General features: G+C 64.8%; 49 protein-coding genes and 1 tRNA gene (2 of these 50 cut by a window edge). 33 read left to right on the plus strand and 17 right to left on the minus strand.

The window, feature by feature from the left end; translation table 11 throughout:
- From AC1DYS_RS11970 to AC1DYS_RS11990, 5 genes are all read left to right on the plus strand, one after another.
- A protein-coding gene (locus tag AC1DYS_RS11970) for a DNA internalization-related competence protein ComEC/Rec2 (protein ID WP_477899242.1) crosses the window boundary here: on the plus strand, positions 1-37 show its final stretch. Its footprint begins 2,342 nt before the window's first position; the window shows 37 of its 2,379 coding nt (coding positions 2,343-2,379); its start codon lies beyond the left edge, outside the window; its stop codon occupies positions 35-37.
- A gap of 73 nt (positions 38-110) precedes the next feature.
- Positions 111-1,550, plus strand: a complete 1,440-nt coding sequence (locus tag AC1DYS_RS11975) for a circularly permuted type 2 ATP-grasp protein (RefSeq protein ID WP_047485853.1) — start codon at positions 111-113, stop codon at positions 1,548-1,550.
- A gap of 44 nt (positions 1,551-1,594) precedes the next feature.
- Entirely contained in the window at positions 1,595-2,572 is a 978-nt protein-coding gene (locus AC1DYS_RS11980) for an alpha-E domain-containing protein (protein WP_477899244.1), read from the plus strand.
- Positions 2,573-2,584: 12 nt separating this feature from the next.
- Positions 2,585-3,388: a transglutaminase family protein gene (locus AC1DYS_RS11985; protein WP_477899246.1), complete on the plus strand. Its 804-nt coding sequence runs from the start codon at positions 2,585-2,587 to the stop codon at positions 3,386-3,388.
- A 20-nt stretch (positions 3,389-3,408) separates the two neighbouring features.
- Entirely contained in the window at positions 3,409-6,837 is a 3,429-nt protein-coding gene (locus tag AC1DYS_RS11990; protein WP_477899248.1) for a transglutaminase family protein, read from the plus strand.
- A gap of 14 nt (positions 6,838-6,851) precedes the next feature.
- On the opposite strand, the gene AC1DYS_RS11995 is transcribed toward AC1DYS_RS11990, so the two are convergent.
- Complete coding sequence (locus AC1DYS_RS11995; RefSeq protein ID WP_477899250.1) at positions 6,852-7,472, minus strand: flavin reductase family protein; 621 nt, start codon at positions 7,470-7,472, stop codon at positions 6,852-6,854.
- A 69-nt stretch (positions 7,473-7,541) separates the two neighbouring features.
- Here AC1DYS_RS11995 and AC1DYS_RS12000 point away from each other — a divergent pair, with 69 nt between their 5' ends.
- On the plus strand, positions 7,542-9,473 hold the full coding sequence (locus AC1DYS_RS12000) for a B12-binding domain-containing radical SAM protein (protein WP_477899252.1): 1,932 nt from the start codon (positions 7,542-7,544) through the stop codon (positions 9,471-9,473).
- 21 nt (positions 9,474-9,494) lie between these two features.
- Here the strand turns inward: AC1DYS_RS12000 and AC1DYS_RS12005 are convergent, their stop codons facing one another.
- Positions 9,495-10,766, minus strand: a complete 1,272-nt coding sequence (locus tag AC1DYS_RS12005) for a right-handed parallel beta-helix repeat-containing protein (RefSeq protein WP_477899254.1) — start codon at positions 10,764-10,766, stop codon at positions 9,495-9,497.
- A 67-nt stretch (positions 10,767-10,833) separates the two neighbouring features.
- Positions 10,834-11,991: a hypothetical protein gene (locus AC1DYS_RS12010; RefSeq protein WP_477899256.1), complete on the minus strand. Its 1,158-nt coding sequence runs from the start codon at positions 11,989-11,991 to the stop codon at positions 10,834-10,836.
- A 428-nt stretch (positions 11,992-12,419) separates the two neighbouring features.
- Here AC1DYS_RS12010 and AC1DYS_RS12015 point away from each other — a divergent pair, with 428 nt between their 5' ends.
- From AC1DYS_RS12015 to AC1DYS_RS12025, 3 genes are all read left to right on the plus strand, one after another.
- A complete protein-coding gene (locus tag AC1DYS_RS12015) occupies positions 12,420-14,888 on the plus strand; it encodes a circularly permuted type 2 ATP-grasp protein (RefSeq protein WP_477899258.1) in 2,469 nt (822 codons plus the stop codon).
- On the plus strand, positions 14,885-15,820 hold the full coding sequence (locus tag AC1DYS_RS12020; protein ID WP_477899260.1) for a transglutaminase family protein: 936 nt from the start codon (positions 14,885-14,887) through the stop codon (positions 15,818-15,820). Before AC1DYS_RS12015 ends, AC1DYS_RS12020 begins: the two co-directional genes overlap by 4 nt.
- Positions 15,821-16,043: 223 nt before the next feature.
- A complete protein-coding gene (locus tag AC1DYS_RS12025) occupies positions 16,044-16,220 on the plus strand; it encodes a hypothetical protein (protein ID WP_477899262.1) in 177 nt (58 codons plus the stop codon).
- A gap of 3 nt (positions 16,221-16,223) precedes the next feature.
- Here the strand turns inward: AC1DYS_RS12025 and mltB are convergent, their stop codons facing one another.
- The 3 genes from mltB to AC1DYS_RS12040 are packed head-to-tail and all read right to left on the minus strand — an operon-like array spanning position 16,224 to position 20,336.
- Positions 16,224-17,297, minus strand: coding sequence for a lytic murein transglycosylase B (mltB, locus tag AC1DYS_RS12030; RefSeq protein WP_477899264.1), 1,074 nt, complete (start codon positions 17,295-17,297; stop codon positions 16,224-16,226).
- Between the two features lie 10 nt (positions 17,298-17,307).
- Positions 17,308-19,338: a transglutaminase TgpA family protein gene (locus AC1DYS_RS12035; RefSeq protein ID WP_477899266.1), complete on the minus strand. Its 2,031-nt coding sequence runs from the start codon at positions 19,336-19,338 to the stop codon at positions 17,308-17,310.
- The gene (locus AC1DYS_RS12040; RefSeq protein WP_477899268.1) at positions 19,329-20,336 is read right to left on the minus strand and encodes a DUF58 domain-containing protein; all 1,008 of its coding nucleotides are present in this window, start codon (positions 20,334-20,336) and stop codon (positions 19,329-19,331) included. Before AC1DYS_RS12040 ends, AC1DYS_RS12035 begins: the two co-directional genes overlap by 10 nt.
- Positions 20,337-20,401: 65 nt before the next feature.
- On the opposite strand from AC1DYS_RS12040, the gene AC1DYS_RS12045 reads away from it, so the two are divergent.
- The gene (locus AC1DYS_RS12045) at positions 20,402-20,710 is read left to right on the plus strand and encodes a CzcE family metal-binding protein (RefSeq protein WP_477899270.1); all 309 of its coding nucleotides are present in this window, start codon (positions 20,402-20,404) and stop codon (positions 20,708-20,710) included.
- A gap of 36 nt (positions 20,711-20,746) precedes the next feature.
- Here AC1DYS_RS12045 and AC1DYS_RS12050 read toward each other — a convergent pair whose 3' ends face one another.
- Complete coding sequence (locus AC1DYS_RS12050; protein WP_477899272.1) at positions 20,747-21,673, minus strand: AAA family ATPase; 927 nt, start codon at positions 21,671-21,673, stop codon at positions 20,747-20,749.
- Positions 21,674-21,710: 37 nt separating this feature from the next.
- Here AC1DYS_RS12050 and AC1DYS_RS12055 point away from each other — a divergent pair, with 37 nt between their 5' ends.
- Together AC1DYS_RS12055 and AC1DYS_RS12060 are read left to right on the plus strand one after the other, a co-directional pair.
- Positions 21,711-22,646 carry a histone deacetylase family protein gene (locus tag AC1DYS_RS12055; RefSeq protein WP_477899274.1) on the plus strand — a complete coding sequence of 312 codons (936 nt, stop codon included), beginning with the start codon at positions 21,711-21,713 and terminating at the stop codon, positions 22,644-22,646.
- A 46-nt stretch (positions 22,647-22,692) separates the two neighbouring features.
- Positions 22,693-23,982: a mechanosensitive ion channel family protein gene (locus tag AC1DYS_RS12060; RefSeq protein ID WP_477899276.1), complete on the plus strand. Its 1,290-nt coding sequence runs from the start codon at positions 22,693-22,695 to the stop codon at positions 23,980-23,982.
- Here the strand turns inward: AC1DYS_RS12060 and AC1DYS_RS12065 are convergent.
- Positions 23,979-25,502 carry a fumarate hydratase gene (locus tag AC1DYS_RS12065; protein ID WP_477899278.1) on the minus strand — a complete coding sequence of 508 codons (1,524 nt, stop codon included), beginning with the start codon at positions 25,500-25,502 and terminating at the stop codon, positions 23,979-23,981. The genes AC1DYS_RS12060 and AC1DYS_RS12065 overlap by 4 nt on opposite strands.
- Before the next feature lie 51 nt (positions 25,503-25,553).
- On the opposite strand from AC1DYS_RS12065, the gene nhaA reads away from it, so the two are divergent.
- A complete protein-coding gene (gene nhaA / locus AC1DYS_RS12070; RefSeq protein ID WP_477899630.1) occupies positions 25,554-26,783 on the plus strand; it encodes a Na+/H+ antiporter NhaA in 1,230 nt (409 codons plus the stop codon).
- On the opposite strand, the gene AC1DYS_RS12075 is transcribed toward nhaA, so the two are convergent.
- Positions 26,777-27,385 (minus strand): YqhA family protein, encoded by a 609-nt coding sequence (locus AC1DYS_RS12075; RefSeq protein WP_477899632.1) that lies wholly within the window; start codon positions 27,383-27,385, stop codon positions 26,777-26,779. The two genes, nhaA and AC1DYS_RS12075, sit on opposite strands and share 7 nt — an antisense overlap.
- Positions 27,386-27,528: 143 nt before the next feature.
- Between AC1DYS_RS12075 and acs the strand changes: the two genes are divergently transcribed.
- Positions 27,529-29,499, plus strand: coding sequence for an acetate--CoA ligase (gene acs / locus AC1DYS_RS12080; protein ID WP_477899280.1), 1,971 nt, complete (start codon positions 27,529-27,531; stop codon positions 29,497-29,499).
- Between the two features lie 97 nt (positions 29,500-29,596).
- On the opposite strand, the gene AC1DYS_RS12085 is transcribed toward acs, so the two are convergent.
- Entirely contained in the window at positions 29,597-29,905 is a 309-nt protein-coding gene (locus AC1DYS_RS12085) for a c-type cytochrome (protein ID WP_047485824.1), read from the minus strand.
- Between the two features lie 129 nt (positions 29,906-30,034).
- On the opposite strand from AC1DYS_RS12085, the gene AC1DYS_RS12090 reads away from it, so the two are divergent.
- Complete coding sequence (locus AC1DYS_RS12090) at positions 30,035-30,292, plus strand: TIGR04438 family Trp-rich protein (RefSeq protein WP_477899282.1); 258 nt, start codon at positions 30,035-30,037, stop codon at positions 30,290-30,292.
- 67 nt (positions 30,293-30,359) lie between these two features.
- On the opposite strand, the gene ilvD is transcribed toward AC1DYS_RS12090, so the two are convergent.
- Positions 30,360-32,042, minus strand: coding sequence for a dihydroxy-acid dehydratase (gene ilvD / locus AC1DYS_RS12095; RefSeq protein ID WP_477899284.1), 1,683 nt, complete (start codon positions 32,040-32,042; stop codon positions 30,360-30,362).
- A gap of 145 nt (positions 32,043-32,187) precedes the next feature.
- Between ilvD and AC1DYS_RS12100 the strand changes: the two genes are divergently transcribed.
- From AC1DYS_RS12100 to AC1DYS_RS12125, 6 genes are all read left to right on the plus strand, one after another.
- Entirely contained in the window at positions 32,188-33,327 is a 1,140-nt protein-coding gene (locus tag AC1DYS_RS12100) for a beta-ketoacyl-ACP synthase III (RefSeq protein ID WP_477899286.1), read from the plus strand.
- A 9-nt stretch (positions 33,328-33,336) separates the two neighbouring features.
- The gene (locus tag AC1DYS_RS12105) at positions 33,337-34,278 is read left to right on the plus strand and encodes a LysR family transcriptional regulator (RefSeq protein ID WP_477899288.1); all 942 of its coding nucleotides are present in this window, start codon (positions 33,337-33,339) and stop codon (positions 34,276-34,278) included.
- Positions 34,279-34,326: 48 nt separating this feature from the next.
- A complete protein-coding gene (lgt, locus tag AC1DYS_RS12110) occupies positions 34,327-35,151 on the plus strand; it encodes a prolipoprotein diacylglyceryl transferase (RefSeq protein ID WP_477899290.1) in 825 nt (274 codons plus the stop codon).
- A complete protein-coding gene (dnaQ, locus tag AC1DYS_RS12115; protein WP_477899292.1) occupies positions 35,148-35,852 on the plus strand; it encodes a DNA polymerase III subunit epsilon in 705 nt (234 codons plus the stop codon). The genes lgt and dnaQ overlap by 4 nt, the downstream gene beginning before the upstream one ends.
- A gap of 23 nt (positions 35,853-35,875) precedes the next feature.
- Positions 35,876-35,950: transfer RNA gene (locus AC1DYS_RS12120), tRNA-Val, on the plus strand.
- 194 nt (positions 35,951-36,144) lie between these two features.
- Entirely contained in the window at positions 36,145-37,374 is a 1,230-nt protein-coding gene (locus AC1DYS_RS12125) for an MFS transporter (protein ID WP_477899294.1), read from the plus strand.
- On the opposite strand, the gene AC1DYS_RS12130 is transcribed toward AC1DYS_RS12125, so the two are convergent.
- Together AC1DYS_RS12130 and AC1DYS_RS12135 are read right to left on the minus strand one after the other, a co-directional pair.
- Positions 37,371-37,814, minus strand: coding sequence for a hypothetical protein (locus AC1DYS_RS12130; protein ID WP_477899296.1), 444 nt, complete (start codon positions 37,812-37,814; stop codon positions 37,371-37,373). The genes AC1DYS_RS12125 and AC1DYS_RS12130 overlap by 4 nt on opposite strands.
- A 261-nt stretch (positions 37,815-38,075) precedes the next feature.
- On the minus strand, positions 38,076-38,663 hold the full coding sequence (locus AC1DYS_RS12135; protein WP_477899298.1) for a TetR/AcrR family transcriptional regulator: 588 nt from the start codon (positions 38,661-38,663) through the stop codon (positions 38,076-38,078).
- 197 nt (positions 38,664-38,860) lie between these two features.
- On the opposite strand from AC1DYS_RS12135, the gene AC1DYS_RS12140 reads away from it, so the two are divergent.
- The 4 genes from AC1DYS_RS12140 (at position 38,861) to AC1DYS_RS12155 (ending at position 40,661) form a co-directional block, all read left to right on the plus strand.
- A complete protein-coding gene (locus tag AC1DYS_RS12140) occupies positions 38,861-39,550 on the plus strand; it encodes a glutathione S-transferase family protein (protein WP_477899300.1) in 690 nt (229 codons plus the stop codon).
- 1 nt (position 39,551) lies between these two features.
- Positions 39,552-39,899: an ArsR/SmtB family transcription factor gene (locus tag AC1DYS_RS12145; protein WP_477899634.1), complete on the plus strand. Its 348-nt coding sequence runs from the start codon at positions 39,552-39,554 to the stop codon at positions 39,897-39,899.
- Positions 39,896-40,354 carry an SRPBCC family protein gene (locus AC1DYS_RS12150; RefSeq protein ID WP_477899302.1) on the plus strand — a complete coding sequence of 153 codons (459 nt, stop codon included), beginning with the start codon at positions 39,896-39,898 and terminating at the stop codon, positions 40,352-40,354. The genes AC1DYS_RS12145 and AC1DYS_RS12150 overlap by 4 nt, the downstream gene beginning before the upstream one ends.
- A gap of 70 nt (positions 40,355-40,424) precedes the next feature.
- A complete protein-coding gene (locus AC1DYS_RS12155) occupies positions 40,425-40,661 on the plus strand; it encodes a hypothetical protein (RefSeq protein WP_477899304.1) in 237 nt (78 codons plus the stop codon).
- A gap of 8 nt (positions 40,662-40,669) precedes the next feature.
- Here AC1DYS_RS12155 and AC1DYS_RS12160 read toward each other — a convergent pair whose 3' ends face one another.
- Positions 40,670-41,881, minus strand: a complete 1,212-nt coding sequence (locus tag AC1DYS_RS12160) for an MFS transporter (protein ID WP_477899306.1) — start codon at positions 41,879-41,881, stop codon at positions 40,670-40,672.
- Between the two features lie 117 nt (positions 41,882-41,998).
- On the opposite strand from AC1DYS_RS12160, the gene AC1DYS_RS12165 reads away from it, so the two are divergent.
- From AC1DYS_RS12165 to AC1DYS_RS12175, 3 genes are all read left to right on the plus strand, one after another.
- On the plus strand, positions 41,999-42,607 hold the full coding sequence (locus AC1DYS_RS12165) for a TetR/AcrR family transcriptional regulator (RefSeq protein ID WP_477899308.1): 609 nt from the start codon (positions 41,999-42,001) through the stop codon (positions 42,605-42,607).
- A gap of 264 nt (positions 42,608-42,871) precedes the next feature.
- Positions 42,872-43,297, plus strand: a complete 426-nt coding sequence (locus tag AC1DYS_RS12170) for a hypothetical protein (protein WP_477899309.1) — start codon at positions 42,872-42,874, stop codon at positions 43,295-43,297.
- Between the two features lie 308 nt (positions 43,298-43,605).
- On the plus strand, positions 43,606-45,384 hold the full coding sequence (locus AC1DYS_RS12175) for a DUF2382 domain-containing protein (RefSeq protein WP_477899311.1): 1,779 nt from the start codon (positions 43,606-43,608) through the stop codon (positions 45,382-45,384).
- 101 nt (positions 45,385-45,485) lie between these two features.
- Here the strand turns inward: AC1DYS_RS12175 and AC1DYS_RS12180 are convergent, their stop codons facing one another.
- Both AC1DYS_RS12180 and AC1DYS_RS12185 read right to left on the minus strand, forming a co-directional pair.
- Positions 45,486-46,457 (minus strand): Bug family tripartite tricarboxylate transporter substrate binding protein, encoded by a 972-nt coding sequence (locus tag AC1DYS_RS12180; protein ID WP_477899313.1) that lies wholly within the window; start codon positions 46,455-46,457, stop codon positions 45,486-45,488.
- Positions 46,458-46,469: 12 nt separating this feature from the next.
- A complete protein-coding gene (locus AC1DYS_RS12185; protein ID WP_477899315.1) occupies positions 46,470-47,579 on the minus strand; it encodes a porin in 1,110 nt (369 codons plus the stop codon).
- A gap of 93 nt (positions 47,580-47,672) precedes the next feature.
- Here AC1DYS_RS12185 and AC1DYS_RS12190 point away from each other — a divergent pair, with 93 nt between their 5' ends.
- The 4 genes from AC1DYS_RS12190 (at position 47,673) to AC1DYS_RS12205 (ending at position 54,627) form a co-directional block, all read left to right on the plus strand.
- Positions 47,673-49,013: a class-II fumarase/aspartase family protein gene (locus AC1DYS_RS12190; protein ID WP_477899317.1), complete on the plus strand. Its 1,341-nt coding sequence runs from the start codon at positions 47,673-47,675 to the stop codon at positions 49,011-49,013.
- Between the two features lie 88 nt (positions 49,014-49,101).
- Complete coding sequence (locus tag AC1DYS_RS12195; protein ID WP_477899636.1) at positions 49,102-50,259, plus strand: GntR family transcriptional regulator; 1,158 nt, start codon at positions 49,102-49,104, stop codon at positions 50,257-50,259.
- Positions 50,260-50,407: 148 nt separating this feature from the next.
- Positions 50,408-51,763 (plus strand): DUF1996 domain-containing protein, encoded by a 1,356-nt coding sequence (locus AC1DYS_RS12200; RefSeq protein WP_477899319.1) that lies wholly within the window; start codon positions 50,408-50,410, stop codon positions 51,761-51,763.
- A 56-nt stretch (positions 51,764-51,819) separates the two neighbouring features.
- Entirely contained in the window at positions 51,820-54,627 is a 2,808-nt protein-coding gene (locus AC1DYS_RS12205; RefSeq protein ID WP_477899321.1) for a hypothetical protein, read from the plus strand.
- A 4-nt stretch (positions 54,628-54,631) separates the two neighbouring features.
- On the opposite strand, the gene AC1DYS_RS12210 is transcribed toward AC1DYS_RS12205, so the two are convergent.
- On the minus strand, positions 54,632-54,907 hold the full coding sequence (locus AC1DYS_RS12210) for a hypothetical protein (RefSeq protein WP_477899323.1): 276 nt from the start codon (positions 54,905-54,907) through the stop codon (positions 54,632-54,634).
- A 110-nt stretch (positions 54,908-55,017) separates the two neighbouring features.
- Between AC1DYS_RS12210 and AC1DYS_RS12215 the strand changes: the two genes are divergently transcribed.
- Positions 55,018-55,958, plus strand: partial view of an NAD(P)/FAD-dependent oxidoreductase gene (locus tag AC1DYS_RS12215; protein ID WP_477899325.1) — the 5' portion only. The gene runs 178 nt beyond the window's last position; 941 of the gene's 1,119 nt are visible here — the first part of the coding sequence; it begins with the start codon at positions 55,018-55,020; the stop codon falls past the right edge of the window.

The following is a 55,958-nucleotide window of genomic DNA, read 5'->3' on the forward strand; positions in this document are numbered from 1 at the left end:
GCGGCGCTACTGGCACCATCGCGCGATCATCGAATAAACCAGCGTGAATGCGCCTCGTTGGTGCGAAAGTGGCCTGGAATTTGCTACCCTGCCCCCAAGGAGACTTGCAGATGAGTAGACCCGGTTTCGACGAGATGCAGGCCACCAGCACCACGGTGCGTGACCACTATCGTGTGTACGACAAGTGGCTCGCGCAGCAACCGCGTGATGTCATGCACTCCCGCCGCGAAGAGGCGGAAATGATCTTCCGCCGTGTCGGCATCACCTTCGCCGTCTATGGCGCCAAGGATGAAGACGGCTCCGGCACCGAGCGGCTGATTCCATTCGATCTGATCCCTCGCGTGATTCCGGCATCGGAATGGAGCGAGATGGAAAAAGGCCTGACCCAGCGGGTCACGGCGCTCAACCGCTTCATCCACGACGTCTACCACGAGCAGGAGATCATCCGCGCCGGTATCGTGCCGGCCGACCAGATCTTCAAGAATGCGCAGTTCCGGCCCGAGATGATGGGCGTGGATGTGCCTGGCGGCGTGTATTCGCACATCAGTGGCATCGACATCGTGCGGGCTGCCAACCCCGACGGCAGCGGCAGCTACTACGTGCTCGAAGACAACCTGCGTGTCCCGAGCGGCGTGAGCTACATGCTCGAGAACCGCAAGATGATGATGCGGCTCTTCCCAGAGCTGTTCAGCCAGCATCGGGTGGCCCCGGTCGCGCACTATCCCGACCTCTTGCTCGAAACCTTGCGTGGCGTGGCGCCGGCTGCCGTCAACGAGCCGACTGTCGTCGTGCTCACCCCCGGCATGTACAACAGCGCCTACTTCGAGCACGCGTTCCTCGCGCAACAGATGGGTGTGGAGCTGGTCGAAGGGCAAGACCTCTTCGTCAAGGACAACTTCGTCTACATGCGCACGACGCAAGGCCCGAAGCGCGTGGATGTGATCTACCGCCGTGTCGATGATGATTTCCTTGACCCCTTGGCCTTCCGCCCCGATTCAACGCTGGGCTGTGCGGGCCTGCTGAGCGTGTACCGCGCCGGCAACGTGACGCTGTCCAACGCCATCGGCACCGGCGTGGCCGACGACAAGTCGATCTACCCGTACGTGCCGAAGATGATCGAGTTCTACCTCGGCGAGAAACCGATCCTCAACAACGTGCCGACCTACCAGTGCCGTGAAGAAGACGACTTCAAGTACGTGCTCGACCACCTGGGCGAACTGGTGGTGAAAGAGGTTCACGGCGCCGGTGGCTACGGCATGCTCGTCGGTCCTGCGGCCACGAAGGCCGAGATCGCCGACTTCCGCAAGGCGCTCGAAGCCAATCCGACCGGCTACATCGCGCAGCCCACACTCAGCCTGTCGACTTGCCCCACCTTCGTCGAGAGCGGCATCGCGCCGCGCCACATCGACCTGCGGCCCTTCGTGCTGTCAGGCAAGCACGTGCAGATGGTCCCAGGCGGCCTGACCCGCGTCGCACTGAAGGAAGGCTCGCTCGTCGTCAATTCGTCGCAGGGCGGCGGTACCAAAGACACATGGGTACTGGAAGCATGATGAGAGCTGAACGCTTGGCACTACGCAACGAAAGGGAGTAAGCGATGCTGTCTAGAACCGCCGACCACCTTTTCTGGATGGCTCGTTACATGGAGCGGGCGGAGAACACCGCCCGCATGCTCGACGTCAACTACCAGACGTCATTGCTGCCTCAATCGGCGGACGCGGCCGAGAACGGCTGGCGTGGCCTGTTGAGCATTTCTGAACTCACCACCGACTACACGCAGCGTCACGGAGAAGTCACGCCCAGGCGTGTGATGGACTACATGGTGAGCGATGAGCGCAACCCGTCGAGCATCTACAGCTGCCTGATGGCTGCGCGCGAGAACGCACGGGCAGTGCGGGGCACGCTGACCACCGAAGTGTGGGAAACGCAGAACCAGACCTGGCTTGAATTCCAGCGCATGCTGAGCGCCAAGGCGTTCGAGAAAGACCCGGGCGCGGCGTTCGAATGGGTCAAGTTCCGCTCGCACCTCTCGCGTGGCGTGACGGTGGGCACCATGCTGCAGGACGAGGCCTTTCACTTCTTGCGCATCGGCAGCTTCCTTGAGCGAGCCGACAACACGGCGCGCATGCTGGACGTGAAGTTCCACGCTGTCGAGAGCGAGTTCTTCGGCACGGGCTCGGCCAACGGCAATGGTGGCAAGGACCAGGAGTACGACTTCTATCACTGGTCGGCCATCCTGCGTTCCGTCTCTGGCTTCGAGGTGTACCGCAAGGCGTATCGCAACGTGATTCGACCCGAACGTGTGGCCGAGCTGTTGATCCTGCGCGCCGACATGCCCCGCTCGCTTGCGGCCTGCATGGACGAGGTTGTCTCCAACCTGCAGCGCGTAGCCAACGAGCAGTCGAACGACACGCTGCGCCGGGCAGGGCGCCTGCAGGCCGATCTTCGCTTCGGCCGCATCGATGAAATCTTGGCGACTGGTTTGCATGCGTTCCTCACCCAGTTCCTCGAGCGGGTGGGCACGCTGGGCATCGGCATCAGTCGCGACTTCCTGGTTCCCGTGGCGGCTGCGTAACGAGCATGCTGGATGAAACTCACCATCCAACATGTGACGCAGTACGACTACAGCGCACCGGTGCGATATGCCTTGCAATCTCTGTGTCTCACACCGCAAGCCAGTGCCCACCAGACCGTGCATGACTGGACGCTCAGCGCGCCGGCGCCCTTGTTTGCACAGCGCGATGGCTACGGCAACATGGCGCACACCTGGAGCCTGGCCCAACGTGCCTATGCCAATGCAGTTCGTGCAGGGGGCACGGTCGAAACCCATGCGTCGCCCTGGCTCGTCGACGACGCGGCGCCACCGCAGCTCTATCTGCGCGTGACGCCACTCACCGCTGCCGACGACCGCCTGCGTGCACTCGGCCGCGTCCACCTCGCAGGAGTCGTCGATGAAGAGTCGGCGATGGCGCTGGCCAAGGCGGTCTTGAATCGCGTGCGCTACAAGACCGGCGCCACCACCGTGCAGACCACAGCGCAGCAGGCTTGGGAACTTGGCGGTGGCGTCTGCCAGGACCATGCACACGTGTTCATCGCTGCCTGCCGGGCCAACGGTGTGCCGGCGCGCTATGTCAGCGGCTATTTCTATGCACCCCACGCACCGCACCTGGCCAGCCACGCCTGGGTCGACGTGTGTGTAGAGCCCGGCGCGCACCGTTGGCTCAGCATCGACGTCACCCATATTTGCCTGATGGACGAGCGCCACGTGCGCCTGGCCGTCGGCCTCGACTACACCACCTGCTCGCCGATCCGCGGCATGCGCGAAGGGGGTGGCGATGAATCCATGCGGGTTCGCATCGACATTCGCGAAGCCCCGACCACCCGAACCTGATGATTTCTCTGGAGCCCTGAATGTCAATCCACGTTGCGCTCAACCACGTGACCCACTATCGGTACGACCGGCCGATCAATCTCGGGCCTCAAGTGGTTCGGCTGCGCCCGGCGCCGCATTCGCGCACCCGCATTCTCAGCTACTCGATGCGCGTCGAGCCGGCCACGCACTTCACCAATTGGCAACAAGACCCGCAGGCGAACTACCTGGCTCGCCTGGTGTTCCCGGACAAGACCACCTCGTTTCGCATCGAGATCGATCTCGTTGCCGAGATGGCGGTGCTCAACCCGTTCGACTTCTTCCTGGAGCCTTCGGCCGAGCATTTCCCTTTCGAGTACGACCCCTCGCTGACGATCGAACTCGAGCCCTATCGCCGCAAGGCGCCGCTCACGCCGGAATTTGCCAAGTACCTCGCCGCCATCCCGCGCGACAAGATGCAGACGACGAACTTCCTCGTCGCCATCAACCAGCAGCTGCAGAAGGACATCAGCTACCTGATCCGCATGGAGCCCGGCGTGCAGACGCCAGAGCAGACGCTGGTCAACGCTTCGGGCTCATGCCGCGACTCCGGTTGGCTGCTGGTGCAGCTGCTGCGCCACCTCGGTTTTGCGGCGCGCTTCGTGTCGGGCTACCTGATCCAGCTCAAGAGCGACGTGAAGTCGCTCGACGGCCCGAGCGGCACCGAGGTCGACTTCACCGACCTGCACGCCTGGTGCGAGGTCTATCTGCCGGGTGCTGGCTGGATCGGCTTCGACCCCACCTCCGGCCTGCTGGCCGGCGAAGGCCACATTCCGCTGGCGTGCTCGCCTGAACCCGGCTCGGCCGCGCCGGTGAGCGGCGCGCTCGACGAGTGCGAGACCGAGTTCGAACACAGCATGAAGGTCACGCGCGTGTGGGAGGCGCCACGCGTCACCCTGCCGTACACCGACGAGCAGTGGGCCAGCATCGAGGCGCTGGGCCACCAGGTCGACGGCGACTTGCGCAAGAACGACGTGCGCTTGACACAAGGCGGCGAGCCCACGTTCGTGTCCGTCGACGACCGCGACGGCGCCGAGTGGAACACCGACGCGATGGGCCCCACCAAGCGCCTGCTCAGTGCCGATCTGATGGACAAGCTGCGCGCCAAGTACGGCGACGGCGGCCTGCTGCATTACGGCCAGGGCAAGTGGTACCCGGGCGAGCAGCTGCCGCGCTGGTCGCTCAACCTCTTCTGGCGCAAGGACCGCGAGCCGATCTGGACGCATCCCGAGCTCTTCGCCAGCGAGCACACCGATTACCACGTCACCGACATCGAGGCGCACAAGTTCCTGAGCGGCGTAGCCAAACGCCTGAGCCTGGACGCGAAGTACGTGTTCCCGGCCTACGAAGACGTCTGGTACTACCTGTGGCGCGAACGCAAGCTGCCCGTGAACGTCGACCCTTTCGAAGCGAAGCTGTCCGACGAGATGGAACGCGAGCGCCTGAGCAAGATCTTCAGCCAGGGCCTGGAGAAAGTGGTGGGTCATGTGCTGCCGGTCGCGCGTTACGACACGGCACGCAACGGCACCCCGGGGCCGCGCTGGCAAACCGGGCCATGGTTCCTGCGCAGTGAGCGCTGCTACCTGGTCCCTGGCGATTCAGCCATGGGCTACCGCCTGCCGCTCGACTCGCAGCCCTGGGCCAAGTCGTCCGACCTGCCGTGGGTGCACCCGCCGGATCAGTCGCAACCGTTCGCGCCGCTGCCGCCGTATCGGCGCCTGCGTTATGCGGTGGGTGGAACCGAAGTCACCGGTGGATCGGCGGGCCCGTCCGAGGCTGCTACGTCCCCGGCGAGTTTTGGTGATCGTTCGCGTGCCGCGTTGCACGCCGGTCCTTCGGCAGCGCCGAGCGTGGCCACCACGCTGACCAAGGTGCCGGGCGCGTTCGAGTCGGCCGGTTGGGTCACCCGCACGGCCATGAGCGCCGAGCCGCGCGGTGGCCGGCTCTATGTCTTCATGCCGCCGATGACGGCGCTCGAGGACTACCTGGAGTTGGTGGCGGCCGTTGAAGATACGGCGACCGAGATGAAGCTGCCGGTGATCCTCGAAGGCTACGAGCCGCCGAAGGACCCGCGTTTGTCGACGCTGCGCGTCACACCCGACCCAGGCGTGATCGAAGTCAATGTCCACCCCGCGCATAGCTGGGGCGAGCTGGTCGAGCAGACGACCCACCTTTACCAGGTGGCACACGAGACGCGTCTGTCGACCGAGAAGTTCATGGTCGACGGCCGCCACACCGGCACCGGTGGCGGCAACCACTTCGTGCTCGGCGGCGCCACGGTGGCGGACTCGCCCTTCCTCCGCCGGCCCGATCTGCTGGCGAGCATGGTCGGCTACTGGCACAACCACCCGGCGCTGAGCTATCTGTTCTCGGGCCTCTTCATCGGCCCGACCAGCCAGGCGCCGCGCGTGGACGAGGCGCGCAACGATTCGGTCTACGAGATCGAGGTGGCCTTCTCCGAGCTGCAGCGCCAGTCCGCGCTCGGGCCTGACGCCTGCCCGCCGTGGATGATCGACCGGCTGATGCGCAACCTGCTGATCGACGTCACTGGCAACACCCACCGCGCCGAGTTCTGCATCGACAAGATGTACTCGCCCGATGGCCCCACCGGCCGCCTGGGCCTGCTGGAGATGCGCGCCTTCGAGATGCCGCCGCATGCGCGCATGAGCCTGACGCAGCAGCTGCTGATGCGTGCGTTGATCTCGCGCTTCTGGCAGAAGCCATATCAGCCGCCGCGCCTCAAGCGCTGGGGCACCGAGCTGCATGACCGCTTCATGCTGCCGCACTTCGTGTGGCAAGACCTGTGCGATGTGGTCGAAGAGCTCAACCAGTTCGGCTACCCGGTCAAGGCCGAATGGTTCGCGCCTCACCTCAGCTTCCGCTTCCCGCACATCGGCGACTTCAGCGTCGAAGGCGCCGAGCTTGACTTCCGCCTCGCGCTGGAGCCGTGGCACGTGATGGGCGAGGAGGGCGGTGCCGGCGGTACGGTGCGCTTCGTCGATTCATCGGTCGAACGCCTGCAAGTGAAGGCCACCGGTCTCGTGAGCGACCGCCATGTGCTCACCTGCAATGGCCGCGTGGTGCCGCTGCAATCCACCGGCAAGGTGGGTGAGTTCGTCGCGGCCGTGCGCTACAAGGCCTGGGCGCCGCCCTCGGCGCTGCACCCGACCATCGGCACCAATGCGCCGCTGACCTTCGACCTGTACGACACCTGGATGAGCCGCTCGATGGGTGGTTGCCAGTACCACGTGGCGCACCCGGGCGGCCGCAACTACGACACCGCGCCGGTCAATTCGTACGAGGCCGAGGCACGCCGGCTGGCGCGCTTCTTCCGGCTCGGCCACACGCCGGGCGTGATGACGGTGACGAAGGAAGAGCGCAACCCGGACTTCCCGTTCACGCTCGACCTGCGGCGCGCTTCACAGTACTGAGCGCAGTACTGCGATCAGCGCGGCCGGAACATGCGAAACAGCTGTTCCGGCCCGATGCTGAAGTAATCCCCCGGGCCGCCGCCGCGCAGAATGGGTTGCGCTGCGGCGGTGTCGTACACGCCGTTCTTGAGCAGCGACTTGGCGATGTGAACCGCCACCACCTCGCCCAGCGTCAACCAGCTGTCTGCCTTGGCGCCATCGGCCCCTTGCAGCTGGATGATCTGCGTGACCCGGCACTCGAACGAGACCGGGCTCTCGGCCACGCGCGGCACCGAGATCAYGCGTGAGGCCGCCGGTGTCAGGCCGGCCAGCTCAAACTCGTTCACCTCGGGCGGTACGGCAGCGCAGCTGGCATTCATCGCCTCGGCCAGCGGCCGCGTCGCAAGATTCCAGCCAAATTCGCCGGTCTGCTGCACGTTGCGCACCGTGTCCTTGAAGCCAATGCTCGAGAAACCCACGATCGGCGGCGTGTAGTTGAAGGCGTTGAAGAAGCTGTAGGGCGCAAGATTCAGGCGGCCCTGCGCGTCGTGCGACGAGATCCAGCCGATGGGCCGTGGGCCGACGATGGCGTTGAACGGATCGTGCGGCAGGCCGTGGCCGAGCCGCGGTTCGTAGAAGTGAATGTCGTCGGCCATGTCGATGCACGCAGGATGGTGGGTTGAGGCCACTGTACGCGTGAAGAAAGCGCGTGGCAGACTCAGGGGATGTCCACTTCTGCGCTCCGCGTGCTGTCCGTCATTCCTCCGATGACGCAGCTCAACACGCCTTATCCGTCGACCGCCTACCTCACCGGCTTCCTGCGTTCGCGAGCCGTCGATGCCGTGCAGGAAGACCTGGCCTTGGCCCTGGTGCTGAAGCTTCTCTCCGCCGAGGGCCTGACCCAGGTGCGAGCGCAGATCGATGCGATGCCCGAGGCCTCTCGCTCGCCGATGCTCCATGTGTTCATCGACCAGTTCGACCGCTACCTCGCCACCATCGGCCCGACCATCGCCTTCCTGCAGGGCCGCGACCCGACGCTGGGCCACCGCATTGCAGGGCGCGGCTTCCTGCCTGAAGGCCCACGATTCGATTCGCTCGACGTCTACATCGATGAAGACGGCGGCGACCCGCTTGCCTGGGCTTTCGGTGCACTTGGCATGCAAGACCGCGCACGTCACCTGGCCACGCTGTACCTCAACGACCTGGCCGACGTGTTGCGTGACGCGATCGACCCGCGCTTCGAGTTCGTGCGCTATGCCGAATCGCTGGCGCAGAGCCAGCCGACCTTCGAGCCACTGGCGCGCGCGCTGGCCGCTCCGCTGAACCTGGTCGACCGCACGCTGGTCGACTTGACGCTCGCTGCGCTGCAGCGCCACCAGCCGAGCGTGGTGCTGATCTCGGTGCCGTTCCCGGGCTCGGTGTATGCGGCCTTTCGCATCGCGCAGGCCGTGAAGGCGCATGACGCCACCATCGTCACCGTGCTGGGTGGCGGCTTCGTCAACACCGAGCTGCGCGAGCTCACCGAGCCGCGCGTGTTCGACCACTTTGACTACGTGACGCTCGATGCAGGCGAGCGGCCGCTGTTGGCGCTGCTAGACCATCTGCAAGGCAAGCGTTCGCAGCAGCGCCTCGTGCGCACCTATCTGCGCGAAGACGGCGTCGTGCGCTACGTCAACTGGATCGAGGCAGACATTGCCTTCGCCGAAGTCGGCACGCCCACCTGGGACGGCTTGCCGCTCAACAGCTACCTGTCGCTGCTCGACATGCTCAACCCCATGCACCGGCTTTGGAGCGACGGGCGCTGGAACAAGCTCACCGTGGCGCATGGCTGCTACTGGAAGAAGTGCAGCTTCTGCGACGTGAGCCTCGACTACATCTCGCGCTACGAGGGCGCATCGGCCGCCACGCTGGTCGACCGCATCGAGGCCATCGTCAAGGAAACCGGGCAGACCGGCTTCCACTTCGTCGACGAGGCGGCGCCACCCAAGGCACTGAAGACGCTCTCGGCCGAGCTGATCAGGCGCCAGCTCTCGGTCTCATGGTGGGGCAACATCCGTTTCGAGAAGTCGTTCAGCCCTGAGCTCTGCCAGCAGCTGGCCGACAGCGGCTGCATCGCCATCTCGGGTGGGCTTGAGGTAGCGTCCGACCGTTTGCTGAACCTGATGAAGAAGGGCGTGTCGGTGGAACAGGTGGCGCGGGTCACCAAGGCCTTCAGCGACGCCGGCATCCTGGTGCACGCCTACTTGATGTACGGCTTCCCTACGCAGACGGTGCAGGACACGGTGGACGCACTGGAGTACGTGCGCCAGCTGTTCGAGACCGGCTGCATCCAATCGGGCTTCTTCCACCGCTTTGCGTGCACGGTGCATTCACCAGTGGGCAAGAACCCCGAGGACTACGGCGTCACACTGCAGCCTTTGCCGCCGGTGACGTTTGCCAAGAACGACATCGGCTTCGTCGACCCGACCGGTGTCGACCATGACGCACTCGGTGTGGCGTTGAAGAAGGCGCTCTACAACTTCATGCACGGCATCGGCCTCGAGGAAGACGTGCGCAGCTGGTTCGACTTCCCCGTGCCGAAGACCAAGGTGCAGCGTCACCGCATTGCGCGGGCGCTGTCTGCCCCGGTCACGACGGCGAGAGCTCAAGAGCAATAGCCGTCGAGAGAACGCGCAGGTTTATTGGCGCTCAAATGCTCCCAAGTCCGGTGCCGACCCCTGGTAGGGCAGACCGGCGTTGACGCCTGCGTTGATCAGCTTGCTGCCGCTTGCCAGCCGGAACAGCTTGTTGGACGGTAGCGTGCCGTCGGGGTTGCGTGGCGCGGTTGCCAGGCTCAAATCGATGCTCTCGAAGTCGGCGGTGCTGGCGGCGAGCCCTGTGTTCCAGGTGTTGTTCTTGGAGTCGGCGTTGCAGATGTCTTGCGATGCAGACACCGACACGTTGTTGCGAAACACGTGCTTCTCGCCAGACTTCACCGCACCGCAGAACCCGAAGTTGATGCCGTTCTTGAAGGAGGTGTTGTTGATCGCGGTGATGCCGCCAGCGTTGTTGTTCTGATCGAAGCCCTTGCTCGGGTTGCCGAAGGCCACCGATTGGGTGATGCGGTTGCGCGCCAACGTGGCATTGCCGCCGAGCTTGAAGCCGTTGCCATTGCCGGCAAAAGACGAGACGTTCCAGAGGTTGATGCCGTTGCGGAAGGCCCAGCTGCTCTCGATCGTCACCACCTCGGGGCTGTCGAACAAGTCGAACCCGTCATCCGAGTTCTCCCACGCCCGGCAGCCGATGAAGCGGTTGCCCGGCCCCTGCGTTTGCTTGGGGCCGAACCCGTCGGCCATGCTGCCCGACTTCTTCGGGTCGTAGTTCCGGTAAGCGTCAGAGTTCAACACCGTGGTGTAGGCGCCGCCCTTGTTGATTTCGAGACCGGTGTTGCGGTTCTCGTAGAAGGCGCAGTTCTCGAAGGTGTTGTACTTGCCCGTGACGTACACGCCCTGATAGCCGGCGCGCGTGACATCGATCCCCTTGAAGTACCAGTAGCTGCCTTTCAGCGCGAACCCGAAGGAATCTTGAACGTAGGTTTTCTCAGGGAAGGAGAAGTCGATGACGGCCTTCCCGCAGTTGGCCGCCACCATGTAGATCGGAGCGCTCGCGGTGCCCGACTTGGACAGCGTGATGGTGTTCTTGGCTCCCGCCTTGTACGGCACCGCGTACTTGCCGGGCTGCAGCAAGATCATCTGGCCCGCCGCCACGGCATTGAGCGCGGCGGTGAAGCTCATGGGCGAACTGAAGCTCGTGCCGCTCCCGCTGGCACCGGCAGAGGGCGTCACATAGAGAACTTTTGATGCCTTGAGGTTGCTGGTCTCGGTTCCGCACCCAGTCACCTCGCCGGCTGCATGTACGTTTGCCGCCAGCAGCCAGGCCGCGAGGCCGCACAGGAACGCTTTGAATCGCATGATGGTTTCCCTTTCTTTGGTTGTCGTTTTGCTTGTTGCCCGAGACGATTTCTTGTCTCGGTTCCTCTCACCTGAGACCTTGGGTGGACGCTGCGCGTCGCGCCCGCAAGGCCCCCAGTTCACCCAGTTGCCTGACGTCGGCTGCGAAGCGGCTCGAGGCCTCTGCACTCGCACACGACAAAGGTTGGCGCTTGTCGGGTGCGGCCAGCACCCCGGCACCGGCCAAGGCCTGCAGCTCCTGGTTCATCTTGTTCAGCTGCTCGGGTGCCCAGCCAGAGGCTTGCGCGAGCTGGGTAGCCTGTGACAGCGTGTGGAGCGAATCGCCTCGCTCCAGAAGCATCCGGATCAAGTGATCGCACTGTTGCTTGCGCTCGGGCAGTGGTTCTTGGCAGCGCTCTTGCACAAAGTTTTCACTGGGAGCGGGGAGCGTTGCGGCTCGCGCGCGAACCTGCTCGCCCAGGGCTTGGCGCAAGTAGGTGGGCACGTTGTCGGGGAGCGCAGCCAGGGTCATCGAATCCAGGGCCTGAGGTGATTCGACCCAGCGGTTGGCCGTCAGCAGACCTCGCCAGGCTTCTTCCGCAGCCGTGGGGTCTTCGTCGGCCAGCGCGACCCAGTGAACCGCGTTCGTCGGGTCCGCGCGCAGGCGCGCCCTCACCAGGCTCAATCGACAAGCGCCGTCATCAGCCGCATAGGCGCACGCTTCTTCGGCCCAGGTCAGAGCCGCGGCGTTTTGGCTCGTGTAGGCCGCTCGCAGAAGTGCCTCACTCCACAGCCGTTTGGCCTCGTCGTCGTTGGTCACCGGCTTGTCCAGCAGCAGGGCCGCAACGCTCGTTCCCGCGCCGCCTTCACGCAGTTCGCCGAGCCAACGCGCCTTCGCTTGAGCCAGCGGTGTCTGCCCCACGGGTGACGGCAAGCCTTCCAGGTTGGCGACGTCTGGGTCTTCGTCGGTGTCGGTAGCGACGTTGAGGCGACCGAGACCGCACAGGTCGACGACGGCAAACGTGCGGGCACCTGCCGCGTCAGTGGTGGCGGACGGCGCCGTGTCGGTGTTCAACCCGTCGACGGGGTCAAGACCCTCATCAGGTGCGCTGGGGACGCTTGTTGCCACGCTCACTTGCCTTGCCGCTTGGCTGGCTGCGGACAACGGGGGCTCGTCGGTCCACCACCAGGCCGTTGCCGGCGCCAGCAGCATCAATCCGCACATCAGGATCAGCAGTGACTTCACTGAGCTGTTCAGCGAACGCCGATCAACATCCCGCCGCGATGGCGTACTTGGAGGGTTGAGGAGGGTGCTGCTCTGCAGCTGCGGCACAGGGCAGGCCGGCCGCCAGGCTTTTCAGTCGATGCATGTGGAGTCCCCCGAGATGTTGTCGTTATGTGCCGGCCTCAGGTCTCGCCGGGCCGTTTTCTCCGAAACGCATTCTCGGGATCAAGTAATTCGGCGGCAATGAAGAACGTCGAGTCGATTTGTAAGCGTTGCAGCCAAAAGCCTGTGGCGGGCCAAGACATGACATCGCTACCCGGTTTACGAGCGGCGCGTCGGTAAATGTGCAGCAGGTATCGTTTTTGCACGACAGCTCACGGTCCGCCCCGCCGGGTGCGCGACCGCTAATCCACGAGAATGGGTGGTCCTACGTGCAATCGCTCCCGTTCATGCTCAGAAAGCTGCTGTCTGGCTACGCCGCCCTGGAAGACCGCTACGACGAGCTGCTCGTAGCACCGGGTGAGCCGCGGCCGCACTGGGACGCCTTCCTGCGCTCGCTGGCCGAGCGCGAAGGGCCGGGCATCGGCGACAGCCTGGCGCTGATGGAGCGGCAGATCCGCGAGAACGGCATCACCTACAACGTCTACGCCGACCCCAAGGGCGCCGACCGGCCATGGGAAGTCGACCCGCTGCCGCTTTTGCTGTCGGCCAGTGAGTGGGAGGAGATCGAAGCCGGCATCGCCCAGCGCGCTGAGCTGCTCAACCGCGTGCTGGGCGACATCTACGGCGAGCAGACCTTGCTGCGCAGTGGCGCCATTCCGCCTTCGGTGATCTTTGGCCACAGCGGTTTTCTGCACCAGGTGCAGGGCATCCGTCCGGCAGGCGGTGTGCACCTCTTCAACTATGCCGCCGACCTGGCGCGCTCGCCTGATGGCCGCTGGTGGGTGGTGAACGACCGCACGCAGGCCCCATCAGGCGCCGGTTATGCGCTGGAAAACCGGCTGGTGGTGTCGCGAGTCTTCCCGCAGCTGTTTCGCGACCTGCATGTGCAGCATCTGGCCTCGTTCTTCTCGAACCTGCGCGAATCGCTGCTGCGCTGGGCACCGAAAGGTGACGGCCCACCGCTGATTGCGCTGCTTACACCTGGCCCCTACAACGAAACTTATTTCGAGCATGCGCTGCTGGCGCGCTACCTGGGCTTTGCGCTGGTCGAGGGAACTGACCTCACGGTACGCGACGGCCGCGTGTGGATGAAAACGGTCGAAGGCCTGAAGCGCGTGCACGCCATCCTGCGCCGCCAGGACGACGACTACTGCGACCCGTTGGAGCTGCGTTCCAACTCGGCGCTCGGCGTTGCCGGCCTCACCGACTGCGCGCGCCGCGGCACGGTGATGCTCGCGAATGCGCTCGGCTCGGGCGTGCTCGAGTCCGGCGCCTTGCTCGGCTACCTGCCCAAGCTCAGCGAGAAGTTGCTGGGCGAAAAGCTGCGCCTGCCGTCGGTGGCAACCTGGTGGCTGGGCGAGCAGGCTGCGTTCGAAGACGCCTGGAAGCGGCTCGAGCACATCATCATCAAACCGCTCGACCGCTCGGCGCGCGAGCCGGCAGTGTTCGGCGCCGACCTGTCGGCCGATGAGCGCGTGCTGCTGAAGGCTCGGGTCGCGTCGCGGCCGCAGCGCTATGTGGCACAGGAGTGGGTGCATGTCTCGCAGGCGCCGGTGCTGGAGCGCGGGCCCGGCCTGAAGGGCGACCGCTTGAGCGCACGCACGGTTGGCCTGCGCGTGTTCGCGGTGGCCACGCCCAACGGCTACCGCGTGATGCCGGGCGGGCTGACCCGCGTGGCGGGTGATGGCGATTCGCGGGTGATCGGGATGCAGCGCGGCGGTGGCTCCAAGGACACCTGGGTCTTGTCCGACGGGCCGGTGAATGCGTCGTTCTCGCTGCTCTCCAGCACGGTTTCGCCCGCCGACCTCGTGACCTCGCGTGGCAACGTGCCATCGCGTGCAGCTGAGAACCTGTTCTGGTTCGGCCGCTACGGCGAGCGCTGTGACGCCGCGGCGCGCCTGCTGCGCGTGGCGATCGCCACGGTGCTGGGCCATGCGGATGTCAACGCCGATGATTTGTCCGACGGCCTCGTGCCGGTGCTCGCGCTGGCGGAGCGCATGGGCCTGATCGAGTCGGCCGAGAACCCGGGCACCGAGTTGCTGCGCGCCGCCACGCATCCAGAAGAAGGGCTGAGCCTGCGGCTGCGTCAGCTCTCTCGTGTGGCCTTCAATCTGCGCGACCGGATGTCGGCCGACAACTGGCGCACGCTCAACCGCTTGATCGGCGACCCGGTGTTCCAGCGCGGCAGCTCGTTGCCGCTTGCGCTCGGCTGGCTCGATCGTGCGGTGACGACGACGATGACGCTGTCGGGCTACGTGCTCGACGGCATGACACGCGGGACCGGCTGGCGCTTCCTGTCGATCGGGCGCCGCATCGAGCGCTTGTCGCACCTTTGCACCGCCTTGCAGGTGGCCACCCATGAAGGGCGCGCGTCAGGCCTGGAATGGCTGCTCGAGCTGGCCGATTCGACGGTGACTTACCGCTCGCGCTACCTGGTGGCGCCCGAGTGGCTGCCGGTGCTCGACCTGCTGATGCGCGACGACACCAACCCGCGCTCAGTGGCCTTTCAGGTCAAGGGCCTGGTGGAATATGTCGACAAGCTGGAACGCGTGCACGGCCGCTTTGCTGGCGACGTGCTGGCGCCAGCGCAGACGGCCCTGCAGTCGCTGCAGCCGAGTGACTTTCATCCGGAGAGCGAGGCGCTGGCAGAGGTGCTGGATCAACTGCAACGTGCAGCGCACACGGTGTCTGACGAACTCACGCTGAAGTTCTTCTCGCACGCCGACTCGCGCAGCGTGCTTTCACTGGTGGCATGAGCGCGATGCAGACGCAGTCACAGTCGCAAAGCAACCGAACCGGCGCGACCGGCTCCGGCGAGCGCTACACGGTGGAGCACGAGACGCGCTACGTCTACGCAGCGCCGGTGTCGCAGTCGTGGCAGCTCGCCCGGCTGACGCCTCGCAACCTGCCGTGGCAGCGCCTGCTGTCGTGCTCGATCCAGATCGATCCGCCGCCAGACGAGCGCCACGACGCGCCCGACAGCTTCGGCAACAGCATCACCCATTTCGGCCTGCATGGCGCCCATCGCATGCTGCGGGTGCGCATGCAATGCAGCGTCGAGGTGGCGGACCGGCCGGCCGTTGCCGACACGCCTTTCGTTGCCTGGGAGAGCGTGCGCGACAACTTGCGTCGTGAACCGCAGGTCGATGATCTCGGGCCATCGCTGATGTGCGAGCCGACCCTGCTCGTGCCGTTGTCGGAAGGTGCCCGCGTTTACGCGCTGGAGTCACTGACACCAGCGCGCGACTGGCTCGAGGCCGTCACCGACCTGATGCAGCGCATCCACGCGCATTTCGAGTTCGACCCCGACGCCACCACCGTCAGCACCTCGGTCGACGAGGTGCTGTACCAGCGCCGCGGCGTCTGCCAGGACTTCGCGCACCTGATGCTGGCCTGCCTGCGCGGGCATGGCCTGCCGGCCCGCTATGTGTCGGGCTATCTGCTCACCGACCCGCCCGAAGGCCAGCCGCGTTTGATGGGGGTGGATGCCTCGCACGCCTGGGTGGCAGCGTATTCGCCCGGCACCGGCTGGGTCGAGTTCGACCCCACCAACAACCAGCTGGCCGACAAGCGCTACATCACGCTGGCGTGGGGAGCCGACTTCGCCGACGTGGTGCCGCTTCGCGGGGTGATCCTCGGTGGTGGAACGCAGGACATGGACGTCTYGGTGAGCGTGATCCCGAGCTGACATCGGCCCCTCGGTCGAGGGGTGCGGACCACCCTTGGTCCGCGAAGAAAATCGCCACAAAGTCGCATCCCCCGGAAGGCCGACCCTCGACCTCGGGGATGCTTTTGGGGGACCTTGATCGCTATGGTTGCAGCCATCGGTGGGATGGTTTCGCAAACCCGGCTTGCGCACACTGAAGGCAAGTAAACAAAGGGAGCGAAGAATGGCAGCAAGGAGTTTTCACATGAAAACGAACAGCGAATCCGAACCTCGTCACGCGAGCGTGGCGCAGCCCGAACGGGTTGGCATGGGATGGAATGACTCGAGCTGGGAGCTGCTGCGCGGGCTCGACGTCGTCGAAGATTTTTCACCCGACGCGTGGTCGCGAGAATTAGCTCCGGTCGAACTTGTGTTGAGCTGATCCTCAGCGATCCACGCGCTTCCTGACCGTGGCGATCGCCTCGCCCAGATCGATCACTGCCATCGCGTAATAGCTTGACCAGTTGTAGCGCGTGATGGCGTAGAAATTGGCGGTACCGGCAACGTAGCTCGGTGCTGCATCTCCGTTCTGCAATTCGATCAGCGCGAGTGGGCCGGTGAACTCTCGCCCCGCGGCCGGCAGGCCGGCACCGCGTTGAGCGAACTGCTGGGCCGTGAAGCTGGGCAGGATGTCGGGTTCGAGCAAGACGGCGCGGTCGGAAGTCTCCACAGGCGCGGCCACGTCAAAGCGTGTCGGCATGCCGCGCTGCCAGCCGAACTCGGCGAAGTAGTGGGCCACGCTGCCGATCACGTCGGCCGGGCTGCCGTGGAGGTCGACACGGCCATCACCATCGAAATCGACGGCGTACTTGTTCCAGCTGCTGGGCATGAACTGACCCATGCCCATGGCACCGGCGTAGCTGCCCTTGAATGCCAACGGGTCGACGCCCGCGCTGTGGCCCAGCACGAACAACTGCTCCAGCTCGTCGCGGAAGAAGGCGCTGCGGTTCTTGCGGCCTTCTGGGAAGTCGAATGACAGCGTGGCAAGCGCGTCAATCACGCGGAAGCTGCCCATCTGCTGGCCGTAGATGGTCTCGACGCCGATCACGCCAACGATGATTTCGGCGGGCACGCCGTACGTCTCTTCGGCGCGCTGCAGCCATTTCTCGTTCTCGCGCCAGAAGGCGAGCCCGCTGCGAATGCGTTTGGGTTCAACGAAGCGTGAGCGGTAGGCCGCCCAGTTCTTCGCCGTGCCTGCCGGCGGCGGCATGATGAACTTCGCGACGTTGGGTACGAAGCGCGCTTCCGCGAGCCGGGCCTGCACCCAGGCGGGGTCGAGCCCCTGGCGCTGGGCCAGTTCTGTGCCGAAGCGCATCACGTCTTCGCGCTGCCCGTAGGTCACGATGTCAGGGGCGTTGTCGTCCTGCGCACGCGGCTTGGCGTGGACCGTGGCGCTCAGCATGATGCTGGCGACAAGTGCGAGAACGAGGGGGCGAAGAAGCGAAGGAATCACGGGCATGGCCGCATTATCAAGGGGTCGTTTTCATGCCTCGGCGCAGGGTTTTGGCTTCTTTCTGGAGCGCCCGCAGCCATTCGGCCGAGGGGCGTTTGAGCGGGTCGCGGCCATAGCGCTCGCGGTCCAACGTCATGAGCAGACCCGACAGCGCGGCACCCGGTGGGCCAAAGCGCTGATCGACCTGGGCAGCGAGTGCACGTGGAGCTTCGTGCACACCAGCGCCGAGACCGAGCGTGCGCAGCGCGCGACGCAGCTTGCTCGCCTGGCGCTCCCAAGGGTCTTGCCGATGACGATCCCACCATGCCCAGCCGGCTCCGAGCAGGCTCAGGGTGCTCAGCGCGCCGATCAAGAGCAAGGCCACGTCTTGCCAACTGGGTGAATCGAACCCGAGCTTCTTCATCAGGTCGATCTGCTGGCCGCGCGAATAGTTGAGCACCCACTGGTTCCAGCGGTTGTTGAGCGACTCCCATGCCTCGCGCATCTGCGCAAGCAACTGCGGATTGATGCTGCCGATGGTGCCGGCCACGAAGCCCGGAGCCGGCGTCAAGCTCAGGCTGCGACGGATGCGATCCGGTGCCACCGCGCCGGTGGGGTCGGCTCGGACCCAGCCGCGACCCTCTTGCCAATATTCGGCCCAGGCGTGGGCGTAGCTCTGGCGCACGATGTAGTAGCCGTCGACAGGCAAGGGGTCGGCGCCCTGGTAGCCGGTGACCACACGGGCCGGGACGTCAAGCGCTCGCATGATGACCACGAAGGCCGAGGCGAAGTGTTCGCAGAAACCTTCCTTGCGGTCCAGCCAGAACTCGTCGATGGCCGCTTGCGGGTTGGCTTCGCCATACAGGCCGGGATCGAGCGTGTAGGTGAAGCCGCCCGTGCGGATGTGCTGCATCACCGCCTGGGCCAGCACCCGCGCGTCGGCGTTGACGTAGCGCGGGTCATTGCCAAGCTGATGCGCCCAGGCTAGCGTGCGCGGGTTGAAGCCGGCCGGCAAGTTGAGGTTCTCCGCCAGACTGGGCGTGCGTTGCATCGGCCCGTGGCTGAAGACGGTGTGGGCGGTAGCGCTGAAGCGCAGCCGCTCCAGCACCGGCCGGTCGGTGCTCCACACCAGGTCTTCGCGGCGGGTCGCCTGCATGTTCTCGATGGGGCTCACGTCGGTCGTGGCTTCGAGCAAGGGCAGCAAGGGCAGGCGCAGGGGCTCCAGGGTGACTTCGTAGGGCAGGGCGGCGCTGCCCGGGCGCAGCTCGGTGCGCGGCGAGGCAAATGACGAATAGCTGGCGCCCCAGGTCTTGCCATCGAAACGCGACAGCACCGGGCCGCGGAAGTACAGGCTTTCGAGCGGTGGCGCGGCACCGAAGAACTTGACGCGCATGGAGATGGTGTCGTCCAGCGCGAGCTGGGCCACGGTGCCCATGCTCATGGTGTTGGACAAGCCCGTCTTGGCTTGCCCGTCTTGCGGCACGCCCCACAGCGGCCCCATGCGCGGGAACAGCATGAAGAGCAGCACCATGATCGGCGCGCCCAGCAAGGCCGTGCGCAGCGCCAGCTTTCCGGCCTGGCGCAGGCTGGGCTGGCCGACCGGCATGTGGGCCAGCACCAGCGCCGTCAGCAAGCCCCAGACCGAGGCCAGCATCGCTGCCGCCACCAGCAACGACTGCGAGAACAGAAAGTGCGTCAACACCAGGAAGAAGCCGAGGAAGAACACCACGAAGGCGTCGCGCCGCGCACGCAGCTCCAGAGTCTTCAACGCCATCAGCACCACCGCCAGCGTGATGCCGGGCTCCTTGCCGAGCAGGGTCTTGAACGACCACAGCGTGAGCCCGGCCGCCAGTGCGAGCACCGCCACCAGCACCCACCGGCCGGGCAAGGGGGCATTGGTCAGGACGAGCCGCGTGCGCCAGAACAGCACGGCCGCAGTCAGCAGTCCGCACCACACGGGCAGATGCTCCAAGTGAGGCAGCACGGTCCAGGCGATGACCGCGAGCAGGAACAGCGTGTCGCGTGCTTCTCGAGGCAGGTGCCGCCATCCCGTCCAGGTCATTGCCATAGCGCCAGTGCCTCCAGGCATTCCTTGCGCTGGCCGTCACCTTGGCCCGGAGCGATGGTCGCTCCCGGCAGGCGCAGGCCGTACTCGGCCGTCACGCGATGCGCAGCCAGCACCCAGGCAGTTAGCCGAGACAGGCGGTCTTCGGGTGCCAGGCCGACGCATTGCTGCCAATCCAGCCAGAGCTGCTGCTGCACCGAGGCGCTGGTGTCGCGGCTGACGAGGTCGCCGCCGGTCTCCAGGCTGCGTGCAGCTTTCTTCCAGGCGATGAGCTTCATCGGGTCGCCACGCCGGTAGGCGCGAATGCCCTCGACCTCGCCACCGTTGGCGTTGCGCCGCGTGGTCGGGCCGCCGGGCGTGGCATGTGCCGGCGGGAGCGCGGCGGCCGGTTGTTCTGGTTTTGGATAGACCAGCACTTGTGCGCTGGGCCGCCAGATCGACCAGGCGCGGAACAGACCGAGTGGAAAGCGGGTCTCGGCACTGATGGCCGGCACGTCGTACCGGCCACGCCGGTCCGGAACGAAGCTGACTTGTGTGTTGGCCTGCCCGCCTTCGGGCACGTCGATCCAGCTCAGCGTGGCAGCGTGCGTCGCCTCCATGCGCAGGCCGATGCCGAAGCGCGCCTTGCCCGGGCTCGTGAGCGTGATGTCGAGCAGCGCCGGTGTGTCGGCGAACACGGCGGTCGGCGGGCGCAGGTGCAGCGTCAGGCCGCGCAAGGTGTTGTGAGTCACATGCATCGAGACGATGCCGCTGCCGGCGAGCAGGAAGGTCAGCACATAACCAAGACTCAGCTGGTAGTTGATCGACGCCACCAGCAGCACCATCAGCGTCACGCCGAACATCAACCCGGCCCTGGTCGGAAGGATGTAGATGTTGCGCTGCGTCAGCAGCAGCGTGTCGGTACGCGGCACGCGCTGCTGCCACCAGGCGCGGAAGCGCTGGCGTATTTCTTTCGCAGGACTGGGCAGTCGTGGCAACCTTGAGCGGACGGTAGAGACCATGCGTTGATCGTAGCCGGCTATGTGGCCCATACTTTCAGCTGTTGAGTCACCCTCTGGAGATCAGCATGAAGCTCATTCGTCTCTCTGCCTTTGCTGCCGCCACCATGCTGTGCGCGGGCGCTCAGGCCTATCCCACAAGCGTGCTCGGCGATGCCGCGCCCGACACCACCCCGGCCCGCACCGTCGTCATCACACCCGAGACACGCTCGGTGGATGTGGCGTTCGGCGAAACGGTCGTGTTCAGCGTCAACGGCACTCGCTCCGCGTGGCAGTTCTACACGCCTGCGCGTTCATTCGACCTGAACCAGGTCGTTGCTGCGCTGCCGCAGACGGTGCGTGTCTACGTGGGCCCGGATCTGAAAAACAACGAGTGAGTTGACCCCAAAGGGTGGGGCCGCGCGAGTGCTGACTCAGACCAGCGCGATCGATTCCACCATTGCTCGCACCTGCGCGCGTGCGCCGCGGCCGGCACCGGCCACGGGAACGAGCCGGTGCGCCACGGTTTGCGCGAGGATGGCTTGCACGTCGTCGGGCGCCACGTAGTCGCGCTGGTCCAGCAGTGCATGGGCCTTGGCGGCCCGCAGCACGGCGATGCCGGCCCGCGGGCTCAGCCCATCGACAAACCACGCACCGCTGCGGGTGGCGGCGATCAGGGCCTGCAGGTAGTCGAGCAGCGCATCAGATGCGGTCACCTTCAGCACCTCTTGCTGCGCTGCGATGAGTTCCTCGGGAGACATCACGGCCTTGAGTGCACCGATGGCATCACGCCGGTCGATGCCGGCGAGCAGCGCTCGCTCGCTGGCCTTGTCAGGATAGCCGAGCGTCAGGCACATCAGGAAGCGGTCGAGTTGCGACTCCGGTAGCGGGTAGGTGCCCAGCTGGTCGGTCGGGTTCTGGGTGGCGATCACGAAGAAGGGCCGGGGCAGCGGACGCGTCTCGCCTTCGACCGTCACCTGGTGCTCTTCCATCGCTTCGAGCAGCGCGCTCTGCGTCTTCGGGCCGGCGCGGTTGATCTCGTCGGCGAGCAACACTTGCGCGAACACCGGGCCGGGGTGGAACACGAAGGCTTCCTTGCTGCGCTCGTAGATGCTCACGCCGATCAGGTCAGACGGCATCAGATCGGCGGTGAACTGGCTGCGCGAAAAGCGCAGGCCGAGCGACACCGCAAGCGCGTGCGCGAGGGTCGTCTTGCCTACGCCGGGCACGTCTTCGATCAACAGGTGTCCTCCGGCCAGGAGGCAGGCCACACAGTCGCGTATCTGGGGACGCTTGCCCACAATGATCGTGCTAATCTGGTCTATCAATCGGGTGAGTTGTGACGCAAGGGCTGGGCTCATGTGAAGCACGATACCCGAAACCTACACACCGCCCCTTATGTCCACCGCCCTGTACTCCCACTCCGATTGCCGCGCCCACGACATGGGGCGTGGCCACCCCGAATGCCCGCAAAGGCTCGACGCGATCCACGACCACCTGATCGCAAGCGGCCTCGACGTTGCACTCGACCAGCGCGAGGCGCCGCTCGCCGACCTCAGCGACCTGGAGCTCGCCCACACCACCGGCTATGTCACGCAGCTGAAAGATCGCCTGGAGCAGCTCGAGATCACCGGTGAGTCGCGTGCCTTCGACCCCGACACCAGCGCGAACTCCAGCACCTGGGCGGCCGTGCGCCGTGCGGCCGGCGCTGCCGTGGCCGCCACTGACGCGGTGATCGACGGCGAGATCGACAACGCCTTCTGCGCGACGCGACCGCCGGGCCACCACGCCACGCGCGACCAGACCATGGGCTTCTGCTTCTTCAACAACGTGAGCATCGCGGCGCGGCACGCGCTCGATGTGCGTGGGTTGCAGCGCGTGGCCATCATCGACTTCGACGTGCACCACGGCAACGGCACCGAAGACATCGTCGCCGGCGATGAGCGCATCCTGATGGTCAGCTTCTTCCAGAGCCCGCTGTACCCCTACAGCGGCACCGACCCGAAGGGCGACAACATGGTGAATCTGCCGATACCGCCCTATACGCGCGGCGGCGAGGTGCGCGAAATGATCGAAGCCATGTGGCTGCCGCGGCTCGAGAAGTTCAAGCCGCAGATGATCTTCATTTCGGCCGGCTTCGATGCCCACCGTGAAGACGACCTGGGCCAGCTCGGCTTGGTCGAGGCCGACTACGAATGGATCACACGCCGCATCAAAGAGGTGGCCGACCGCCACGCCGAAGGACGTATCGTTTCGTGCCTGGAGGGAGGCTATGCGCTGGGTGCCTTGGCGCGCAGCGTGGCCGCGCATCTTCGCGTGCTGGCCGGCTTGTAGAGCTTTTTTGCGCTGCGGCGCTGTTTCCGTCTGAACGAAAAGAAGAATGAACGCCAGTTTCAATCCGCAAGAACTCCAAGAACTACTGCACAACCTCACCGGCCAGGGGGCGCTCACCGAAGCGGGCGTGCTGTTGGGCTGCCTCGGCATTTCGTGGGTCGTGTGCGCGCTGCTGCGCAAGGTGCTGAAGATCCAGGGGGCCGTGCTGTTCGGCGAGAACGTCGTCGATGGCGTGCTGTTCCCTGTGCTCGCGCTGGTGCTTGCGCTGGTGGCGCGCGAGTTCCTGGTGAGCGTGGTCAAGGTGGCGGTGTTCAAGCTGGCCATTCCGATCCTCGTTTCGCTGGCGCTGATCCGCCTCACGGTGCGCGTGCTGTCGGCCGCCTTCCCCGACAACCAGTGGATGCGCGCAGCCGAGCGCACCTTGTCATGGCTGGCCTGGATCGTGGTGGTGCTTTGGGTCACCGGTGTGATGCCCGCCGTGCTCGAGCAGCTCGACGGTGTGCGCTGGAAGATCGGCAGCGCGCAGATATCGCTGCGCAACATGATCGAAGGTTCGCTCACCGCGGCGGTGGTGATGGTGCTGGCGCTGTGGATCTCCGCAGCGGTCGAGCGCAAGATCATCCGCGGCACCGGCGACGACCTGTCGATGCGCAAGATGGTGTCGAACATCGTGCGCGCGGTGCTGCTCTTCATCGGCCTGCTGTTCGCCATGTCGGCGGTCGGCATCGACCTCACGGCGCTGAGCGTGCTGGGCGGCGCAGTGGGCGTGGGCCTTGGCTTCGGCCTGCAGAAGATCGCGGCCAACTACGTGAGCGGCTTCGTCATCCTGGCCGAGCGTTCGCTGCGCATCGGCGACATGGTGAAGGTCGATAACTTCGATGGCCGCATCACCGACATCCGCACCCGCTACACCGTGATCCGTGCACTCAACGGCCGCGAGGCCATCGTGCCGAACGAGATGCTGATCACGCAACGGGTCGAGAACTCATCGCTGGCCGACCCGCGCGTGGTGGTGTCCAGCACAGTGCAGGTGGCCTACGGCACCGACGTGCGCGCCTTGCAGCCCAAGCTGGTCGCGGCAATGACCGGTGTGCCCCGCGTCATTGCCGAACCCGGCCCCACTGTGCAACTGTCGAACTTTGCTGCTGACGGCATGGACCTCACGCTGTCGTTCTGGATACGCGACCCCGAGAACGGTCAGGGCCAGGTGAAGTCGGACGTGCACCTGGCCGTGCTGGATGTGCTCAATGCCGAAGGCGTCGAGATCCCGTTCCCACAGCGCGTGGTGCACACACGCGCTGTGCCTCAGGCAGGCGCAGAAAACGACGCAGCTTAGGCGACGGCGACCGGGATCTTGCCGATCTTGGCCTGCCACTCCTTCGGCCCGGTGTCATGCACCGAGGTGCCGTTGGAATCGACGGCCACGGTCACCGGCATGTCCTGCACCTCGAACTCGTAGATGGCTTCCATGCCCAGATCCTCGAAGCCCAGCACCTTCGAGTGCTTGATGGCCTTCGAGACCAGGTAGGCCGCACCACCCACTGCCATCAGGTAGGCGACCTTGTGCTTCTTGATCGCGGCCACGCCGGTCGGGCCGCGCTCGGATTTGCCGATCATGCCGATCAGCCCCGTCTCGGCCAGCATCATCTCGGTGAACTTGTCCATGCGCGTGGCGGTCGTCGGGCCGGCCGGGCCGACCACCTCGTCACGCACCGGGTCGACCGGGCCCACGTAGTAGATGACGCGGTTGGTGAAGTCCACCGGCAGCTTCTCGCCCTTGGCGAGCATGTCCTGGATGCGCTTGTGCGCGGCGTCGCGGCCCGTCAGCATCTTGCCGCTGAGCAGCAGCGTCTCGCCCGGCTTCCAGGCAGCGACCTCTTCACGCGTCAGTGTGTCGAGGTTCACCTTCTTGCTCTTGTTGTAGTCGGGAGCCCACTGGACGTCGGGCCACAGGTCGAGGCTTGGCGGGTCGATGTAGGCGGGGCCTGAGCCGTCGAGCACGAAATGCGCATGGCGCGTGGCCGCACAGTTCGGGATCATCGCGATCGCCTTGCCCGCTGCGTGCGACGGGTACATCGCAATCTTCACGTCGAGCACGGTGGTCAGCCCGCCCAGGCCCTGCGCGCCGATGCCCAAGGCGTTGATCTTGTCGCATAGCTCGATGCGCAGCGCCTCGGTCTTGTCTTGTGGACCGCGCGCCTTCAGGTCGTACATGTCGATGGGTTCCATCAACACTTCCTTGGCCATCAGCATCGCCTTCTCGGCGGTGCCGCCGATGCCGATGCCCAGCATGCCCGGCGGGCACCAGCCGGCGCCCATGGTCGGCACGGTCTTCAGAATCCAGTCGACCACCGAGTCGCTCGGGTTGAGCATCGCGAACTTGCTCTTGTTCTCGCTGCCGCCACCCTTGGCCGCCACCTGCACGTCGACCGTGTTGCCGGGGATCACCGTCATGTGGATGACAGCGGGCGTGTTGTCGCCGGTGTTCTTGCGCTCGAACTGCGGGTCGGCCACGATGCTCGCGCGCAGCTTGTTGTCGGGGTGGTTGTAGCCGCGGCGCACACCTTCGTTGACGGCGTCTTCGATGCTGCCGGTGAAGCCTTCGAAGCGCACGTCCATGCCGATCTTCAGGAAGACGTTGACGATGCCGGTGTCCTGGCAGATCGGCCGGCGCCCTTCGGCGCACATCTTCGAGTTGGTGAGAATCTGGGCGATCGCGTCCTTGGCGGCCGGGCTTTCCTCGCTGGCGTAGGCGCGCGCGAGATGGGCAATATAGTCGGCGGGGTGGTAGTAGCTGATGTACTGCAGGGCTGCGGCGACGCTCTCGACGAGGTCGGCGTGGCGGATGATGGTCATGAGGCGTGTCTCAGAGGCGAGGAAGAAGAAGTTTACTCAAGGGGAAAGTCAATGATCAGCGCAGCGTTTCGTCGTTTCTTTGCGGCGGAGTCGGCAGGCGGCATCGTGCTCGCGCTGGCGACGGTGCTGGCCTTGCTCATCAGCAACTCGCCCTACGGTGCCGCCTACGAGGCGTTCCGCAACATCCCCGGTGAAGTGCGCATCGGCGCCGACTGGCTGGTGCTGTCCAAGCCGCTCATCCTGTGGGTCAACGACTTGTGGATGGCGGTGTTCTTCCTGCTGGTGGGGCTCGAGATCAAGCGCGAACTGATCGTCGGCGAACTGGCCAGCGTGCGCCAGGCCATGCTGCCGGCCGTTGCTGCCGTGGGCGGCATGGTGGTTCCGGCGGGCATCTACGCGGTGCTGAACATGAACGACCCGATCGCCTTGCGCGGCTGGGCCATTCCAGCGGCGACTGACATCGCGTTCGCGCTCGGCATCCTGATGCTGCTGGGCTCTCGTGTACCGGCCTCGCTGAAGATATTCCTGACGGCCGTGGCCATCATCGACGACCTGGGTGCCATCGTCGTGATTGCTTTCTTCTACACCGCACAGTTGTCGCCGCCGATGCTGGGCGCGGCCCTCGCGGGTTGCGCGGCCTTGTTCGCGTTGAACCGCCTGCGTGTGAAGAGCGTGCTGCCTTATCTCTTGGTGGGCGCGATCGTGTGGATCTGTGTGCTGAAGTCGGGCGTGCATGCTACTTTGGCGGGTGTGGCAACAGCCTTCGCGATTCCACTGGGGACTAGCGCAGAAGATGACACCGCAGACGACGAGCATTCACCGCTCCAGGAACTGGAGCACGCGCTGCATCCCTGGGTGGCGTTTGTCGTGCTGCCGATGTTCGCTTTTGCCAATGCTGGCGTCGCTTTGCAGGGCCTGTCGGTTCAGACGCTGACCCAAACGATACCGCTGGGCATCGCAACTGGTCTGGTGCTGGGCAAGGCCATCGGTGTGTTCGGCGCGTCGTGGCTCCTGTCCGTGACGGCAGGCGCTGAGTTACCGGCCGGAGCCAACCGCATGCAGCTCTTCGGCGTGTGCGTGCTGTGCGGCGTGGGCTTCACGATGAGCCTGTTCATCGGCGGTCTGGCCTTCGAAGGCCAGGGGCCGGGCTACGACACCCAGGTCAAGCTCGGTGTGCTGGGCGGTTCGCTGATCGCTGGCGTGCTCGGCACGCTGATCCTGCTGCGCGCCGAGCGGCGCGGGGCGTCGCGCCGACGCCAACAGCACCTGCGAGATCAGTGACTGTTGACGTGATTCGCCGTGAGGATCTTGTCGGTCCAGGCGATGGCCAGTGCCGAGAGCAGGAAAGCGACGTGAATCACCGTCTGCGCAATCAGCACGCGGTCGGTCAGCGCACCGGCGTTGATGAAGGTCTTCAGCAGGTGGATCGATGAAATGCCGATGATGGCGGTGGCCAGTTTCACTTTCAATACCGATGCATTGACATGGCTCAACCATTCCGGCTGATCGGGGTGGCCTTCGAGGTCCATACGCGATACAAAGGTCTCGTAGCCACCGACGATCACCATGATCAACAGGTTGGAGATCATCACCACGTCGATCAGGCCCAGCACAACCAGCATGATCGTCGTCTCTGTCAGCTTGGCGCCCTGGGCGGCCTCGCCGGTCACGCCGACTGCGGTGAACACCGCCTGCAGGGCCGTCTGGTTGCCGAAGGCGGCCTCGATCAGGTGCACCAGCTCCACCCAGAAGTGGAAGACGTAGACACCCTGAGCGAGGATCAACCCGAGGTACAGCGGCAGTTGCAGCCAGCGGCTGGCGAAGATCAGTTTTGGCAGGGCGCGAAGGCGGGGCGGGGTGGAAGCGGAAGGAGGCAGGGCCATGAAGGCTTTCAGGGATAGTCCGATTGCCGAGGATTTTAGGTGGCTCACCATGAAGCCTGAGCGACAGCAAACAGAGTAAGCCCATCGTAAGAGCCCCCGCTTATGGTGCAGCCAGTTCCACAAATCGAGATCAGGAGACCGCCATGACCGATACCGCTTCCAAGCTCTACCCGCCACCCGCTGCCATTGCCGAGGCTGCCCACGTGTCCGGCATGGCGGCCTACGACAAGCTGATTGCCGAGGCCGACGCCGACTACGAGGGCTACTGGGCCCGCCTGGCGCGCGAATTCGTGAGCTGGAAGAAGCCGTTCACCAAGGTGCTCGACAGCAGCCAGGCGCCGTTCTTCAAGTGGTTCGAAGATGGCACGCTGAACGTGTCATACAACTGCCTCGACAAGCAGGTCGAAGCGGGTCTCGGCAACAAGACCGCCATCATCTTCGAGGCGGACGACGCTCAGGTCACGCGCGTCACCTACAGCGAGTTGCTGGCCAAGACCTGCCGCATGGCGAATGCGCTCAAGGCGCAAGGCGTCAAGAAGGGCGACCGCGTCGTCATCTATATGTCGATGTCGGTTGAAGGCGTGGTGGCCATGCAGGCTTGTGCCCGCATCGGCGCGACGCACTCGGTGGTGTTCGGCGGGTTCTCGGCGCAAAGCCTGCGTGACCGCATCGAAGATGCCGGTGCCGTGATGGTGATCACCGCTGACGAGCAGTTGCGCGGTGGCAAGCAATTGCCGCTCAAGGCCATCGTCGATGACGCCATCGCGCTCGGCGGCTGCGAGAGCATCAAGAACGTGATCGTCTACAAGCGCACTGGTGGCAAGATCGGCTGGACGGATTCGCGCGATCTGTGGATGCATGAACTCACCGCCAAGCAGCCCGAAACCTGCGAACCCGAATGGGTCGGTGCCGAGCACCCGCTGTTCCTGCTCTACACCTCGGGGTCCACCGGCAAACCGAAGGGCGTGCAGCACTCCACCGGCGGTTATCTGCTGCATGCAGCGCTCACTACCAAGTGGACGTTCGACCTCAAGCCCGATGACATCTTCTGGTGCACGGCCGACATCGGCTGGGTCACCGGCCACACCTACATCACCTATGGCCCGCTGGCACTGGGCGGCACCGAGGTAGTGTTCGAAGGTGTGCCCACCTATCCTGACGCAGGCCGTTTCTGGAAGGTCATCCAGGACCACAAGGTCAGCGTCTTCTACACGGCGCCCACGGCCATCCGCTCGCTGATCAAGGCAGCCGAAAGCAATGCGGCCGTGCACCCCGATCGCTACGACTTGACGAGCCTGCGTATCCTCGGTTCGGTGGGTGAACCCATCAACCCGGCGGCGTGGGAGTGGTATCACCAGCACATCGGCGGTGGCCGCTGCCCGATCGTCGACACATTCTGGCAAACGGAAACAGGCGGCCACGTGATCACGCCGTTGCCTGGCGCCACGCCGCTGGTGCCGGGCTCATGCACGCTGCCGTTCCCCGGCATCATGGCCGCCGTGGTCGACGAGACCGGCAAGGACGTGCCGAACGGGCAGGGCGGCATCCTGGTCATCAAGAAGCCGTGGCCGTCGATGATCCGCACGATCTACGGTGACCCGGAGCGCTTCAAGAAGAGCTATTACCCGGAAGACTTCAAAGGCAAGTACTACCTGGCCGGCGACGGAGCCATTCGCGACGAGAAGACCGGCTACTTCACCATCACCGGCCGCATCGACGACGTGCTCAACGTCAGCGGCCACCGCATGGGCACGATGGAGATCGAGTCGGCGCTGGTGTCGTGCACCAACCTCGTGGCCGAAGCCGCGGTGGTTGGCCGGCCCGACGACACCACCGGTGAAGCGATCTGTGCCTTCGTGGTGCTAAAACGCCCGCGTCCGTCGGGCGATGAAGCCAAGGCCATTGCCAAGCAGCTGCGCGACTGGGTCGGCAAGGAGATCGGCCCGATCGCCAAGCCGAAGGACATTCGTTTTGGTGACAACCTGCCGAAGACGCGCAGCGGCAAGATCATGCGGCGCCTTCTACGCTCGGTGGCCAAGGGCGAAGCCGTGACGCAGGACACGTCGACGCTGGAAAATCCCGCGATCTTGGAGCAGCTCGGTCAGGCGTATTGACGGCCTGATGCGGTCGGTCAGATTTGCCGACTGCCGCGAAGGTCGCCCCAAAGAAAAAGGCCCCGTACGCGGGGCCTTTTCACGGATCGAAGCTGATTTACTTCAGCGTCAAGATCCACTGGACCAGTTGTTTGGCCTCGGCTTCGCTGACTTGTGCGTTCGCGGGCATGGGCACAGGGCCCCATACGCCGGCACCGCCCTTGATGACCTTTTGCGAGAGCTTGTCAACGGCATCTTTCTGACCGGCGTACTTGGCGGCGACGTCCTTGTAAGCAGGGCCGAGAACCTTTTTGTCCACGGCGTGGCAGGCCATGCAGTTCTTCTTCTGCGCCAGCTCGGGGTTGGCAAAAGCAGGGGCTGCAACCAGTGCAGATGCGGCAAAAAGCAGTGAAAGCGACGACTTCATGGGTTCCTTTCGGTGCCGGAGACAGAAGGTGATTTACATTTCCAGCACTGCCGGATTCAACGGATTCTAAGTGTCCCCGGTTGACGTTGCTGGGGTCTGCAATAAACCCCGTCTTGAGGCTTTTGCACCATGTATTTCGTTGTCCTTGGTATTTTGTTGCTGTTGATGAAGGTCGCTGAATACGGCCCAGTGGGTGAATGGTCATGGTTTGCCGTGCTGTGGCCCTTTGCCGCCGCGGTGGTGTGGTGGATCTGGGCTGATGCCACCGGCTACACCAAGCGCCGCGAGATAGACAAGATGGACGCGCGCGTCGCCAAGCGCCGCGAAGAAAACCTGGCCAACCTGGGCATGGACGCCAAGGGTCGCCGTGGCAAGGCGAAGAAGTAGGCGAGCTTTCAGCCAAACAAAAAGCGGCCCGAGGGCCGCTTTTTTCATGCGCGACTACAAAGCCGCGTCATTCGAACTTGTCGAGCACCGCCCCCGAACTGGCACTGGCGGCATTGCGCATGAACTTCGCCAGCACGCCGCGTGTGTAGCGCGGCGCCGGCGCCTTCCAGCCTGCGCGGCGTTTCGCCAACTCGTCATCGCTGACGTTGAGTTGCAGCGTCAGCGTGTGCGCATCGATGGTGATGGAGTCGCCTTCTTGCACCAGTGCGATGTTGCCGCCGGCATAGGCTTCCGGTGCGACGTGCCCGACCACCATGCCCCAGGTTCCACCGGAGAAGCGGCCGTCGGTGATGAGGCCCACCGATTCACCCAGGCCCTGGCCGATCAGTGCTCCGGTGGGCGCGAGCATCTCCGGCATGCCGGGGCCGCCCTTCGGGCCGAGGTAACGCAGCACCATCACGTCGCCGGCAACGATCTTGCGCGCCATGATGGCCGCGAGCGCCGATTGCTCGTCGTCGAACACACGCGCTGGGCCGGTGATGACGGGGTTCTTCAGGCCAGTGATCTTGGCCACGCAGCCTTCGGGCGACAGGTTGCCCTTGAGGATGGCGAGGTGCCCTTCGGCATACATCGGCTTATCGATCGGGCGGATGACGTCCTGGTCAGCACGCGGCGCATCAGGGATGTCGGCCAGGTTCTGGGCCACGGTCTTGCCGGTGATGGTCATGCAGTCGCCATGCAGCAAGCCGGCTTTCAGCAGCACCTTCATCACCTGGGGAATGCCACCGGCCTGGTGGAGGTCGACTGCGAGGTACTTGCCCGAAGGTTTCAGGTCGCACAGCACGGGAACGCGCTTGCGCACGCGTTCGAAGTCTTCGATCGTCCATTCCACTTCGGCCGCGTGAGCGATGGCCAGGAAGTGGAGCACCGCGTTGGTCGAGCCGCCTGTGGCCATGATCACCGCCACCGCGTTCTCGATCGATTTGCGCGTGACGATGTCGCGCGGCTTCAAGTCGTTCTTCACCGCTTCGACCAGCACACGTGCTGCCTCGGTGGCCGCCTTCGAAATCTCGTCGTGCGGGTTGGCCATGGTGCTCGAGTAGGGCAGGCTCATGCCCAGCGCCTCGAACGACGAGCTCATCGTGTTGGCGGTGTACATGCCGCCGCACGAACCGCTGCCCGGGATGGCGCGGCGCTCGATCTGGCAGAAGTCTTCTTCGCTCATGTTGCCGGCGCTGAACTGGCCGACCGCCTCGAATACGCTGACGATGTTGAGATCCTGCCCCTTGTACTTGCCGGGCAGGATGGTGCCTCCGTACACGTAGATCGCCGGCACGTTGGCGCGCAGCATGCCCATCATGCCTCCGGGCATGTTCTTGTCGCAGCCGCCGACTACCAACACGCCGTCCATCCACTGGCCGCCGACGCAGGTCTCGATGCAGTCGGAGATCACCTCACGTGACACCAGGCTGTACTTCATGCCTTCGGTGCCCATGGCCATGCCGTCGCTGATCGTCGGCGTGCCGAAGATCTGCGCGTTGCCGCCGGCGGCTTCGATGCCGGCCACGGCCGCATCCGCAAGTTTCTGGAGACCCGAGTTGCAGGGCGTGATGGTCGAGTGCCCGTTGGCCACGCCGATCATCGGCTTTTTGAAGTCGCCTTCTTCGTAGCCCAAGGCGTAGTACATCGAGCGATTCGGCGCACGTGCCACGCCTTCGGTGATGTTCTTGGAACGGCGGTTGATGCTCATGGCGGTTTCCTGGCTGGTTGGCGGGGGGTAGGCGACAGTATCCTGTCGTCATACCTCGGCGTCCAATATATACAAGACGCTCGATTGATATGCTTGCCGAATGTCGGCGCTTCAGCCGGCCCCGTTCACCGCAAATCCTCCGTCCATGCGAACCGACAGCGTCTACATCACCGGAATCTCGAAATACCTTCCCAACCAGGCCGTTCCAAACGAGGCCATGGAGGACTACCTCGGCGTTATCAACGGCAAGTCATCGCGGACCAAGGCCATCGTCCTGCGCAACAACGGCATCTCGAACCGCCATTACGCGCTCGAAAAGGGCGGGGCGCCGACACACACCAATGCCCAGCTGGCCGCTGCTGCCGTCGAGGCGCTGTTCGACGCGCGGTTCAAACCGAGTGACCTGCAACTGCTGGCCTGCGGCACGGCATCGCCCGACCAACTCGTGCCCTCGCATGCGGCGATGGTGCACGGCCTGCTCGGCGGCGCGCCGATCGAGATCGCCTCGTTCGCCGGCTCGTGTTGCGCCAGCATCCAGGCGATGAAGCTCGGTCACATGTCTGTTCTCTCGGGCAACACGAGCAATGCCATCTGCGTCGGCTCAGAAATGCTGTCGCACTGGATGCTGTCCAAGTACTTCCAGAAAGAGATGGACCGCGAACAGCTCATCAACGCCAGCCCGATGCTGTCGTTCGACAAGGAGTTTCTGCGCTGGATGCTGTCGGACGGCGCTGCTGCCATTCGGCTCGAGGACAAGGCCGCCGGCGACTTGCCGCTCAAGATCGAGTGGATCGACACGCGTTCCTACGCGAACGAGAACAAGACCTGCATGTACGTCGGTGCCGAGAAAGACAAGCAAGGCGACCTCCACGGCTGGAGCACCTACGAGCCCGATGACTGGCTCGGCAAGTCAATCTTCTCGGTGAAGCAGGACACCCGCCTGCTAGGCGACCGCGTCGTCAAGCACGGAATCCAGTTCGCCAAAGACGTGGTGCGTGCGCGAGAGCTCGACATGGACAGCGTCGACTACTTTTTGCCGCACCTCTCGTCCGAACTGTTCCGCCGGCCGATCTATGAAGGCATGCGCGATGCCGGCATGCACCTGCCGATGGAAAAATGGTTCACCAACCTGGCGACCGTCGGCAACGTGGCCACGGCCTCGTTCATTCTGATGCTCGAAGAGCTGGCGCGAACCAAGCCGCTCAAGTCGGGCCAGCGCATCCTTGTCTTCGTGCCCGAGAGTGCCCGCTTCTCCTACGGCGTGGCGCTGCTTACCGTGTGCTGAGCCGCTGACATGAGCGATACCACGCTGATCGAGCTTCGCGTGTGGCGGCAGTTCCTGGTGCTGGCCGAGACGCTGCACTTCGGCCGCGCCGCGCAGAAACTGCACATCACGCAACCGCCCCTCACGCTGGCCATCCAGCAACTGGAATCGCGGCTCGAGGTGATGCTTTTCGAGCGAACCCGGCGCCAGGTGGCACTCACGCCGGCCGGCCAGGCCTTGGTCGAGCCGGTGCGGCAACTGCTGCAGCAGGCGGCGTCGCTGGGAAGCATTGCGCAGGCCGCAGGGCACGGCGCGGTCGGCCGGCTGAGGCTGGGCTTCGTGTCGACCGTGGGCTTCGGGCCGTTGCCGGGCTGGCTGCGCGGGTTTCGCGACGCCGAGCCGGGGGTCGACGTCGTGTTGCGGGAAGCGACCACCGACGTCCAGCTGCGAGCCTTCGAACAAGGCGAGGCCGACGCCGGTTTCGTGCTGCACGCGCCGAACATGGCGCCCGATGGCGGCGCGCAAGCGCTGTCGCGCTTGTCAGTGGGCATCGAGCCGATGGTGCTGGCAGTCCCGGAGGCGTCCCCCCTCAACAACGCGCGCCGGCTGACGCTTGCGCAGATATTGGCGCAGCCCCTGATCATCTTCCCGCGCGGCATTGCGCCGTCGCTCTACGACGCTGTGCTGGCCTTCTATCACCGCCACAGTGCCTCGCTGGTCATCGCGCAAGAGGCCATCCAGATGCAGACCATCGTCAATCTGGTTTCGGCCGGGCTTGGCTTGGCCTGGGTGCCGCAGTCCGTGACGCAGCTGCAGCGGCCGGGGGTGGTCTACCGGCGCCTGCCCACTGCGCTGCTCGGCAACGCACCGCGTGCCGAGACCAGCCTGGTGTGGCCTGCGAACGCGGGCCCGGTGGTAGCGCGCTTCGTGGCTTACGTCGAAAGCACATTGACCGAGCTGCCAGAAGGCTGATCGCGTGCGGTATCGTTCGCGCTGCTTTCATTTCGCCTGCCCTTGCCCATGCTCGTTCACCCTCAGTTCAACCCCGTGGCGCTCCAGATCGGGCCGCTCGCCATCCATTGGTACGGCCTGACCTACCTGGTGGCCTTCGGGCTCTTCTTGTGGCTGGCCTCGATTCGGGTGAAGAAGCCATGGTTTGCCGGGTCCGGCTGGACTCGCCGCGATGTGGAAGACCTGCTGTTCTACGGCGTGCTCGGCGTGGTGCTGGGCGGCCGCCTCGGCTTCGTCCTGTTCTACAACTTCGATCATTACCTGAAGAACCCGCTGGAGATCTTCGCGGTCTGGAAGGGCGGCATGTCTTTCCATGGCGGCTTGCTCGGCGTGGGTGCCGCCATGGCGATCTTTGCCATGTCTCGCAAGCGCTCGGTGCTGCAGACGTTCGACCTGATCGCACCGTGCGTACCGACCGGCCTAGCCTCGGGGCGTATCGGCAACTTCATCAACGGTGAACTCTACGGCCGCTTGGCGGACCCGAGCCTGCCATGGGCCATGGTGTTCCCGCAGTCTGGCAGCGACCAGCCGCGCCACCCCTCGCAGCTCTACCAGTTCGGGCTCGAAGGCATGCTGCTTTTCGTGTTGCTGTGGCTGTATGCGCGCAAGCAGCGCTCGCCAGGGCAGGTGACGGGTGCGTTCGTCTTCGGCTATGGCGTGTGCCGGTTTGTCGTCGAGTACTTCCGCCAACCCGACAAGGGTCTGGAGCACCTGGCGCTGGGCTTGAGCATGGGCCAGTGGCTGTGCATCCCGATGATCGTGGGGGGCGCCGCCTTGTGGGCATGGGCCGCGGCACGAGGTCGCAAGCCGGCCGCAAACGGGGTGGCGGCATGAGGCAGATCTTCTTCGACACCGAAACCACCGGCCTGAGCCCGGAGTCGGGTGACCGCATCGTCGAAATCGGCTTCGTGGAGATGGTCAACCGCCGGCTCACCGGCAACAACAAACACTACTACCTGAACCCCGAGCGCTCCAGCCACGAAGACGCGCTGAAAGTACACGGGCTGACCGACGAGTTCCTGGCCGACAAGCCGGTCTTCGCGCGGGTGGCAGACGAGCTTCTTGAGTACATCAGCGGCGCCGAGGTCATCGCGCACAACGCGAACTTCGACGTCGGCTTCTTCAACGAAGAACTCCGCCGCGTGGGGCGACCCAAGTTCCACGGCTTCGTGGAAAAGGTCACCGACACGCTGGTGATGGCGCGTGAGATGTTCCCGGGCAAGTCGAACTCGCTGGACGCGTTGTGCAAGCGCCTTGAAGTCGATAACTCCAACCGCACGCTGCACGGCGCTCTGCTGGATGCCGGTCTCCTGGCCGAGGTCTACATCCGCCTGACCCGAGGGCAGGACTCGCTGGTCATCGATGCGAACGAGACCTCGCATGGCGATGTGATCGATGTTCCCATCGATTTCAGCCAATTCGACTTGCCGGTGATCGCCGCCAACGATGCCGAGGTCGCCGCCCACGAACTGGTGCTGGCCGAACTCGACAAGGCATCGGGCGGCAAGACGGCATGGCGCGCGCATATGGCATAATCCGCGGCTTCCTGAATGGAATCGGGCGGTTAGCTCAGGGGTAGAGCACGACATTCACACTGTCGGGGTCGGGGGTTCGAAACCCTCACCGCCCACCAGCAATATCAAGCAGTTTCGGCACCTTCGGGTGCCGTTTTGCTTTGTGGTGCCAAACACGGTGACCGGGGATCACAACCGATGCCGCTGGTGATCGCCGCGCACTTGGTACCCCGGTGTTTCCCCCATGAGACCGCGTGTCGATCCGGACCCTTCCCGATCGTCGTACAGGTATTCACCGCACCGGGGATATCGCATGACCGCCACCACCTCTTCCGTTCTCGCCGTCGACCGCAACTGGCCGTTGGTGGCCGCTGGAGCCTTGATGAGTTGCGTGGCCATCGGCGTCGTGTTCTCGCTGGCTGTGTTCCTCGACCCGATGGGTGCGGACACCGGTTGGTCGAGGGCAGGCATCTCGGCGGCGATGACGCTGGCCTTTCTCGCGATGGGATTGGCCGGCTTCGGTTGGGGCACGCTCAGCGACAGCATCGGCCCACGTCGCGTGGTACTCGCCGGGATCCTGCTGCTGGGGCTGGCAAGCATCCTCGCCAGCCGCGCGAGCAGCCTGCTCGCATTCCAGGTCACCTTCGGCGTCCTCATCGGCGTGGCAGCCGGTGCTTTCTTCGCGCCCATCATTGCGGCCACGAGCGTCTCGTTCGACAAGCGCCGCGGGCTCGCCATTGCACTCGTGTCCGCGGGCATGGGCGTCGCGCCGATGACGATTGCGCCCTTGGCGGGCTGGCTGGTGACACTGGTCGGCTGGCGCCAGACGATGCTGGGCATTGGCGTGGGTACCTGGGTGCTGTTGCTGCCTTTTGTGTACTTCATCCGCACGGTGCCGGTGACGGCGGCGGCGGTCGGCATGCCTGTCGGCGACACCACGTCGATGAGCGCGAAGGACGCGCTGCGGTCACGCGCTTTCATCGTGCTGGGTGGCGCCTTCTTCGCGTGCTGCGCGGCACACTCCGGCCCGATCTTCCACACCGTGAGCTACGCGATCGGCTGCGGCCTGCCGATGGTGGCGGCCGTCACGATCTACAGCATGGAGGGTGCGGCCGGTCTGGGCGGACGCCTGCTGTTCGGCGTGCTGAGCGACAAGTACGGCCCGAAGCCGGTATTGGTAGCCGGCCTGCTTATGCAGGCGTTCGCGGCGGCGTCTTACCTCGCCGTGAATCAGCTGACGGGCTTCTACGCCGTCGCCGTCGTGTTCGGCGCGGCATACGGCGGCACCATGCCGCTCTATGCAGCGCTGGCACGCGAGGCCTTCAACCCGCGCATCCTCGGTACGGTGCTCGGCGCGGCGACGATGGTTTCGAGCTTGGGCATGGCGCTCGGTCCGTTCATTGGCGGCTGGCTCTATGACCGCTTCGGCAGCTACACATGGCTGTACATCGGGTCGCTGATGGCCGGGCTGGCAGCGGCAGCCATCGCGATGATGTTCCCCCGGGTCGCCAAGGAGACGCCGCAGCAGCTCAAGATGGCTTAACCGGTCGATCGCGCGCGGAGCGCCCTGGCCTGCAGGGCAAAGCCGATGATGAATATCACAAGCCACGACAGCAGCAACCGGCCCACGACCGGGTCTTGCGGCCCGCTGGCGAACGGCTGTCCCGCTGGCAGCCTGGTGACCGTTTCGGCGATGCCCGGCACGAGCAACAGAAAGAAGCTGAAGGACAGTCCGAAGGCACTCAAGTACGGGCGGGTCCACCCCAAAAACTGCATGCGAGAAACAAGGGGAGCCGAGAACGCGGCGATGAGGGCCAGGATACCGAGCACGTGGCCCGGATTGAGGCCGCCTGTGCTGGACAAGCCGAAGGACGTGATGACCGACAGCGCGAGACCCGCAAGGTAGATGCGGCCGGACCGCGTTTCCGTCTCGATGCCGCGGAACCTGAAGAAGCTGTAGAGCGCTGCGCCGAGAGGCAGCAAGCTGATGACGGTGTGAATGATGCCGAGAGAAGAGAGGGGTCGAGTCATGGTGTTGGTTGGAGGGAAAGGACAGGTGGACAGGCCCGCTCGGTGGCGTTGGTTGACACGCTGCCATGGATCGGGCCGGCGAGGGTGGGTTGAAAGAATCGGTGAGTCGGCGTTGTTGACCCGTGCACCAAACACTCTTTGCTATCTACTAGTAGGTAGATTGGACGAGTAAATGAAACAACGAGCCGACGTTGCGGCGAGCACGTGCCTCCTTTATGCGGGTTGAGTCAGCCTGAGGATCGCCGGCTGCACGATCGCCTGGAACACCTTCGGATCATCCAGCGCGCGTGCGGTAAGCATGGCGCCATGCACGACCGCCATGAAGGATCGCGCCTCGACGGCTGGACCCTTGACCAGGTGAAACTGGCCGAGTGCCGCCCCTTTTTTGAGGACCGAGGTGAGCCAGGCAAGCAGGTCCTGGAAATGGCCTCGAACTTCCAGCGCCACTTCTTCCGGAATGGTCGGCATTTCCGTCGCAAGCATTGCGCAGATGCAGAACGGCGCGTTGCCACTCCGAATGCACTCTGCCCAGTAGTTCGCATAGGCGCTCAGCGCCGCCATGGGGTCAGCGAGCTTGGCTTCCAGCGCCGCGAGGCCCGTCCGCGCCTCTTCGCGATAGAGGGAAACGACCGTCTTGACCAGCGCCGACTTGCTGGGGAAGTGGTGATGAATGCTGGCCTTGGTGATGCTCACCTTCTCGGCGATGTCGGCGTAGCTGAAACTGTTATAGCCGCCATCGACCAGCATCGATCTCGCGTGAGCGACGATTTCGAGGGCCTTGGGAGAGAGTTCTGCATTCATCGTCTTGATCAAGCGGGATTTGTGCTGTGCGGAGAAGTCAATCTACTAGTAGGTTGGTTACCTGTCAACCCACAGGACACCGATTCTTTCGACCTCGAGGGCGCCCGCTTACAGGCAAACAGGGCCAACAAAGCAGTTCTTGATTCGGCCAGATATCCACCGTATAGTTTCCGCATGTGGAAACTATGCGCAATGTCATGACTGCTCTCACGCTGTACTACCACCCCCTCTCGTCCTACTGCCACAAGGTGCTGATCGCGATCGATGTCTTGGGCATCGACCTCGACAAGCGTCTGCTCAATCTGGGAGACCCCGCTGAGCGGGCGGCGTACCTGGCGTTGTGGCCCACGGGCAAGATGCCGCTGTTGGTGGACCAGGGCCGGCCCGTCCCCGAGACGAGCATCATCATCGAGTACCTGCAACGTCACCACGCAGGCCCCGGCCGCACGCTCGTCCCGCATGACCCCGGCGCCGCGCTCGACGTGCGTTTGTGGGACCGCCTCTTCGACTTCTACGTGATGACACCGATGCAGGCGTTCACCGCCGATCTTCTTCGGCCAGAGACTGATCGCGACGCGCTCAACGTGGCTCGCGCGAGGGAAAGCCTGTTGTCTGCCTACGCATTGATCGACCGCCACCTTGAAGGGCGAACCTGGATGTGCGGCGATGCGTTCAGCATGGCCGACTGCGCCGCCGCGCCGGCCCTTTTCTATGCCGTGACCTACGTGCCGCTGTCACTGCAGCAGGGGAACCTCGCCGCTTACTTCGAGCGATTGATGGACCATCCGTCGGTGGCGCTGACCATTGATCAGGCCCGACCGTACTTCAAGTACTACCCCGGGCGTGGAGGTCTGTCTCAACGCTTCTTCGATTCGGCCAATGCCTGAGATGCGCACGATCGCCGACCCCGCGCGCCTCGACCGCATGTTCTTTGCGCTGGCCGACGTGAACCGCCGCGGCATGCTCGATCGCCTGAGCCGCGGGCCGGCCTCGGTGTCCGAGTTGGCCGGGCCGCTGGGCATTGCGCTGCCGTCGGCAGTCAAGCACCTGGCCGTTCTGGAGCAGGGCGGCTTCGTCGCCTCTGAGAAAGTGGGCCGTGTGCGCACCTACCAGGTCGAGCCCAAGGCGCTCGATGCGATGGAGGCCTGGGTCGCAAAGCGCAAGACACAGCTCCACGCACAGTTCGACCGGCTCGACGCCTATCTGGCCGAGCAGAAAGACAAGGCCGCACGATGAAGCACACGCCGAGCACGCAAACCGACTTCGTCATCGAACGCCAGTTCGACGCCACACCCGAAGCGGTGTTTCAAGCTTGGGCCGATCCGCAGGCCAAGCAGCGATGGTCAGACTGCCATCCCGAGCACACCACCGAATACGGTCTGGACTTTCGGCCGTTCGGGCATGAGACGCACCAGGTCGTCTACCCCGACGGCCGCGTTCAGCAAATCGAGAAGGTCTTCTTCGACATCGTGGCCGCGCAGCGAATCGTCTTCGCCTACGACATCCGGCTCGATGCACGCCGGCTGTCGGTGTCGCTCGTGACGGTCGAGTTCTTCGCCAGCCGGCGCGGCACGCGCATGGTCTACACCGAGCAGCTCACCTATCTGGATGGGCATGAAGACCGCGCTCAGCGCCTGCGCGGAACGGAAGAGGGCCTGGACCGGCTCGGGCTGGAGTTCTCAGGCCGCTAGAAACGGTATTTGGCGATACTTTGCGTCGAGGCCAAATGTCAGGCCCCGTGCTCAAAGGAAGGAGCTGTCGATGAATCACCTGCGTCAAGTGCTCGCCCAAATGCGCTCCGGCCACTGGAACGAGGCACACAACCTTGTGCAGAGCGACGACTCAGAGTTGGCCGCTTGGCTGCACGGCATCTTGCACATTCAAGAGGGCGATCTCGAGGACGCCGAGTACTGGTACGGGAAGGCCGGCCGGAACTTCCGTGCTCGCGGTACGCTGGATGAAGAGCTGAGCCGGTTCGAGGCGGAGTTGCCGGACTAGGGCCGCAGTCACGAAAGTGCAGGGAGCCTGTCGCCACCAGGCTGCGAAACCGTGAGGCTTCGCTGCCCAAGAAGTGCGGTCACGATGGCAACGCCGCCAGCCGCGATCGATACCCAAAATCCCTGGCCTGGGCCGAAGGTGTCGATGACCCAGCCAGACGCGAACGAGCCGACGGCCATGCCGATGCCGATGCCGGTCATCACCCAGGTGATGCCTTCGGTGAGCTTGGCGGCAGGGACCAGGCGTTCCACCAACCCGAAAGCCGTGATGAAGGTGGGCGAGATCGCCGCACCGCTGACGAACAGCGCGAATGCAAGCATCGGGATGTTGCCCACGAAGAGCAGCGGCACCGTCGTTGCGGCTGCGATGGCGATTGCCGTTGCGAACTGGCGCGAGAGCTTCGTTCTGAGCTTCAAGGCGCCGAACAACAAGCCGACGAAGAGAGAGCCGACGGCATAGCCGCCCAACACCAGGCTGGCGGCAGCCGCGTTGCCGAATTCAGCGGTGAGGGCTATGACAGTCACCTCCGCCGTACCAAAGATCGCGCCGATGGCAACCAGCGCAAAGGTGATGATCTGGACGGGGCGCAGTCGAATGGCATGCGCGCCGCCGCTCCGGGCCATGGGCTGCACCTTCGGTTCGGAGCTCTTCTGCAAGATGAAGGCGGCCGAACCGACAGCGAGGAACAGCGTCGAGGCGAGCGGGCCGGCCTCCGGGAACAAGGAGACGCTGAGGCCAACGGCCAGGGTCGACCCCGCGATGTAGACGAGTTCGTCTGCAACCGACTCGAAGGCAAAGGCGGTGTTGAGCTTGGGGGTGTCTCGGTAGAGCTCGGTCCAGCGTGCCCGGACCATGGCAGGCATGCTGGGCATCGCGGCGGCAACAAGCGCGAAGGCGAACAGCGCCCAGTTCGGCCAGCCGAAACGCGTTGCCACCAAAAGACCCGTGAAGCCCGCCAGCGAAAGCGCCGTCGCCGGCGTCAGGATGCGGGCTTGGCCGAGCCGGTCCACCAGACGCGAGATCTGCGGCGAGACGAGTGCGTTGGTCAAGGCGAAGGTGGCGGAGACCGCGCCTGCGAGCCAGTACTCGCCGTGGGTCTGGGACAGCATGGCGACGATGCCGATCGTCGCCATGGCGATGGGCAGGCGAGCGATGAAGCCGGCCGCGGCGAAACCCTTGGCGCCGGGCACCTTGAATATCTCACTGTAGGGGTTGGACATCTGAAACTCCTTGCTTTCGAGGCGATGACGACATATATACGAGCCGTATGTGAATCGTAGTAACATACGGAACGTATGTCAAATTAGATACACCGCGTATGTCAAGGAGAAGAACGGATGGCGCACAGACCGCGCAACGAGATGATTGCGGAAACGCGAGCGAAGCTGATTCAGGCGGCGCGCCAGGCGTTCGGCTCGGTCGGATACGCGGGTGCCTCGATGGACGACTTCACGTCTGCTGCTGGCCTGACACGGGGCGCCCTCTATCACCACTTCGGTGACAAGAAGGGCCTGCTGCAAGCCGTCATCGCCGAGATCGACGCCGAGATGTCGCAGCGCATGCATGCGATCTCTGCGAAGGCGAAGGACCCCTGGCGCGGCTTCGTCGACGAGAACATCGCCTACATCGAGATGGCGCTGGAGCCGGAGATTCAGCGCATCGTCATGCGCGACGGTCCCGCAGTACTGGGTGATCCGTCGACCTGGCCTTCGCAGGGCGAATGCAACCGCTCGATGACTGAAAGCCTCAGAAGGCTGAAAAGCGAAGGCTTCATCATCGACGTCGACCCAGAAGGTGCTGCCCGCCTGCTCAGCGGAGCCGCGTTGCATGCGGCCCAGTGGATCGCCCACTCTGACAATCCGGCCGCCACGTCCAAGCGCGCGGTGAAGGCCTTCAAGGCCTTGCTGGACGGGCTTCTGGTGGACGCCAAAGCAACGGCGCGCTGAGCGGAGGGCGTTGCGGCCGTCTGGTGGCCCCGGCGTGGCATGCGACCGCCGGAATTTGTCAGAAGTTGCCTGACCCGCTTACCAGCCGACACCGTATGGCGGTCCCGGTTGTCCATACCTACAGTGCCAGGCAGGTTCCGTGACCTTTTTTGTGAGGACCGCTTCTTGCAACCCGACTGCGAAGGCCGGGCGGCAGAGTCGTTCGCAACAGGCGGAACCAATCCTGGAAGGACGATTGTGGCGAGGTGGGTGGTTGTGATGTGTATGGCGTTGCTGCTGCCCGTTGCAGGCGTTCAGGCCGCTGAGGCGACGCCGGCGAAGCCGCTGCCTGCCAAGGCCGCCAAGCGAAAAGCCAAGCCGGCCAAGACGCCACCGGCGCCGAAAGAGGCCAGCCCCAAGCCGCTTCACCTGGGACTCAATGCGCTGACCCCCAAGCAACGCCCCTCCCAGTGGCATCTCGAGAACGTGCCCGCTCCAGCCCTGGACGCAAGGGGCAACCCGACGGGCGCGCGAGCACTGGCGATGGTGGGCCCTCTCAACGGCGAACAACGCATCGAGTTTGGCGTTGCACCCCTGGTTCCTTCCAGGCTCGCGTCGTCACTGGCCACCGGCACCGAAGGCGTGGCGACCGCCCCCGCAAAGCGGACGTTGGTGCCAGCGGCACAGGTGTACATGCGATACAGCTGGTAGCGGTCGGCGCGGCGCGAGCGCCGTGACAGCCGATGCGCTGGCCGTCACGTCGGCTGCAAAGTCGTCGGCACTGAGCAGCTACGGAGTAACCCCAGCCGACCTCCATCTCTTCATCCACCTCTTCGTGAAGGCCACGCGTGCCGTTCAGGGGCAGGGTGGAAGGAGTTGCTGCAATCGTCGCTGCGACTACCAACAAGCACGTTCGTCCTGCAGGTGATCGGACAGCCGATGCCCGGCCGAAAGCCCTGCCAAAGAACTGCATCGCGCGGAACGGGCCTTGCCCAATCTGCTGCAGACCGGCAGTACCCATGGCAACCCAATCCTCGATCGACTCAGCGGCCTCAGAGCTGACAGCAGGCGATGCACGCGTGATCCCTGTCGTCTCCGAAGCGCTGCACGTCGATCGTGAGTCAGAGCGCACTGGCGCCCTTCGGGTACGTGTCGAGACCACGGACCGTGTGCACACGCTGATCGGCGAAGCGACATCGCGAAGCGTTGCCGTCAGCCGCGTTCGTCGGGGCGTTCCCGTCGACGCCATGCGTGATGTCTGGCGCGACGGAGACACCCTCGTGGTACCGGTTTATGAAGAGCAGCTTGTGCTGCGCCGCCAGCTCGTGCTGACGGAAGAGATCCACCTGCACATGCACCAAGCGACCCGGCCGCTGGCGGGCGACGTCCAGCTTCGCGAGCAGCGCGCCGTGGTCGAGCGCCAGGCGCCAGACGGCACGTGGCGCGTGGTCGATCCCTTCGACGACGATGCAAGCAGCGCCGTGACGGGCCGCTCATCGTCCCACCCAGGCGCGAGCTCCGGCTCGCATTTTCCAAGGCAGCCACAGGAGAATGTGATGAGACAAACAGTAGTAGGCGTATTCGATCGGTACGAGGCAGCGCGGCAAGCGGCCGCACGGCTTCAGGACAGCGGTTTCGGCCCCGACAGCGTTCACCTCACCGGCGCCGACGGAGATGAACTCGAGTCGGCGGCAACCGACACGGACGGCCGTCGCGAATCCGGCGGCATGCTCGAAGGCATCCGCAACTTCTTCGCTGGCATCTTCGGGTCAGACGATGAGAGGGACTCTGACGAGCACTTGAGCACCTATGCCGAGGCAGTGAAGCGAGGCGGCACCATCGTGCGCGTTGATGTGGAGGACGAGCCCAAGGTCGACTTGGCACGTGAGGCCCTTCAGGCGGCCGGCGCTGTGAACATCGAAGAACGGGTTGCCGAGTGGCGCCAGGCCGGTTGGGTCCCCGAGACGGGGTCGTCGTCGCGGCCCAGCGTGTCGCCAGTCAGCGATGGTGGCAGCGTCGGTTCGGAAGATGACGTGTCATCTTCTGCGTCTGCCTCGGAATCGGTTGCGCGCAGCGAGACCGCCTCGAACGCGGTGTCTGGAACGACCCGTTCGGTTGCATCGGAATCCGTACGCGGCTCGGCCAGTGACGAGGTGATCCCGGTGGTGCGGGAAGACGTGGAGGTCGGCAAGCGCGTGGTGGACATGGGCGGCGTTCGCGTCTACTCGCGCACGGTGGAGCGGCCCGTGAACGAGTCGATCGAGCTGCGCGAAGAGCATGCCCGTGTCGAGCGCCGCCCGGTCGATCGCCCGGTGACCGAGGCCGACATGGCGTCGCTGCAAGACCGCACCATCGAAGTCCAGGAGACGGCCGAAAGGCCGGTGGTGCAGAAGACCGCACGCGTGGTGGAAGAGGTGGTCGTCGGCAAGGACGCGTCCACCCGCTCCCAGGACATCCAGGAAACGGTGCGCGAAACCGAGGTCAAGGTGGAGCCCTTCGAGCGCGGTGAAGGCGCCGCTGCCACAGGCACTTCAGTGCGACGCCCGTTCGAGGAGTTCGACAGCGACTTCCGCTCTGACTACCAGACCCGCTACGCATCGGCAGGTGGTCAGTACGCTGACTATGAGCCGGCCTATCGCTACGGCCATTCGCTCGCGGCAGACGACCGCTACTCGGGTCGCGACTGGGACGCCATCGAAAGCGGCGCGCGCAGCGATTGGGAGCAGCGCTACCCCGGCAGCGCGTGGGAGCGCTTCAAGGACGCAGTGCGCCGCGGTTGGGAGCGCGCCAGCAGTTGATCGTCCGGATCAGGCAACGACGAGGCCGCACACATCGGGGCGGGGTGCCCAGATGCGGGCTGACTCGTTGCCTCCACACTGAGCCGGTTCCAAGTGGACGTTCAGTCCATGGTGATCTTCGCAGCACGAACGATGTCGCGGTACAGGTCCGCCTGGGGCTTGATGAAGGCCTTCATCTCTTGCCCTTTCATCGGGGCAACGGTGACGCCAGCGTCGGCGAGCTTCACGCGCGCCTCAGGCGACCCGAGCGCTTCCAGCAGTGCTTTTTCGTAGGCGGAGACGATCGCCGGCGGCGTCCCGGCTTTCAGGAACAGGCCCTGCCACAGCGGCAAGGCCGTGCCTTGGAAACCCTCTTCTTCGCCGATGCGTTTGACGTTCGGCAACTGAGGCGACCGCACCGCGTCAGAGACCGACAGCGCCTTGATGGAGCCGTCCTTCAAGAACGGCATGGCAGTCGAGAGCACCAGCACGGCGGCGTCGATCTGGTGCCCCACCAGGTCTGTCGCGATCTGCGCGCCGCCACGGTAGGGCACGTGCACCATCTGCAGGTTGGCCCGCTTGTTGATCAGCGAGCCGTAGAGGTGCTGCATCGTCCCGATGCCGGGAACCGCGTAGGCGAAGTTGTCTTTGCCGCTTTTTTTCAGCGCTTTGACCATGTCGGAAAGCGTGGCGTACGGCGAGTCCGATGGGACCACGAAGATCATCGGAACGGTGGTCGTGCGACCGATCGGCACGAGGTCTTTCTCCCAATCGAGTTTTGCCTTGGGATTGATCATCGGTACCAGAACCGAGTCGGTGCCGCCCATGTAAATCACGCTCCCGTCGCTTGGCCCGGACATGACCTTCTGCGCTGCCAGCATGCCGCTGGCACCGGCAACGTTCTCGATGACCACTTGCCGGCCGAGCCGTTTCGACAACTCCTCACCCACGACGCGCGCCACGAAATCGGCGCTGCCTCCTGCGGAATAACCGACGACGAGCGAGACGGGTTTGTCGGACTGGGCCGACGCAGAGACGGTCACGAGCAGGCCGGCCAGCAGGCCCGCCACCGTGTCGAACAATCTGGACTTCATGGCTGCTCCTGCTCAAAAGGTGTGCTTGATGCCCAGGTCGAACGCCGTGGTGCGCGTGAACTGGTCTTGTTTGGCGGAGCCCAGGTTGGCGTAGAGCAGCGTGCGCTTGCTCAAATCGTATTGAGCGCCTGCGCCGACCATCTTCGAGTCGCGATGGTTGGCGGGGCGCAGGCTGCCATACGAAACGAAAGCGCGGCCCACGCTGAACGGTACCAACGCCGAGACGGTGAACGAGGTGGCATCGCCGTTCAGTCCACCTTCGGCGCGGCTGTAGCTGGCCTTGGGGTACACCACACCGAAGTCGTAGCCGGCAGCCACGAGCGCGAGGTTCGTCGCCGAATCGAGCCGGTCAAAGCCGAACCCGAGCCACAGCGCGCCTTGTTTGAACTGGGCGTTGCCCGACGTGGCGCGCTTGCGCGTTCCTTCGCCCAATGCGGTGGCCAGTTCTGCGCTGAAGCCGCCCCAGGCCGGCGTCTTGTAGCCCACGGTGTTCGCCCAGCGAATGTTCGACGCCTCGACCGTCGTGGCGACAGGCGTGTAGTTCGCGTAGGTGTAGGCCGAACCGGTCTGGCTCACGTAGCTCCAGTACGTCGGGTCGGCGTTCAGCGCGACCGCATACGCCGCGGAGTACTCGCGCCCGGCGTAAACCTCGCCCAGGGTCTGGCTTCCGACGGCGACGACCGAGCGGCCGAGCCAGAAGACGTTGGCATTGCTCGAGGCACCGGTGTCCACCGCGAAACGATGCTCGATCTGGAAGCGGGAGTAGGCGCCGTCACCCAGGTCTTCCTGACCGCGAAACCCGAGCCGCGATGTGTTGCCGGCCTTCACGGTCCAGACATCCGGTGATGCGCCTCGGCCGGGAAGCATGGCCCCAGGTGTGGTGCCGCCGTTCGCTTTGACGACTCCCTGATCGATGATTCCGTAGATGCCCACTGAGGACTGAGCCCCCGCGGACTCGACAGCGGCCGCTGCGACGAAGGTTGCCAGTGCAGCGCGGCTCGCTGCACTGAAGACGCCAGTTCGGAATGAACGTCGTGTATCCAAGTCGGTCTCCAAATGTTTTGCTGTCTCTGACTGCAATCGAGCAGGTAGGTACATTATGTATTGAATTAAAATACACATTGTTTAATGAAAAACCCTGAGCAGAGAAGTCAATGCGATATGTATCGTCCCGAAAGTTGACGCGACCGAAATGGAAGACTTATGACCACCAGCATGTTTGACTCCTTCATCACCGGCCATTGGTTCAGTACAGACGCGAAACGCGTATGGAGTGACGTGGCGACCTTGCAAGCCTGGCTGGACGTCGAAGCGGCCTTGGCCAGCGCGCAGGCGGACCTGGGGCTCATCCCGCGAGAAGCTGCCGTTCGGATTGCAGAGAAAGCGCAGGCCCGCTTCTTCGACACTGGCAAGTTGGCGGAAGAGATTGCTCACGCGCAGCATCCGCTCGTCCCCGTGCTTCATCAGCTTGAGGCGCTGTGCGGCGAGCCGGCTGCAGGATTTCTCCACTGGGGAGCGACGACCCAGAACATCTTCGACACGGCCAACTCGCTGCAGATGCGGGAGACGCACAGGCTGGTGGTCAAGCAGCTCGACGCTGCCATCTCTGCGCTGTGCGAACTGGCGTTGGCGCACCGATCGACCGTCATGCCCGGTCGCACCCACGGCCAGCACGCTTTGCCGATGACACTGGGCTTCAAGCTCGCAGGCTGGATCGATGAACTCGACCGGGATCGCACGCGGATCCGTGACAGGCTGGCCGCTTCCTTCACCGCCAGCATGGGCGGCGCCATCGGCACCTTTGCGGCCGTGGGGAGCACGGGCCGCCAAGTCGAAGTGCGGATGGCCGAGCAGCTGGGGCTCTTGCCGGCCGGGCTGCCAATGCGTTCGTCGTTCGACCGCGTGAATGACTATGTCTCCGCGCTGGCGATGCTTGCCGCCACAGCCCAAAAGATTGCACAGGACGTGGTGTTCATGCAGCGCACCGAGATTGGCGAGGTTGCAGAGGCGTTTCACTTCGGCAAGGTCGGCAGTTCGACGATGGCTCAGAAGCGCAACCCTTCCACCGCGCTTCAGCTGGTGAGCCTGTGCCGCATGCTGCGCGGGCGTGCGCCCATGGCGCTTGAAGCCATGGTGCGCATGGACGAAGGCGATTCTTCGGCGACCAACGTGAGCGACACCTTGCTGCCAGAGATCGCCGTGCTCGCTGCTTCGATCACGGAGACGCTCGCCAAGTTGGCTCGTGGCCTGATGGTTCACCCGGAGCGCATGCAGTGCAACCTCGAGTTGACGCAGGGCCTGATTGCTTCAGAGGCCGCCATGATGAGCCTCACCCGATACATGGGTCGGCATCAAGCGCATCGCTTGCTTTACGAGGCAGCTCAGCGTTCCCAGTCAGAGGGCGTGTCGTTTGCTCAGGCGATCAAGGAGCATGCGCAGTGGGCTTCAGAAGAATTCCCGGAGGATGTGCTGAGTGCGCTTGACGCCGCGTCGTATGTTGGCGAGTCAGCAGCCTTGACGACCCTCACGGTCGAACGTGTCAGCAGCAGAAGTTAGCGTTTCGTCGCCCGGGTCAGAGGCGCCTCTGCAGTGCATCGCCAGCGGGCTAACGCGCACGCCGGCGAATGTGTTGTATTGTATGAGTATGCATGCTGCAGCTTCTGATCTTGAGCACTTCCTCGAGTCCCTCGCCCGAGAGGCGCGACCCGGAGACCGCCTTCCGCCCATCCGCGATCTGATGCGTCAGTTCGGCATCTCGCAGATGGTGGTGCAGCGGGCGCTGCGCAGCTTGAAAGAGCGTGGCTTGATCGCGGCAGAGGTTGGGCGGGGAACTTACTTTCGGGGCGAAGGTGGTCCGGCGGCCACCCTCCTGAACGCCTCGTCGAAGAAGGTGCGGTCCGTCCTGTTGCTCCGACGCTCCATCAGCATTGCGCGGGGCCGCGCGCTCATGGATGGTTTGCAATGCCGCTTCACGGCCGAAGGGCAGCGCGTTCTCGAGGTCTCATACACCGACCCTGATCACGCACGCACGGTGTTGAAGGGCTTGCCGCGCTTCGACGCGGTGGTGGTTCAGTCGTCCTTCAAGACCATCACCATCGACCTGCTGGCTTCGCTCAGAGACAAATGCGATGTGATCGCGGTGGACGGTGTCGCGCTTGCTGGGGCAGACGTCGAAACGGTTGGCCTGGAATGGGGCGAACCTCTGGCTGCCGCTGTGGCCATGCTGCGCGAGGGCGGGCATAGCCGCATTGGCTTTGCGACGACCGATCACCCCTTTCTTGCGAATCAACTCGGCTTACGCAGGTTTCGTCATCTTCAAGACGCGTTTCCGAACGTCGGCATCGAGGCAATCACCGTCTCCCGACTCCCGGGCGACGGCTACGAAGAAGAATTGGTGAGCAAGATCAAGGCTCTTCTGGCCTCTCCTGAACAGGCGCCGATCACGGCGCTGGTGGCGTGGGGCATCGAAGACGGTGCGAAGTTCCGTCGCCTCATGTCAGATGCCGGCATCGACGTGCCCTCGCGGCTCAGTGTGGTGCTGTTGGGGCGTACCGATCTCGCCAATGAGCACGCAGAGTTCTTTGCCACCGTGGGTTGCAGGGTCGCTGAACAGATCGAGTCGCTGCACCAGGTCATCGTCGCCCGATGGGCCAACCCATCGTTGCCGTATGAGGTCAGGCTGATTCCCGTGGCCACGCGAACTGGCGAGTCGGTGGCCGCGCCGCACCAGCCGTCTGGCTCTGAGGGTAGGGCGCCCTCCAGGCGAGCAGGCGGCAAAGGGAAGGTCACCGCTCCGGCGTGACTTGAGCCGCTCAACGCGAGATCAACGGCCCCCTCATCTGGGGGCCGTTTGCATTGGCGGCGTGGATTCCTTGGCAGGGACAAGGGCTGTACCACTTCGCAATTTCTCGCGGGCTGATAGCCTGTTCACTACAAAGGAATCCTCGCCTATGAAGTACCGCTCCGCCATCGCTTTTGTCACCACTGTGCTGCCGGTTTTGGCGGTTGCGCAAACGCCGCCGTCCGCCCAGCCACCGACGAAGTGGAAGCAGATCGCGACCGAGGGCCAGCGCTTCACCGTCGAGGGTACGCAGCGTGTGAGGTTTGGTGTGGCATGGGCCGATGTGTGGGTCACCGAATCGACGAGCGGGGGCGGAACCTGTACCGTGCAATTCTTCAGCGCCGACCCGCGGCCCGGCAGTGCCAAGACCTGTGAAGTCGAGTTTGGCGATGCCGCATCTGCAGCCGCTGGCACCGAGGCGCCGGCTGCTGCAGATGCGGCGGCTTCGAAGGCAAACGTATCCACACCCACAGTGGCCACACGTACTTTGCCGCCGCCGGTGGCGGGAGCCATCGGCCAGGTGAAGATCAACCTCAACCTCATTCCCAAGCCGATGCAGAACCCGCCTGGCGGCTGGACCAAGGACATGCTGATCCCGACCACCGAGGTCGCGCCACCGTCCGACATCGGCGCCTTCCGCACCGGTTGCCAGATGGCCAAGATGTCATTCGACGACCCGATCGTCTTCCCTGGGCAGCCGGGCCGCAGCCACTTGCACACCTTCTTCGGCAACACCGGCATCGACGCGAACTCCACGGCGAAGAGCATCGCCACCAGCGGCAACAGCACCTGTCGCGGCGGCACGATCAATCGCAGTGCGTACTGGGTGCCGACGATGATCGACACGCGCACCGGTGCGCCGCTGGCGCCGATGTTCGAGTCCAACTTCTATTACAAGACCGGCTACTCGGTCGCGCCCGGCATGATCCAACCCATGCCCGAAGGCCTGCGCATGATCGCCGGCGATGCCTCGGGCAAGCCCGAGACGCCGAGCGTCGGCGTGAGCTACGCCTGCGTATGGAACGGCGGCAACAGCGACTGGCAGAAGAGCATCCCGACCGACTGCCCGGCGCGCGGTGATTCGTGGCTCATCATGGGTGTCGACTTCCCTCAGTGCTGGGATGGCGTGAACCTCGACTCACCCGATCACAAGAGCCACATGTCGAACCCTGTGGACGTGCGGCGCAACAACTCGGGCCGATGCCCGTCGAGCCACCCGGTCGCCATCCCGCAGATCGCGTACCAGATCCTCTACCAGGTGAAGGTGAGCGGCGAGACGCGCTACTGGCGCTTGTCGTCCGACGACTACGACCTCAGCAAGCCGGCCGGCTACTCCGGCCACGGCGACTGGTTCAACGGCTGGAAGTCCGAGATCGTCGAGGTCTGGGTCAAGAACTGCGACCAGGCCCAGAAGGACTGCCATTCGCACCTGCTCGGCGATGGGCGCGCGACAGTGATTCCCTGACGTTGCGTGCGGTACCCTTGCGGCCGGCCTGAGTGGGCCGATCGCATGGAGAAGCTATGTCGTTGATTCGGACCCTGGCCCTGGCGGCTTGCTGCTGGTTTGCCGGCACCGCCCAAGCCCAGAGCATCGAGCCTGCCCCCGATTGGCAGAGTGCCGACAGCGCGCACTTCCGCGTCAACTACCGGTCGGCATGGCGCTCCCAAGCCGAGCGCGTGGCGCAGGCGGCCGAGCGGGCCTACCCGAAGGTGACGCAGGCGTTGGGCTGGGAGCCGCGCGGGCGCACCGAGATTCTGTTGATCGATCAGTTCGACTTGCCCAACGGCTTCTCGACACCGCTGCCCTACAGCATCATCGGTGTGTTCCTGGCGCCGCCCGACGAGGGCGAACTGCTCGACAACAGCGACTGGCTCGACCTGCTGCTGACGCACGAATTCACCCACACCGTGCAGCTCGACAAGGTGCGCGGCGTGCCGGGCGTGTTGCAGACCATCTTCGGCCGCCAGCCGTTCTTCTTCCCCAATGTGTTCCAGCCCAGCTGGGCGATCGAGGGGCTCGCCGTCTACAACGAGAGCGACTCCGCCACCGGCCGCGGTCGCCTGCGCGGGCCGGCATTCGAAGCGTGGTTGCGTGCAGAGGCCAAGAGCGGCTTCCTCTCGCTGCGCGAGATCAATGCCGATGGCCGCGCCTTGCCTACGTCCAAGGCCTATCTGTACGGTTCGTACTTCTTCGAGTTCCTGGCCCGCACATACGGGCCAGATGCGATCTACAAGACCGTCGACCGCTACAGCGGCAACCCGCCGTTCTGGCCACGCCTGCACACCAGCCCGCGCGAAGCCACCGGCAAGACCATGGACGTGCTCTGGGATGAGTTCCTCGTCGACTTGAAGCAGCAGGTGCAGGAGCGCGAGCAGGGCCTGACCCGCACGCCCGAAGCCGCTGGCGACAAGATCATTGGCCCGTTGTTCGGCATCGGTTCGGTGGCTGCACTGCCCACCGGCGGCACGCTCGCCGTGATCGACGACGGCCTGCACCACGCCAAGCTTATGAAGTTTTCGGCCGACGGCCAGCAGACCACCCTCACCGACGTGAACAGCGCGGCCGAGCTGGATGTTTCAACTGACGGCAAGGTGCTCATCGCGCAACCCGACGTCTGCAACTGGCGCTTCCTCGCCTTCGACATCTACCGCATGGATGCCAGCGGCTCGCTCAAGCAGCTGACGCATTGCGCTCGCCTACGCCATGCCGTGCAGGCTGGCGACTCGATCGTCGCGCTGCAGCAAGGTGAGGGCATGACGCGGCTGGTGCAGCTCGATGTGCAAGGTCAGCAGCCACGTGTGCTGTGGGCGCCGCCTGCGGAGGTCACCCTGGTCGACCTGGCTGCCTCGCCAGATGGCAAGCAGGTCAGCGTGGTCAGCAAGCGCCGCGGCGACTGGCGTGTCGAAGCCTTTGATCTCAGCCAGCCGGCGGCACCGCCGCGCCTGCTGTTCACCAGTGACGCGCCCGTGCACGGTTTGCAGCACGGCGCTGCCGGCCTCGAGTTCATCGCCGTGCGCGACGGTGTCTTCAATGTCTGGCGCCTGCAAAATGGCACCTTGGTGAAGCTTAGCCACACCTACACGCGCGTGCTCGCCCACAGCGGTACGCAGGCCGACGGCTCGCTGGTGATGGCCGTCGTGGCGCCGGGCGGCTACGAGCTGCGCCGCATGGCCACGACGACCGCGCTGCAGTCCACTGCCGCAGTCACCGCCGCACCCGCCAGCGTGCCCGCACCGAGCATGACCGCGCCGCTCGGCGAACCGCGCTCGTACCAGCCCTTGCGCTCGATGTACCCGCGCACCTGGTGGCCGGTGGCCACGTCAGACCGCGGACTGACGGCGTTCGGCGCCAGCACCTTCGGCTCCGACGTGCTGGGCTGGCATCAGTACGCGGCCTCGGTGCAGTACGAGACTTCTCAGCACGAGGCGCTGGGCAGCTTCCAGTACCTGTACCAGAACCAGCACCTCTTCACCTTTCAGCGAGACCTCACTGCACGGGCCTGGACGGGTGACAGCGGCGACGAAGACATCAAGAGCTACGACCGCAACACCAGCGCGCAATGGCTGAGCGTGTTCCCCTGGCTTCGGCTCGACCGGCGCATCACCTTCGGTGTGGGCGCCGCGCTCGACAAGTCAGAGCGTGTCCACCCCGAGTTCACCAGCGGTTCGCCGCCGCGAGACGAGCGCCTGGTCGCCGCCTTGATCGACTACGACACGAGCGGCGGCAACTGGTGGTCCGAAGGCAGCAACCGCGGCCAGCACGCGACGCTGCTCTACGAAAGCTACAAGCCGTTCGCACGCAGCGGCCGCAACGACTACGACGGCAGCGTGCTGCGCCTCGACTGGCGCGCCTACCTGCCGCTCGGCCGCACCGTGCTCGCCCTGCGGCACACCGAGGCCTATGCGCGCGGCTTCACCGAGCGCTACCAGCTCGGCGGTGCCGTCGACTCCCAACTGCAACTTGGCCCGACGCTCGATGACCGCGACATCACGCTGCGCGGCTACCGTGGCGATGAGGCCGCGCTGCGAGGTGCCAGTGCGCGCGTCACCACCATCGAATGGCGCACGCCGATCGCTGACGTCGACCAGCACTTCATGGTGCCCGCGGTGGGTGTGAACAGGGTATCGGCCGCCGCGTTCTTCGACATCGGCGGCGCCTGGGACGAAGGGCGCCGCCCGGTGCGTTACCAGCGTGGCGTGGGGGTCGAGCTGTTGAGCGAGCTCAAGGTCATGTACGCGCTGGGCCTGCAAGTGCGCCTGGGCGTGGCTCGCGGGCTCGACGAGCCCAAGGGAACGCGCGGCTACCTGGCCGTGGGCCGCGCCTTCTGAGCGATCAGTGCAGCTTGTCGCGCGGCGGGCGCTTGAACGACTTGGGCTTGTAGACGTTGCCTTCCCAGGTGCCGTTCTCGCGTGCGCGGCGAATGGCTTCTTCGGCCACGCGCTCGGCCGTCTTGCGCGAGGCGCGCCAACGGTAGAGGTCGCGCACCCGGTTCCACAGACCGCGCGCCCAGGCGTCGAACTTCATCCGCCGGCGCACACCCACCAGCAGGCGGACCATGAACACCAGGCAGATGGCCAGGACGATGGCGGCTAAGACTTTCTCGATCATGGGTTGCGCTGAAAAGGGCCGCGCCGGCCCGTTCCCGACATGGTAGTCCTGCCGCGAAACCCACGGCGCCTGTCGCAGAATAGGACGAGCAATATGCACGGAGCCCGTTGATGGAACAGGTCGATGCGGTGGTGGTGGGTGCTGGCGTGGTCGGCCTGGCCATCGGCCGCGCGCTGGCCCAGCGAGGCCTCGAAACGCTGGTGCTCGAACGCGAGAACGCCATCGGCACGGGCATCAGCTCGCGCAACAGCGAGGTCATCCACGCCGGGCTGTATTACCCCGCTGGCTCGCTGAAGGCGCGCCTGTGCGTGCAGGGCCGCCGGCAGCTCTATGCCTTCTGCGAGTCGCACGGCGTGTCGCACCGCCGCTGCGGCAAGCTGATAGTCGCCACCGACGAAAGCCAGCTGGCTGGCCTCGATCAATTGATGGCCAAGGCGGCAATCAATGGCGTAGACGATCTGCAAAAGCTCAGCGCTGCGCAGGCGCTCGCGATGGAGCCGCAGCTGGCCTGCGTGAGTGCGATCCTGTCGCCATCCACCGGCATCATCGACAGCCATGGCCTGATGCTGGCGCTGCAAGGCGACCTGCAGCGTGCAGGTGGTGACGTGGCCCTGTCGTCACCCGTGTTGCGCATCGCGCGCGGAGCAGGGCAGCACCTGCTGCAGGTCGGTGGTGACGAGCCGATGGAGCTTGCCGCGCGCATCGTGGTCAACGCAGCCGGCCTGTGGGCGCCCCGCCTCGCGGCGGCAACCGAAGTCCTGGATGAAAGGTTCGTGCCGCAGGCGCATTTCAGCAAGGGCAACTACTACGCGCTGGTCGGCCGGGCACCGTTTTCACACCTGGTCTATCCCTTGCCGCGGGACGCCTGGCTCGGTGTGCACCTCACGCTCGACCTGGGTGGCCAAGCCCGCTTCGGGCCTGATGTGGAGTGGCTGCCCGACGACGTGACCGAGCCGCTGGACTACGTCGTCGACCCAGGGCGGGCGTCAGGGTTTTATGCCGATGTGCGGCGGTACTGGCCGGGGTTGCCGGACGGCTCTTTGCAACCGGC

It is taken from the genome of Rhizobacter sp. P2_G4, from assembly GCF_056403575.1.

What these genes read in the sequence shown, in the direction of transcription:
- AC1DYS_RS12200 (WP_477899319.1), top strand. Translation starts at nt 50,408, where the DNA reads ATGAAGTACCGCTCCGCCATCGCTTTTGTCACCACTGTGCTGCCGGTT.
- AC1DYS_RS11985 (WP_477899246.1), top strand. Translation starts at nt 2,585, where the DNA reads ATGAAACTCACCATCCAACATGTGACGCAGTACGACTACAGCGCACCG.
- AC1DYS_RS12150 (WP_477899302.1), top strand. Translation starts at nt 39,896, where the DNA reads ATGAAGCACACGCCGAGCACGCAAACCGACTTCGTCATCGAACGCCAG.
- ilvD (WP_477899284.1), bottom strand. Translation starts at nt 32,042, where the DNA reads ATGAGCATCAACCGCCGTTCCAAGAACATCACCGAAGGCGTGGCACGT.
- acs (WP_477899280.1), top strand. Translation starts at nt 27,529, where the DNA reads ATGACCGATACCGCTTCCAAGCTCTACCCGCCACCCGCTGCCATTGCC.
- AC1DYS_RS12050 (WP_477899272.1), bottom strand. Translation starts at nt 21,673, where the DNA reads ATGAGCCCAGCCCTTGCGTCACAACTCACCCGATTGATAGACCAGATT.
- AC1DYS_RS12175 (WP_477899311.1), top strand. Translation starts at nt 43,606, where the DNA reads ATGGCAACCCAATCCTCGATCGACTCAGCGGCCTCAGAGCTGACAGCA.
- AC1DYS_RS12100 (WP_477899286.1), top strand. Translation starts at nt 32,188, where the DNA reads ATGCGAACCGACAGCGTCTACATCACCGGAATCTCGAAATACCTTCCC.
- AC1DYS_RS12195 (WP_477899636.1), top strand. Translation starts at nt 49,102, where the DNA reads ATGCATGCTGCAGCTTCTGATCTTGAGCACTTCCTCGAGTCCCTCGCC.
- lgt (WP_477899290.1), top strand. Translation starts at nt 34,327, where the DNA reads ATGCTCGTTCACCCTCAGTTCAACCCCGTGGCGCTCCAGATCGGGCCG.
- AC1DYS_RS12135 (WP_477899298.1), bottom strand. Translation starts at nt 38,663, where the DNA reads ATGAATGCAGAACTCTCTCCCAAGGCCCTCGAAATCGTCGCTCACGCG.
- AC1DYS_RS12005 (WP_477899254.1), bottom strand. Translation starts at nt 10,766, where the DNA reads ATGCGATTCAAAGCGTTCCTGTGCGGCCTCGCGGCCTGGCTGCTGGCG.
- AC1DYS_RS12015 (WP_477899258.1), top strand. Translation starts at nt 12,420, where the DNA reads ATGCTCAGAAAGCTGCTGTCTGGCTACGCCGCCCTGGAAGACCGCTAC.
- AC1DYS_RS12055 (WP_477899274.1), top strand. Translation starts at nt 21,711, where the DNA reads ATGTCCACCGCCCTGTACTCCCACTCCGATTGCCGCGCCCACGACATG.
- AC1DYS_RS11975 (WP_047485853.1), top strand. Translation starts at nt 111, where the DNA reads ATGAGTAGACCCGGTTTCGACGAGATGCAGGCCACCAGCACCACGGTG.
- AC1DYS_RS12210 (WP_477899323.1), bottom strand. Translation starts at nt 54,907, where the DNA reads ATGATCGAGAAAGTCTTAGCCGCCATCGTCCTGGCCATCTGCCTGGTG.
- AC1DYS_RS12205 (WP_477899321.1), top strand. Translation starts at nt 51,820, where the DNA reads ATGTCGTTGATTCGGACCCTGGCCCTGGCGGCTTGCTGCTGGTTTGCC.
- AC1DYS_RS12180 (WP_477899313.1), bottom strand. Translation starts at nt 46,457, where the DNA reads ATGAAGTCCAGATTGTTCGACACGGTGGCGGGCCTGCTGGCCGGCCTG.
- AC1DYS_RS12145 (WP_477899634.1), top strand. Translation starts at nt 39,552, where the DNA reads ATGCGCACGATCGCCGACCCCGCGCGCCTCGACCGCATGTTCTTTGCG.
- AC1DYS_RS12125 (WP_477899294.1), top strand. Translation starts at nt 36,145, where the DNA reads ATGACCGCCACCACCTCTTCCGTTCTCGCCGTCGACCGCAACTGGCCG.
- AC1DYS_RS12060 (WP_477899276.1), top strand. Translation starts at nt 22,693, where the DNA reads ATGAACGCCAGTTTCAATCCGCAAGAACTCCAAGAACTACTGCACAAC.
- AC1DYS_RS12185 (WP_477899315.1), bottom strand. Translation starts at nt 47,579, where the DNA reads ATGTGTATTTTAATTCAATACATAATGTACCTACCTGCTCGATTGCAG.
- AC1DYS_RS12025 (WP_477899262.1), top strand. Translation starts at nt 16,044, where the DNA reads ATGAAAACGAACAGCGAATCCGAACCTCGTCACGCGAGCGTGGCGCAG.
- nhaA (WP_477899630.1), top strand. Translation starts at nt 25,554, where the DNA reads ATGATCAGCGCAGCGTTTCGTCGTTTCTTTGCGGCGGAGTCGGCAGGC.
- AC1DYS_RS11980 (WP_477899244.1), top strand. Translation starts at nt 1,595, where the DNA reads ATGCTGTCTAGAACCGCCGACCACCTTTTCTGGATGGCTCGTTACATG.
- AC1DYS_RS12105 (WP_477899288.1), top strand. Translation starts at nt 33,337, where the DNA reads ATGAGCGATACCACGCTGATCGAGCTTCGCGTGTGGCGGCAGTTCCTG.
- AC1DYS_RS12045 (WP_477899270.1), top strand. Translation starts at nt 20,402, where the DNA reads ATGAAGCTCATTCGTCTCTCTGCCTTTGCTGCCGCCACCATGCTGTGC.
- AC1DYS_RS11990 (WP_477899248.1), top strand. Translation starts at nt 3,409, where the DNA reads ATGTCAATCCACGTTGCGCTCAACCACGTGACCCACTATCGGTACGAC.
- AC1DYS_RS12065 (WP_477899278.1), bottom strand. Translation starts at nt 25,502, where the DNA reads ATGACCATCATCCGCCACGCCGACCTCGTCGAGAGCGTCGCCGCAGCC.
- AC1DYS_RS12160 (WP_477899306.1), bottom strand. Translation starts at nt 41,881, where the DNA reads ATGTCCAACCCCTACAGTGAGATATTCAAGGTGCCCGGCGCCAAGGGT.
- AC1DYS_RS12155 (WP_477899304.1), top strand. Translation starts at nt 40,425, where the DNA reads ATGAATCACCTGCGTCAAGTGCTCGCCCAAATGCGCTCCGGCCACTGG.
- AC1DYS_RS12190 (WP_477899317.1), top strand. Translation starts at nt 47,673, where the DNA reads ATGTTTGACTCCTTCATCACCGGCCATTGGTTCAGTACAGACGCGAAA.
- AC1DYS_RS12035 (WP_477899266.1), bottom strand. Translation starts at nt 19,338, where the DNA reads ATGGCAATGACCTGGACGGGATGGCGGCACCTGCCTCGAGAAGCACGC.
- AC1DYS_RS12040 (WP_477899268.1), bottom strand. Translation starts at nt 20,336, where the DNA reads ATGGTCTCTACCGTCCGCTCAAGGTTGCCACGACTGCCCAGTCCTGCG.
- AC1DYS_RS12090 (WP_477899282.1), top strand. Translation starts at nt 30,035, where the DNA reads ATGTATTTCGTTGTCCTTGGTATTTTGTTGCTGTTGATGAAGGTCGCT.
- AC1DYS_RS12165 (WP_477899308.1), top strand. Translation starts at nt 41,999, where the DNA reads ATGGCGCACAGACCGCGCAACGAGATGATTGCGGAAACGCGAGCGAAG.
- AC1DYS_RS12140 (WP_477899300.1), top strand. Translation starts at nt 38,861, where the DNA reads ATGACTGCTCTCACGCTGTACTACCACCCCCTCTCGTCCTACTGCCAC.
- dnaQ (WP_477899292.1), top strand. Translation starts at nt 35,148, where the DNA reads ATGAGGCAGATCTTCTTCGACACCGAAACCACCGGCCTGAGCCCGGAG.
- AC1DYS_RS12085 (WP_047485824.1), bottom strand. Translation starts at nt 29,905, where the DNA reads ATGAAGTCGTCGCTTTCACTGCTTTTTGCCGCATCTGCACTGGTTGCA.
- AC1DYS_RS12075 (WP_477899632.1), bottom strand. Translation starts at nt 27,385, where the DNA reads ATGGCCCTGCCTCCTTCCGCTTCCACCCCGCCCCGCCTTCGCGCCCTG.
- mltB (WP_477899264.1), bottom strand. Translation starts at nt 17,297, where the DNA reads ATGCCCGTGATTCCTTCGCTTCTTCGCCCCCTCGTTCTCGCACTTGTC.
- AC1DYS_RS12170 (WP_477899309.1), top strand. Translation starts at nt 42,872, where the DNA reads ATGGCGTTGCTGCTGCCCGTTGCAGGCGTTCAGGCCGCTGAGGCGACG.
- AC1DYS_RS12000 (WP_477899252.1), top strand. Translation starts at nt 7,542, where the DNA reads ATGTCCACTTCTGCGCTCCGCGTGCTGTCCGTCATTCCTCCGATGACG.